Source organism: Salinibacter altiplanensis (assembly GCF_002894645.1).
Classification (GTDB): Bacteria; Bacteroidota; Rhodothermia; order Rhodothermales; family Salinibacteraceae; genus Salinibacter; species Salinibacter altiplanensis.
This window is the reverse complement of record NZ_NCQY01000020.1, coordinates 75,942-133,612: the sequence shown is the minus strand read 5'-3', so window position 1 is coordinate 133,612 and position 57,671 is coordinate 75,942. Positions and strand designations below refer to the sequence as shown.

The following is a 57,671-nucleotide window of genomic DNA, read 5'->3' as shown; positions in this document are numbered from 1 at the left end:
CACTACTGCATGCCCGACTCCGTCGACGCCCTCGATCACGAGCAATTCGTCCGGGCCGCCATCGACGAGGCAGCCGCGGCCCAGGCGGCCGGAAACCCGCCGTTCGGCGCCGTACTGGTGGGCCCGGACGGGACGGTTCTGGATCGGGCCGGCAACACGGAGGGGCGCACGGGCGACTGCACCGGGCACGCCGAGACCAACCTCGTCCGCGTCGCCTCCCGCGAATACGCGCCGGAGCGGCTCGCGAAGGCCACCCTCTACGCCAGCACGGAGCCGTGCCCCATGTGTGCCGGGGCCCTCTTTTGGGCCCGCATCGGGCACGTCGTATTTGGGCTGCGCGCCGAGCGCCTCTACGACATGAAGGGCACCGCCGGGCGCCAGTTGGCCCTGTCCTGCGAGGACGTGCTCGCCCGGGGCAACCACGAGGTGGAGGTCATCGGGCCCGTGCTGGAGGACGAGGCCGCGGCGGTGTTCGACCTCCAGTAGCCTTGGCCCCTGCGGTGTGGACGCCCGGACTCCTCCCAACTGCACTCCGGTACCCAGAGCATCACCGCGACCGACGAGGAGAGGTAGTTGGGAACCCCTTCGTCATCACGAGGGAGACGCTCGATGTAGCGTCGGAGATGCGTCGACACCACGCAGTCCGTGCGCTACGAGGCCATCGAGGCTGGCAGCTCCGCCTTCTTCGTCCCCACCTCCTCGGACGCCCCATCGCCGCCCGGCGTGGGCAGGTCGTCGGGCACGTCCGGCTTTTTGGTCTCCACCGCGTCCGGGTCGGCCGTCTGCTCCGGCAGCTTGGCGGCCGGCACCTGGATGTCGGGCGCGTCGGGCTTGAAGTTGAGCATCACCTCCAGCACGCCCGCCTTCGTCTCCGGCTGCATCAGCTCGTGGCGCAGCGTCGAGGCGTTGTGGAAGCCCTTGAAGTAGCTGCTGTAGTTCTTGCGCATCTCCATCACGCCGGTGCGCTCCCCAAGCCACTCGCACTTGAGCGACAGGTGCTCGGCCACCACCTGCACGCGCTCCTCCCAGTCCGGGGGCGGGGGCAGCTCGCCGGTCTCCATGTATTTCTTGGCCCGGTCAAAAATCCACGGGTTGCCCAGCGCGCCCCGCCCCAGCATGACGCCGTCCACGCCCGTCTCCTCGAACATCGCCTCGATGGCCTCCGGGTCCAGCGCGTCGCCGTTCCCAATGAAGGGCATGTCGCGGGTGCCCTCCTCCTTAATCTTTCGGAGCCACTCCCAGCGTGCGTCGCCCTTGTATTTTTGCTCGCGGGTGCGGGCATGGACCGTGAGCGCCGCCACGCCCATGTCCTCCAGCATGCGGGCCACGTCCACGATGTGGATCGAGTCGTCGTCCCAGCCGAGGCGCGTCTTGACGGTCACCGGGCGGGTGGCCTCCTCCATCACCGCCGCCGTGATGTTGCGCATCTTGTCGAGGTTGCGCAGCACCCCGGCCCCCCCGTCCTTCTGCACGATCTTGCGGACGGGACAGCCGAAGTTGATGTCGATCACGTCCGGCCCGGCGGCGTCGACCATCGGCGTCGCGTTCCGGACCTCGTCGATGCCGCCGCCCCACACCTGGATGCCGATGGGCCGCTCCTCGTCGAAAATTTCCAGCTTCTGGTGCTCGTGCTCCTGCTCGCGGAGGAGGCCCGCGGAGGAGACGAACTCGGTGTACATCATGTCGGCCCCATACCGCTTGCAGAGGATGCGGAACGGCGGATCGCTCACGTCCTCCATGGGCGCGAGGAAGAGGGGCCGGTCGTCGAAGTCGAGGTGGCCGATGCGCATCGGGACGGGATCGAATCCGGATTGTAACGACGTGCTACGAAGAGTGTAAAAACACATTCGGCACGGGCGGTGGTTCCAGGAGCGCGTTGGCACACTGGAAGGAGGGAACGTCTTTCTCCCGCCCCTCCTTCTCCCACTCCCCCCTTTCGTCCGTTCTCCGGCACTGTACCCATTCCGACCGCGCGTTCGTAGGTTGGGTGCACGGCTTCTCTCTCCTCAACCCTCTTCGCCTCCATGTCCGACGAACACCGCCCGTCCGTTCTTCGCTCGCTCTCGCTCGCCCTGCTCGCCCCGCTCACGATCCTGCTCACCGGCTGCGGCGGGCCCAACCTTCTCGATCGCCTCGGCGCCACGAACTGGGGCCTCTGGGGCACCATCGTCATTGTGCTCGATCTCGTGGCGCTGGTGGACCTGCTCGGGGACGGGGGCCGAGAGACAACCAGTACCGTCATCTGGGCGCTCCTCATCATCTTCTTTCCCGTAGGCGGCGTGCTCCTGTACTTCATTTTTGGCCGCGGGTAACGAGAAATGCAACTGGACCCGTGGATGTGCAGACAAGACGCCGTGGCCCCTCTCCTCCGTGGAATCGTTGCTGCGCTCGTGACCGGCCTGCTCGTGGCCTGTGGCGGCACCCAGTCCGCCACCGACTCGACTCCGGAGGCACAGTACCGGGCCGCCGTCGAGGATGCCCGCACGGCCGAGCCGTCGGAGATCACGACCGGCCTTACACCCCTCGTCCCGTATAACGACGCGCTTGTCTGGCGCACGGGAAGGGACTCGACCTGGCAGGTGCTCATGGTGACCTGGGGCGGGGCCGACACGCTGCCCGAGGCAACGGCCGGCGACACGGTGACGGCCGAGCACGACGTGTGGGTGACCGCCGTGCCCAAAATCCGACAGTTCTGCCGCGGCCTCGACCGCGACGGCGACGCCCTCCGGCTCCGCCTCGCCCAGCGCCTCGGCCTGCCGCCAACCGCGGACTACGACCGCTTCGTGGAGCTCTGGGTCCGGCCCCGGGACCTCGTGCGCCCCTGCCCCGACCCCGAAGTGACGGACCGCGAGTGCGAACTGCAGTCTCCTGCCCCCGCGGCACACGCACAGGTCAGTGATGCCCACCAGAACTGGTTTCGGGAGCTGAAAGCAACCTCCTACGGCCCGGACGGCTACCCTTTCACCGGCCTCGGCTACACCTACGACTGGAATCCGGCGACCGACGAGGTGGGTCCCAGCGAGTTCGTGCTGCGGCCCGGCGAGCCCGGGATTGTCCGGGCTACGGACTCGACCGCTGCCTACTGCCACGTCGCTGACTGAGTGCCGTCCTTTCACCGCACTTTACACGGCCGCCCGCCGTGATGGCTACGCTGGCGGTGGTCGTATCTGTCCAATCCCACTGTTTTCACGGCTCCATGAGCGCCTCACGCACACTCCCTCTTCTCTACCTGCTGCTTCTCCCGGTCGCCGGGGCCGCACCCCCTTCAATGGCCCAGTCGGCGAACGCGCAGACGGCGGACTCCCCCGATCCGCTCATCGTCGTCTCCATCGACGGCCTCCGCTGGGACTACCTCGACCTGCACGAGGCGCCGACCCTCTCCCGTCTCGCGGAGGATGGGACCCACGTCGAGCACCTGACACCGGTTTTCCCCACGAAGACCTTTCCCAATCACTACAGCACCGTCACGGGCCTTCATCCGTCCGCCCACGGCATCATCGCGAACACGATGTACGACCCGGCGATGGACGCCTCCTTCAGCCTGAGCGACCGGGAGGCCGTCGAGAACCCGGACTGGTGGGGCGGGGAGCCGATCTGGGTGACGGCCGAGCAGCAGGGGCGCACCGCGGCCACGTACTTCTGGCCTGGCTCCGAGGCGCCCGTCCAGGGCACCCGGCCCGCCGAGTGGTTCACCTATGACGAGAGCGTGCCCGGCACCACGCGGGTCGACCGGGCCCTCCAGTGGCTCGACCGCCCGGCGGACACGCGCCCGGACCTCATCACACTCTACTTCAGCCGCGTCGACACGAAGGGGCACTACCACGGCCCGCGCTCCGACTCGGTCGCCGCCGCTTTGCACGAGGTGGACGGCTTCGTCCGGCGCCTGCTCGACGGCCTCGACGCCCGCGGCATGGAGGACGACGTCAACCTCATCGTGACGTCCGACCACGGCATGAGTCCGATCTCTCGTGACCGCACCATCGTGCTCGACGACTACATCGACCCCGACGACGTGCGGATCACCGCCCGGAATCCGGTGGCGATGATGGAGCCCACGCCCGACGTACCGGTCGACTCGGTAGTGACGGCCCTGGACCGCGCCCCGCACCTCTCGACGTACCGGAAGGGGACCCTGCCCGACACGCTCCACTTCGACGGGCACCGCCGCATTCCCTCCGTGGTCGCCATTGCCGACGACCGGTGGAGCATCCGGACACAGGCGTGGATGGATGAGAACCCGGACTGGACCGGCGGCGGCACGCACGGCTACGATCCCCGACACGAGTCGATGCACACCCTCCTCGTGGCCCATGGCCCCGCGTTCCGATCCTCAACCACGATCGACCAGCTCTCCCTGATCCACCTCTACGAACTGATGTCCGCCCTGCTTGACGTAGAACCGGCCCCCAACGACGGGCGGTTGGAAGCAGCGCGGCCGCTCTTGACTCCTGCGGCCGCCCAGACGGCGGAGTAACCCGACGACCGCCTCGTTGCCCCATTCTAAACGGATACAGGCGACTCCTCCCCGAGGCGCACCACCGCGTCGGCGTGCGGGCGTAGCGCGTCGGTGAGGTGACTGGCCACGAGGGCAAGCCCGCCGTCCGCCACGAACTCGTTCAGAAGATCGACGGTGGCCTCGGTGGTGGCGGTGTCGAGGCTGCGGAGGGGCTCGTCCATGAGCACGACCGCCGGCTCGGCCACGAACGCGGCGGCCACCTGCGCCTTCTGCGTCATGCCGCTCGAATAGGTGCCAATGAGGTTTTCGCGGCGCTCGTCGAGCCGGAGGCGGTCGAGCAGGGCCGCGATCCGGGCCGAGCCCTCCTCGTCGGTCCATTGTCCTCGGCTGCGCAGGATCCATTCCAGCAGCTCTTCGGCCGTGAGGTGCTCGGGCAGTTCGGGCCCGGCATGGACGAGCCCGACTCGCTGGAGGTAGCGGTAGGGCGCGTCGTGCACATCGATCTCGCCGTAGCGGACCGTTCCACTCGTGGGGTAGGCCTGCACGGCCAGCAGGCGCAGGAGCGTGGTCTTGCCCGCGCCGTTCGGTCCCACCAGGAGCGTGAGCGTCCCCGGCTCAAACGACCGCGAGAGGCTCGATAGGATGGACGGCCCGTCGCCGTACCGCTTGGAAAGGGCGTCGAGCGTGAGTGGGACAGCCATGGCGCAAATCGGTGTGGAGAAGAAAACGTGTGGGCCGGCGGCTCGTCGCATCGTCGTCGGGACGAAGCGAGGGCTACGCCGCGGGGCGCATCCGTCCTTCCGTTGCGAGGGTCACGGCCGTGGCCGCTGCCCCCGACAGCCCGACGTGAACGGCCGCCCAGGTGGCCACCCAGGCCCAGCCGTAGGTGGTGCCGAATAGCACCACGAGCGCGAGGCTCCCCATGTGCGGCCCAAACCAGCGCAGGTTGACGAACGTGCGGGTCCCAATCCAGTCGCCCACCGACTGCAGAGCCCGCTGGAACGGCTGGGGGGCTGCCGAAGGAGTCCCGAGCACCGCGCAGGCCGCCACCTGCCCAGTGAAAATCAGTGTCAGGTATGTCGTAATGAAGGCGGGGGACACCCCCCGGACGCAGAAGAGCCACAGGCCCAGGTGGGCCACTGCCACGAGGCGGCCAAGGGGCAAACGGCGGTCGAGCTGTCGCACGCTCGCCCAGACGGCCGGACGCCACCGTGAAGGCACCCAGTAGAGCGCGTCGTAGGGCACCGGCGCACGATCGGTGGCCGCCACAGTGCCCCCGCCCATCACTTCCGCGTAAAAGGCCGTGGTGTGGTAGAAGTGCCGGTCGTAGGCAGGGCGCGACTGTCGCAGGCGGACGCCGGCCCAGCCCACGAGGAGAAGGCCGGGCACCCACGCCCATACGGTTAGTCCGTTTGTGGCGGCCGCTGCGGTGGCGATGACGACGCCGACGCCCACCACGAAACACCGGGTGGTGGCGAAGAGGGCCGGCACGAGCCCCCGCGGGAGACTAATCCCCTGTCCCTGCTCCTCCACGGCTCGGGCATACCACTGCCCGGCCCGGCCCTCGTGCCAGGCCTGCGACCGGGCCCCGAGGGTGGCGAAGTGCACGAAGCTGTCCAGCGCCGTGCCCCCAATCAGGAGGAGCGCCTGCCCCAGGGCCACGGTCTTTGCCCCGAGGTACTGAAGGGGCCCCCCGGGATCGCCGTACGCCACGAGGACCGCCGGCCCCACCGCCAGGAGCACGAGCGGCCCCAACCGGCGCGCCTGGTAGCGCAGGAGCCCCGCGGGCGTCCGGTTCAGCCGCTGCAGCATCGAGACGTTCGGATCTGGGAACAGCACGTTCGGGGGCGCTACGGCAAACATCCCCGCTCCCGCGAGCGCCCACAACCGAAGGCCCGCGGCCCGCGTCCCCGGGTCGGCCCCAGCGGCCAGCAGCAGGGCCGCCGCACTCAGCACCCCCAGGAGCAGCCCGTAGGCGAGCCGGGAGGCTCCCCCACGGACGTGACGAATCGGGGCCGGCAGGGAACGAGACGGCACGACAGCGGGAGAGGGTTTTGGGGAGCCAATGGTTGAGAGAACGTATTGCCAAGCAGGCCTCCGTGTCCATGCGCCCCTGGGAAAATCAGACCAAATGCCCCCTGGCCGCACCGAACACACTGTCTCCCGAAAAGAGAAATGCGGCGCCGTCTCCCTTCCGAAAACCTCTTCTCCAACCTGCACGTAGACACCACGGTTCAATGCACTGCTCCGCACTGTCCGCCGCGCCCCACATGTCCACGCGTTCGCTCGCCGACGCCCTCTCGGAGCGCCTGCTCGACGCCTTTCCCGCCGACCGGGCCTACACGAAAACGGACTGGACGGCGGACGCAATGCCGGCCCCTCTCCGACACTACCTGTCCCATCTTCTTCGGCACCACCACCGACGCGAAACGCGCCAGCTGCGCCGGGCCCGGACCGACTGGGTGGACTACGACCATCCGGAGATGGAAGACGCCACCCACGCGTTCCTCGACGCGGCGGAACAGCACCTGCAGGTGCCGCGCGGCCAGTGGACCGACACGCTTCGCACCGCCGCCCGCCGCACGACGAACTACCTCGTGCGCCCGGTCCCCACGCTGAGCGCCTTTGTCTTCGAGGACGCGGCCGGGGCGGTGCCGGTGCCGCAGGTGCAGTGGCGCATGCGCTTCTTCGGGCCGTACGCCTACCTTCGGAACGCCGTGCAGGCCTCCGCCGAGAAGCAGGACCGGGACGCCTTCTCCCCGGACGCCTTTGAGCACGTCCTCCGGCGCGTCGACGAGCGCATAACGGCGGACTTCGAGGCGGGCCGCTGGCTCGACCTCCTCGATCCCCTCTTCGAGACGGCCCGTTGCGCCACCGGGCGGACGCAAGTCCCGCTCTCTCTCCTGCGCACGTTCTTTGAGGAAAAGAACGCCGCCCCCCTCGTGGAGCGCCTCACCACCCACGAACGGACCGAGGACGCCAACACTGTATCCCCCGACACGCTTCAACGCCTCCTCGACACCGCCTCTACCGGGGATGTCTCCCCCAACCACACCACCGAGCCTCGCGACGTGCCGGACGCCCCCCTGGACCCCGACCTCCACACGTCGGCCGACGGGGCCTCCGATCCGTCCCCGAACGCTTCGTCGGAGGCCGCCCCCGAGGCCACCCCGATGTGGAAGCAGTTCGAGCAACACGCCGGCCAACGGCGTACCGAGACGGACGCGTCCGACGAGGATGCCCAGCCCCTCTGGGCCCAGTTTCAACAGAGTCCCTCGGACAAACCCGTGGAGCCCGACACATCATCTCCCACCGACGTACCATCCTCGTCGTCGGACGGACGATCGCCCGTCTCCGACCCCGATGACGACCTGTCGGCCCTGGAACAGGAGGTGTTCGGGCCGTCGCACACGCCGAAGCGCGAGGTGTACGTAGAGGCCCTCTTCGACGGCGACCGGGACGCCTACCGGGACGTCCTGAAGCGCCTGCGCACGACAGAGAGCTGGAGCGACGCCTCCCAAATCATCTCGGGCGATGTGTTTCGGCCCTATCAGGTCAACATCTATAGCGACGCGGCGGTTCACTTCACGAACGCCATCGAGGCGACCTTCCGCTGAAGCATACAGGCCGGTCTTGCTTCCCCATACCTGGAGTTCGAAGGATGGGCACAAGCCTCTGGGGGGCGTGTCTCAGAACCTGGTATGTTGATTTTGGATCGGATGGGGGGAGCGAGCATCGATGAGCCGACAATCGACTCAGGGTCGAGGGCTGTCGTGGAGCGCCCTGAGCGCCAGCGACGCGACGCGAAGCTAGTGCTGCCGTGCCGTGAAGTGCGTTCAGAGTGCTGCCGCCCAAGACCGGAGGCGATGTGTAGGCCCTCACTGCCGCTCGGAGCCCCGAGACAGAAATTGAAACAGGTTCTCAACCCTCATGTCGCGTCCAGCCCGATGTGCTGAATCACCCTGTCGGGGCAGCCGGTCCATTCGGCCACGAACTGATTGCCCTGGTACTGCAGATCCTCCATTCCCATCTCTGAGCTAAAGAAGCCCGACGCGGTCAGGTCGCGGAGGCTGTTGAAGAACTCCACCCCGGGCCGCATCGTCGGCCCGGCGGCCTCCGGCCACGCGATGTCGTCGAGCAGGGCCTGCTGTTGGGCCTCGGTGCACTCGATAAAAGGGGCGTCGTGCCGGTCGAGGCACGTGTAGTCGACCCACGCCAGTCCCCCGCGGAAGGCGGCCTGCTGCTCGTCCCGATCCGGCAGCGCCTCATCGGTCAGGATGAAGTCGATAAATGCCGGCACGCCCGCGTCCGTGGCACTGCCGGAGCGGTCGTCGGCCGGGATGATCCAATCGACGAGGACGCAGACGGTCTCATGCTCGTGGTCCGTGAAAAGCCGGCGGTCGTAGTCCTGCGGCTCCGGCTGGGTCGGGGCCGACTGCGATTGTTGCTCGCGGGCCCGCTGCACTTCTTCGGAGGAACAGGCCACGCTGAAGGTGGGCGCGGCCGCCATAAGGCCCAGCAGTTTGAGGGCGTCGCGGCGGCTGAGGTCGCTCATGGGCGTCGGGAACACGTTGAGGGAACGAGTGCAGAAAGGGACGGGGGACGCGTCCGGCCTCACCGGTTGTCGGCGACAAAGACCGAAGGCCTGGCGGCTCAGATGTTGCCCTTCGTACGCTGGTCGATGATGTACTCCGAGGTGCGCATCGAGAGGGCGAGGATGGTCCAGGTCGGGTTCTTGTGCGGCATCGACGTGAACGGCCCGGCGTCGGCCACGAACAGGTTGTCCACGTCGTGGGCCTGACACTGCGCGTTGAGCACTGAGGTCTCCGGATCGGTGCCCATGCGGGTCACGCCGGACTCGTGGATGATCTCCCCGGGCATGGTGATGCCGTACCCGTCCTCTTTGCTCGGCACCGACCCGAGCGGCTCGGCCCCGGCCGACCGCAGAATCTCGCGCCCCTTTTCCTGCATGTGCTTGACCTGCCGGTACTCCTCCTCCCCCCAAGAATGATGAAAGCGAAGGACCGGAATGCCGTACTCGTCGCGCGTGTCCGGGTCGATCTCGCAGTAGTTGTCCCGGCGGGCAATCGACTCGCCCCGCCCGGACATTCCCACCGTGGCGCCGTAGAAGCGACGGTAGTCGTTCTTCAGCTGCTGGCCGTAGCCACCCCCGCCTTTCTTCTTCGTCTCCTCGTCGCCGGGAAACAGGCCGTTGAGGTTTTGAATGCCGCTCCCAAAGCCGTAGCCCGGCATGCCGCGCCCGCCCCACAGCTCAAAGTGGTAGCCCCGCGGGAAGTCGAGGGCCTGGTCGTGGGCCCACCACGGGATGTAGGCGTGCATGCCCCCGACCCCGTCGCAGTTGTGGGCCGGCTGGTCCATCAGCTGCGGGGCCACGCCCATGACGGTCGCCCCCGTCGAGTCCATCAGGTAGCGCCCAACCGCGCCGCTGGAGTTGGCCAGGCCGTTCGGGTGCTGGCGGGAGGTAGAGTTCAGGAGGAGGCGGGCCGACTCACACGCGCTGGCGGCCAGGACCACCACGTCGGCCTTTACCTTCTGCTCCCGGCGGCTCCGGGTGTCGACGTAAGAGACGCCGGTGGCCTGCCCCTCCTGGTCGGTCGTCACCTCCCGGGCCATCGCGTGGGTGACCAGGGTCACGTTGCCGGTCTGCAGGGCCGGGTCCAGCAGCACCGGCGGCGCCGAGAAGTTCGAGTGGGTGGTGCAGCCCCGGTTGCACTGCGCACAGTAGTGGCAGGGAGCGCGGCCGTTGTGCGGCTCGGTCAGGATTGAGAGGCGGGACGGGATCACCGGAACGCCAACGTCCTCCGCGCCCTGTTTGATGAACTTCTCGTAGCAGCGGGGCTCGGGCGGCTCCATAAAAATCCCGTCGGGGGCGTTGTAGAATCCCTCCTCCGACCCGAAGAGGCCGATCAGCCGGTCGACCCGGTCGTAGTACGGCTTCAGGTCTGAGTAGTCGATGGGCCAGTCCTCCCCGTGGCCGTCCACGCTCCGCCCGTTGAAGTCGTCCGGCCCGAAGCGAAGGGAGATGCGCCCCCAGTGATGGGTGCGCCCGCCCAGCATCCGGGCCCGGAACCAGTTCCAGTTGGTGCCCTCGGCGGTCGTGTACGGCTCCCCCTCAATGTCCCACCCGCCGAGGCAGGCGTCTTTTTCCCCGAAGGGACGGGCCGTCGTCGAGGCGCCCCGGCGGGGCGAGGAGTAGTTCCAGTCAAACATCGCTCCGTCCTCCTCGACGCTCCACTCGGGGCCGGCCTCCAGGACCACCACGTCGGCCCCAGCCTCCGCCAACACCTTTGCGGCCATGCTGCCTCCCGCTCCGGAGCCGACAATGCAGACATCGTACGTGTCGGGGGTCTCTTGAATGAAGGGCATGCAGGCAAGGAGACGTGAAGAGGGACGAACGCCCCTGAAACGTAATTACGAGGCGGATTCAGACGCAACCAAATGTCTCGGCCTGGGCCGACATGTCGAAAATTGGAACCGGTTCCGCGGGCCGTGCAATCTGGAAGCGGTCCCGAACTTCCCTCGATATTGTTACAGAGGGTCCCGTCTTCTATCATGCATGGCCCGAGCGCCACGCCCCCCTGCGCGTTCCTCCGCTACAAATCACCGCCGCCCCCGAGCCATGGACTCGTACTCCCCCCCGGTCAACGCCTCCGATCATGCCACTCGGCCCGACACGCAACACGAGCGGGTCGAGACCCTCATCTTCGATGACCCAGGCGAGATGGCCCACCGCGTGGCCCGGCGCATTGCCACCCTCATTGAGGAACGACAGGCCGTCGAGCAGCAGGCAGTGCTGGGGCTGCCGACCGGGTCCACCCCCATTGGCGTGTATCAGGAGCTCGTCCGGATGCACCGAGAGGACGGGCTCGACCTCTCGAACGTGGTGACGTTCAACCTCGACGAGTACTACCCCATGGACCCGAATAGCCTGCAGAGCTACCACCGGTTCATGGACGAGAACCTCTTCAACCACGTCAATATTCCGAGGGATCAGATCCACATCCCTCGCGGCGACATTCCCTCGGACGACGTGGAGCGCCACTGTGTGGAGTACGAGCACGAGATCGAGAAGGCCGGCGGGATCGACCTCATGCTGCTCGGCATCGGGCGCTCCGGCCACGTGGGCTTCAACGAGCCGGGCTCCGGGCGGCAGACGCGCACCCGCCAGGTGATCCTCGACGAGATCACGCGCAAGGACGCTGCGAGCGACTTTTTTGGGGAGGCCAACGTGCCCCAGGAAGCCATCACGATGGGGGTGGGCACCATTCTCGACTGCGACGAGATTGTGCTCATGGCGACGGGCGAGCACAAGGCCCCCATCGTGCAGCGGGCCGTAGAGGAGCCCCCCTCCCGGGAAGTCACGGCCAGCTACCTGCAGGACCACCCCAACGCCACCTTTTACCTCGACCGGGCGGCCGCCGGCGAACTCACGCGCGAAAAGATGCCGTGGCGCGTCCGCGAGGTCGACTGGACCGACCAGAAGGCCAAGCGCGCCGTCATCTGGCTGTCCGAGACGCTCGACACCCCAATCCCTCGCCTCGAGGCGTCCGACTACTACCAGAACCAGCTTCACAGCCTGGTGCACCGCTACGATGACGTCGACGATCTGGCCCGGGAGGTCTTCGAGGACCTGCGCCAGCGCATCACGTACCGCGAGCACCTGCCCTCCGACGAGCGCGTCCTCATCTTCAGTCCCCACCCGGACGACGACGTGATTTCGATGGGGGGCATGTTCGATGCGCTCGTGTCGAACGGCAACGACGTCACCGTCTCGTATATGACAAACGGGTCGGTGGCCGTCTTCGACGCCGACGTGCGCCGCTACCTCCGCTTCATCGGCCTCAGCAGCGACACGCTCAACATGAGCGAAGAGGACCTGTCGGGCTTCCGCGGCCGACGCGACGAAATCGAGGCCTTTTTTGCCAGGCGGAACCCGGCCGAGGTAGACCCCTCGGAGGTACAAACCCTCAAGGCCCACATCCGGTACGGCGAGGCGATCGCGGCGATCGAGGTCATGGGACTGGACGCCGATCACGCCGAGTTTCTGGACATGCCCTTCTACAAGACGGGGCGCGTGCGCAAGGATCCGATTACGGAGGCGGACGTGGAGGTGGTGCACGACCTGCTGACAGCGGTCGAGCCCACACACATCTTCGTGGCCGGGGACCTCTCGGACCCCCACGGTACGCACCGGATGTGCTACAAGGCCATCAAGCAGGCCCTCCGACAGTACACCGACGAGACCAGCGTGCCAGCTGGGGCCAATGGAGAGGCCCCCGACACAAGCGAAATGCCCCGTCCTCGGCCCCTCGTGTGGCTGTATCGAGGGGCGTGGCAGGAGTGGCCGCTCCACGAGGCCGACGTGTTCGTGCCCCTCTCCAAAGCCGACCTCGACCGCAAGGTGGAGGCCATCTTCAAGCACGAGAGCCAGAAGGATCGGGCGATGTTTCCCGGGGCCTACGACGACCGCGAGTTCTGGGAGCGAGCCCGCGACCGCAACCGCGACACCGCCGACGCCCTGAACGGCCTGGGCCTCCCGGAATTCTACGCCGCCGAGGCGTTCGTGACGACCCACGACATGCCCTGACGCTCCATCGGCACCGTGGGGCGATGGGCGGTGGGGCTGCAATCGGTCGGGCATCGCCTTCTTCTCCTCTCTCCTGTGTGCTCCCATGTCCGCTTCGAGCCGACGCTCGTTTCTGAAAACCTCCGCCGCCGTTGCCCTCGGCACCGCCCTCCCCGTGGGAGGCTGTGTCTCGGAGGGCCCCCCCGATACGGCTGGGCGCGAGGGCGACGCCACCGGGAAGGGTGCCCGCTACGACATTTCCCTCGGGCAGTGGTCCCTGCACCGGGCCCTGTTCGACGGCGATCTCGCCCCCCTCGACTTTGCCCGCGCGGCCCGTGACGCGTTTAACATCGGGGCTGTCGAGTACGTGAACCAGTTCTTCATGGACCGGGCAACGGACGCACAGTACCTGCAAGAAATGAAGACCCGGGCCGAGGACGCGGGGGTGGAGAGCCTGCTCATCATGTGCGACGGGGAGGGGGCCCTCGGGCATCCGGACTCGGCCGAGCGGGCCGCCGCCGTGGCCAACCACCACAAGTGGGTCGAGGCCGCCGCCGCCCTCGGGTGTCACTCCATCCGCGTGAACGCTCAGACGAGGGGCAAGGGATCGCCCCCCGAGCAGAAAAAGCGCGTGGCAGACGGGCTTCGTCGCCTCACCGCGTTTGCGGCCGAGCGGGAGATCAACGTACTCGTCGAGAACCACGGCGGCCTCTCGTCCGATGCAGAATGGCTTGCCGGCGTGATGAACGCGGTGGACCATGCGCGCTGTGGGACACTCCCGGACTTTGGGAACTGGCAGATCCGCGAGGGGGAGTCGTACGACCCGTACGACGGAGTCCGCACCCTCATGCCCCACGCGCAGGCCATCAGCGCAAAGACATATGAATTCAACGACCAGGGGCAGGAGGCCACCCTCGACTACGCGAAGCTAATGCGCATCGTGCTCGACGCGGGGTATCGGGGCCACGTGGGCATCGAATACGAGGGCGACGGACTGAGTGAGCGGGAGGGCATTCGGGCAACGAAGCAGCTTCTCGTCGACGTGCGCAACCAGCTCGAGAACGCGTCTCCTTGAACAACGAGGGGCTCGGGATCGGGCGGAATTCCCGCCAGGGCTCCTGGACCAAGACCTTCCGGCTGTGGGAGCAGCAGGATTGACGACCAAAATTCGGGGGCATATTCGGGGCGCGTCCGCCGGTTGTCTCGAGGCCTCCGGTTCGGGCCGCCCCCCATGAGACGCCCGCTGCCGCATCGGGACATACTCGGTGTTTCCAATTGACCAGCGTTTGAGATTGACGGGGCGACACACGACTTTTGACTGCACGACACGGGGTCGTCCCTGCCTCGGTGTATGCATCGTCCACCGCGGCGAGGCGACTCTTCAGAGGCAAGGGGTCTCTCGTGTGGCCCGGCCCTCCGTCCCACATCGTTTTCTCGTCTCCTCGCCCCCGTACACTCGCCCAGAAGCCCCGGTCGCCAGGTGGCACACACGGGGCTTCTTCGAACTCCCTTCAGTCTCTCGAAGGCACTCGTTTCACGTCCCTCAACGGTCTTCATGGCTCTTGATCGCCCAATTCGCTACGGCATGGTCGGAGGCGGCCCTGACGCCTTCATCGGTGCCGTGCACCGCTCCGCCGCCGCCCTGGATGGAGAGATGAACCTCGTCGCCGGTGCCTTTTCCTCCGTCCCCGAAAAGTCCCGGCGCCAGGGCGCCAACCTACACCTCGACCCCGACCGGGTCTACGACACCTACGAGGAAATGGCGCGCGCGGAGGCCCGACGGCCCGACGGGATCGACGTCGTCTCCATCGTCACACCCAACTTCCTGCACCACGACGTGGCCCGCACCTTCATCGACCAGGGGGTCCACATCATCTGCGACAAGCCGATGACAACCACCCTCGAGGACGCCGAAGACCTGTGTCGGCGCGTCGACGAGCAGGACGTGGTGTTCTGCCTCACGCACAACTATGCCGGCTACCCACTGGTGAAGCAGGCGCGGGCACTGGTGGAGCAGGGCCGCCTCGGCGAGCTGCGCAAGGTCGTGGTGGAGTACCCGCAGGGCTGGCTCAACCGGCGCCTCGAAGACGAGGGCAACAAGCAGGCCGCCTGGCGAACCGACCCGGAGAAGGCCGGGGCCGGCGCGCTGGGCGACATCGGGACCCACGCCGAGCACCTGGCCCGGTACGTGACGGGCCTGTCTCTGGAGCGCATGTGCGCCGACGTGGGGACGGTCGTGGCGGGGCGCCCCGTCGACGACGACGCCAGCATCCTGGCCCGGTACGAGGGGGGCGTGCGCGGCCTCATCCACTTCTCGCAGATCGCGGCGGGCGAGGAAAACAACCTTCGCCTTCGGGTCTACGGCACCGAGGCCGGGCTCGACTGGCGCCAGGAGGACCCGCACCGCCTCACGCTCCTCACCGACATCAACGGCGAGGCCCCCCAAAAAATCTACAGCCACGGCCGCGCCTCCCTTGCCGACTCGGTGCAGCCCTTTGTCCGCACCCCGCAGGGCCACCCCGAAGGCTTCATTGAGGCGTTTGCCAACCTCTATCATAGCGTGGCCCACGCCATCGCCGCCCACGAGGCCGGGGAAGCTCCCCCCCCGTGGGCCCGCGACTTCCCGACGGTACAGGACGGAGCTACCGGCGTCCACTTCATCCAGACCGCGCTCGAAAGCAGCGAGAAGCAGGCCTGGGTCGACGCCTCCTACACGCCGCCCCACACGTAACACTTCGCATCCCACATCCCATTTCCCTACAGCTGTCGACCATCCGTTTCGGATCGATGCCCAACCTCATACACAGTTTTCTTTTCCCCCCTTCCCCCATGACCAGACACACGACGCGAACAGCTACGCTCCTTATCGCACTCTCATCCGTCCTTCTTTTAGCCACGCCCACAAGCGCTCAGGAGATGGACGACCACAACACACTGACGGCGGAGGAGCGGGCCGACGGCTGGGAGCTGCTGTTCGACGGAGAGACGGCCGAGGGATGGCGCGGCTACAATGATGATGCATTCCCCGACACTGGATGGACAATCGAGGACGGCGTCCTCACCATCGAAGGGTCCGACGGGGGCGTGAGCGGATCCGGGGGCGACATCATCACGACCGAGACGTACGAGGACTTTGTCCTCAAGCTGGAGTGGAAGATCTCCGAGGGCGGCAACAGCGGCATCTTCTACCGCGCCATCGAGCAGCCGGAACAGCCCATCTACTGGTCGGCCCCGGAGATGCAGGTGCTGGACAATGCCAACCACCCGGACGCAGCGCGGGGCGAAAACGGAAATCGGAAGGCCGGCTCGCTCTACGACTTGATTCCGGCCGCTCCCCAGACGTTCTCCGGCGCCGGCGAGTGGCAGGACGTCATGATCGTCGTGGAGGGCAGCCACGTCGAGCACTGGCTCAACGGCCAGAAGGTGCTGGAGTACGAGACGTGGACGCCCGACTGGTACCGCATGATTCGCGACAGCAAATTTCGGACGCATCCGGAGTTCGGGGACGCGCGGGAGGGGCACATCGGCCTTCAGGACCATGGCACGACGGCCCACTTCCGCAACATCAAGATCAAGGAGCTTTAGCGACGCGCCGTCCCTGTGGACGCACAGCCCCCCGCCGCGTGTCCTCATGGGGCCGACGCGTTCCTCGTTGCCACGATCGTTCACTCGTAGACACTGACACGATGGACCGACGCACGTTTTTGAAGGAATCGGCCCTGACCGCCGCGGGCCTCAGTGTGGTGCCCCGCCACGTTCTGGGCGGCGCCGGCCACCAGGCCCCCAGCGACACCCTCAACATCGCGGGCATTGGCGTTGGGGGACGAGGGGCCAGCAACATGAACGCCCTGACCGGCGAAAATATCGTGGCCGTTTGCGACGTCGACTTTGGTCATGTCGACCGAACCCTGCGCGGTGAAGACGGAACCGTTGCGGACGGGCTCCGGGCCCTCCACGAGGCCTACGAGCAGGCCGAGCGCTACACCGACTACCGCCGCATGTTCGACGACCTGGCGGACGACCTCGACGGAGTCGTCATTTCCACCCCGGACCACCTGCACGCTGTCGCCGCGAAGGAGGCGATGGAGCGGGGGCTCCACGTCTACGTGGAGAAGCCGCTCACGCGGACCGTCCGGGAGGCACGAACGCTGATGGAGACGGCCGACGAGACCGGGGTCGTAACCCAGATGGGGAATCAGGGCCACACCCATCCGGACGGACGTCGTGCGATTGAGTGGGTGTGGGACGGGGCCATCGGGCCCGTGCACGAGATTCACGCCTGGACCGACCGGCCGGCGAGCTGGTGGCCGCAGGGGGGCTCCCGTCCAGAGGGCTCAATGTCGCCCCCCGATGGGGTAAACTGGGACCTCTTTCTGGGCCCGGCCCCGGAGGTGCCCTACCACGACGCCTACCACCCGTTCGACTGGCGCGGATGGGTCGACTATGGAACCGGGGCCCTCGGCGACATGGGGGCGCACCTCATCGACCACGCGATGTGGGCCCTCGACCTCGGCCCCCCGACCGAGGTGTGGGGCTCGTCGAACGCCTTCGGCACGAGCGACGGCAAGCAGGTCTCCTGGCCCACCGCCGAGACGGTGCACTACACGTTCGGGCGGGGCGGTCGAGATCCGGTCGAGCTCACCTGGTACGACGGCGGCCTTCTCCCGCCCCGCCCGCAGGCCCTGCCGGACGACGTGCCGCTGGTGCGGGAACTCGGCCCGGACGAGGACGGACCGCCCCCCTCTTGGGGCGGCGCGATCTGGGTCGGAGAGGACGGGATTTTGATGCACGATACCTATGGCCGGACGCCCCGCCTCTATCCCAAGGCGTTGGAGGCCCAGCACAGCGACGCGCCTCAGGAGCTTCCCCGGGTCGGCACGGGCCATCAGGCGAACTGGGCGGAGGCCTGCAAGGAACAGGCCGAGGCAACATGTCCCTTCGACTACGCGGCGCCGCTGACCGAGGCCCTTCTTCTGGGCGTGGTGTCCCTCCAGGCCGGAACGCCGGTGCGGTACGACCCGCGCTCGATGAACATTCCCAACGCGCCGGAGGCGGAGCGGTACCTGCGCCGGGACTACCGCGGAGAGTGGTCGCTGTAGCCCGCCGGCGCCGAGTTCGGGGACGCATTCAGCGAAGAGTAGCCCCTCTCCCCACGCGGCACGTGCGGCGGCCCGGGGCCCTACCGCTCGGCCTCGTCGCGCAGCCGACGGGACACGAGCATGCAGAGGGCCCCGAGCGTGGGATCGTCGAGCGTGTAGTAGACGTGCACCCCCTCTCGCCGCCGCGCCAGCAGTCCCTCCTCCGTCAGGCGGCCAAGGTGCTTGCTGACATTGGACTGCCGGAACCCGGTCGCCTCGACCAGCGCCCCTACCGTCTGCTCGCCCTTCGCGTGCAGTGCGCTGAGCAGCCGCAGCCGGGCCGGCACGCCCAGCACGTCGAAACGGCGGGCCACGGCCTCAACCTCATCGGACGGGAGCAGGGAGCGATCCATGACGGACGATCAATGGACGAGCGCTAAAAGGTGAGGTGGAGGCGAGCATTGAGGGTACGGGGCGTGAGCCGCTTCGGCACCCGCTCGAAGCCCCGCGTCCAGCTGTAGTCGACAGTGTTGTCCATGTCGAAGAGGTTCAGCACCTCAAGCGTGAGCTCCAGGTGGACCGGCCCGCCGATCCCGTTTCGGACGACCTCGATGCGCTTCGTCGCCCCCACGTCCACGCGCCGGTAGGACGGAAGCCGCCCGCTCATCCGATCGGCCGGCACCCGCGTCTGCACGCCATCAGCCACCTCTGGGCCCGGGTTCGTGGGCGTGTACGGCAGTCCGCTGCCGTAAAGCAGGCGCATGTGAACCTTCCACGACTCGTCTCCCGGCACGTAGTCTTGTACGAACGCCGAGAAGGTGTGGCGCTGGTCGGCCGGGCGCGGCAAGCGGCCCTGCCGGGCATCCCGCAGCCGGTTGGTGTACGAACCGAGCGCCCCTTCGGTGAAGCGCTCTCGGGCCACCAGGTAGCTGTAGTTGAACCAACTTTCCAGGCCCGGCACCAGCTCCCCTCGGACCTGCAGGTCCAGTCCGTAGGTGTACCCGTAGGTGTCGTTCTCCCCGGAGTAGTTCACGCGCACGTCCTCGATGGTATAGGAAATGAGGTTGTCCAGGTCCTTGTAGTAGGCTTCGGCCCGAAGGTAGAGACGCTGCTCGGGAAAGAAGTACTCGCCTCCGAGCACGTACTGAACCGACCGCTGCGACTCAATGTCCCGGTTGAGCGTTTCTTCGATGGAGGTGGCCCCCTCCAGACTGCCCCGAAGCTCCCGGTAGGTCGGCTTCTGATGATATATGCCCCACGCGCCGGTGAGGGTGAGGCGATCGGTGACCCCGAAGCGAGTCGACAGGCGCGGGGACACGGTCCACTCGTCGTTGAACGAGAAGTAGTCGGCCCGGAGTCCCCCAGTCACCGTGAGCCGCCCCTGGGTGGGGAGCACGTCGACGGCGTCCTGCAGGTGAGCCCCGAACTGTTGCTCGTTGAACACCGACTGGTCGGTGAGGCTGTCCACCCGGATGCGGACGGGATCGAGGGTCCCCTGATCGGTCCCTTGGATGATGGTCTTCTCCTCCAGCTGATCATCGAAGCGCAGGTCCCGGAGGTGCCATCCCCCCTTTAGCGTCTGCCGGCCTAGGTCCAGCTCGTAACGCCCCCGGGCCGTGCGGCGCCGGACGTTCACGACGTTGTCGGCAAACCGGGTGACCGAGGATTCGCCCCGCAGGAAACAGTTTGCAGGATTGGCCCCTTGTGTCGGATCGACCTGGCACACCCGCCGGTCGCTCTGGATGTCGAAGCTCTCGGTCTCCCCGGTGCTGAAGTGCGCGACGTCGTGCTCCAACGTGAGCCGATCGGAAAGCTCGGTGCGGAGCCGCACGCCCCCGAACGTGGTGGTGTACCCGTCGGTGCGGGCTCCACTCAAGGATGCCTGAAGCGCCTTGAAGTCCGACGGCCGCTCCGGGTCGAGACTGATGACCCCGAAGTAGGTGGTCCGCTCTTCCGGCTCCAACTCAAAGGTGTTGTCCGCCCAGATGCCCAGGGCTTCCACCGAGACGCGGTCGGACACTCGATATTCCACGGTGCCCTGCACGTCCGTGAAGCGGGGACTGTAGTCCCCCTTCAGGTCCTGCGTCCCGAAAAACCGCCCGGGCTGCGCCCGCCGCATTCCAAGGGCCCACCCCAGGTCGCCCCCCAGGGCCGACGATTGAAGATGAGCACTGGCGTCGAGCGTAGAGAGGTCGACGGAGCCACTGAGGGGCTTCTCTCCCGCCCCCTCGCCGCCGGGCTGGGCGTACTGCACATCGAGCGCAGAGGAGAGCTTGCCCCCGTACTCCGGCGGAAAGCCGCCCGTGTAGAACGTGATGTCGGAGGCGAGGGCCGGATTGAGCAGGCCCATTCCCTCCTGTTCGCCCTGTCGGGGCCGAAACGGGAAGAAAATCTCGAAGCCGTTGATAAAGACGAGATTCTCGTTGTAGCCGCCCCCGCGCACCGAATACTGCTGGGTAAGCTCGCTGTTGGTGGCCACCCCAGGCATCGTCTTCAGCGCCCGAAAGCCGTCCTTGAAGGGCGTGGGCATGTTCTGCACGTCGGCCGGATCCACCTCATAGACGCCGGGCCGCTGGGCCTGTCCCTCCGTCACCATCAGTTCATCCATCTCTAGGACAGTGGCGGCGAGGGTGACGTCCAGCCGGGTCGCCCCGTCCGTCACCGTCACCGAGTCGACGTGCGTCGCGAAGCCAATCGCCGAGAAGCGGAGGGCGTAGCGACCGGTCGGCAGCTCAAGGCGGTAGTCCCCGTCCGCGGTGGTGGCGGTGCCAAAGTCGGTTCCCTGGACCAGGACCGTTATCCCCGGCAAGGGCTCGCCGGCGACCGAATCGGTGACGGTTCCCGTGACGGAGCCCCAGGTTTGAGCATGGACGGACGCACTTCCTAAAAGCCCCCAACAGGCCGCAAGGATGAAGACACGGGACAGACGCATGGGCGACAGAATGCGTTCAATGAGCCAGGGTGTGCGGTATCAATCCGTCAGAGGGCACGGGGAAATGATTATACAAAACAGCGAATGGGCCGTCGGGACGACGGGCCCGTTTGTTAAGAAACGAAACAATACGGTGTGATCCAACCCGCCACGCCACATTTTATCCCCCAATCGCGCCTGACAGGGCCATCAGTTCCAGGTACGGCGCCACGAGCCCCACCCCCGCTCCCGCCACGGCCTGCCCCATGGTGTGGGCCCGGCCTCGAACGCGGGCCCAGAGCACAAGTCCCGTTAGCCCTGCCCCGCCGATCAGCACCGCAGGCCCCGCAGCGGCAAGCACCCGCCCCGGAACGTGCCCCTGCACGAACGCAAGCGTAGACACCGCCCCGGCCACCGACGCACAGTGCACCGAGATCTTCCACTGCATGGTAATGAGGAAGAGGAGGGTCGTATTGAGGGCGTGGCACACCACCAGCGCCGCCAGCAGCCGACGCCCCGCAATGTCAATGCTGAGCACCGCCGCCAAGGCTGTCCCACTGGCCGCAAGCGCCACGAGGAACGGCTCAGTCCGCCTCGACCGGTCCCGAATCTCCAGGGACTCGATGCGCCTCTGCAGGCGCATCCCTCCGACGTACACGAGCGGCACGATGGACAGGAACACAAACCCGATCCCTGCGCCCCACACGACATCGCCGTGAGGCGCCCCTACGTGGGCCAGTGCCAGTCCGTATACCAGCGGGGGCAGGGCGAGGGGACTGACCACGTAACTCACGACGATAGCGACCCACAGGCCGAGTCCACCGGGGGCGTCGGTCCGGGATGCGGTGGGGTTGGGGGACGACATGCGTCTAGATCAGCGGGGCGTCGGCGTGCACGCGCTTCGCCTACATCAGCATTACGGCTGCGAGGACGAGCAGAATGAGACCGACCGTCAGAATGATCGAATATACGAAAAGCAGGAGGGACGCCTTAATCGTGGATTTGATGAGTCCCTGGTCGTAGACGTGTCCCATCGCAACGACGAGGTACAGGAGGGGTGTCAACTCAACCCAAGTCGCGGCGGTTTGGAGCCACGCGGTCTCGGTCTCGCCGAGGAGGATGCCGACGGTGAAGGCGAAAAAGGAAAACGCGTGCAGGTGGAGACTGAAGATGAGGTGCTCCACGTAGAGACGCCCCCGCCGGATGTAAAGCAGCTTGAGCAGGAGGGCAAAGACGGGCAGCATCAGGAACATGACGTACGGCCCCCGATCAATCATGCTCTCAATCAGGTCTCGGGGGGTCCGGATCGCATCGGCAACCTTCGCGCGGAGAAGCGGCTCGAGACGTGCCTGCGTCTCCGAATCTCCGAACAGCACGTCCACTGTGCCTGGGTTCTGGCGAAATGACCGCGCCCATCGCTCTCGCTGCTCAAGACTGCCGAAAAACCAGGGCGCCGAGGCCACGGCGGTCGTGTCCATCCCGACCGTCCCCATTCCCGCCTGGACCGTGTCCGCCTGGGGGGGCGACATCTGCGGATTGAAGGGCACCTGCACCCCTCCCCCGGCGGTGAGGGCAAGAACGGTAAACAGGACGAACGTCGTAAACAGGTACAGCCGAAAGGGCCGGATGTAGCGTTTGCGCCGCCCGTTGATGTACTCTTTTGTGAGCCGACCGGGCAAGAACAGGAATTTGGGCAGGGTCCAGAGCACCCGCATGTCGAGCTCAATGACGGCCTCCAGCGCCTCATTGAGCATGTGCCAGAGGGGCACGACCCGGTCGGCGGCCTTCTGCCCACACTGCGAACAGTACGGCCCGTGCAGGAGGGCCCCACAGTTCTCACACTGATCTTCGGGGGCCCCGGACGGAGAAGGGGCGTCCGAGTCGGGCGGACCGGACGACGAATCGGGGGCAGATCCTTCGTCCCGATCCTCTCGCCTCGTGTCCGGCTCGTCGTCGAGATCCGCCATCGCCTCGATCTGCGCCAGGGCATCCTCGGCGGCGGCCCGCGCCTCGTCCGGGTTCGACGCGGCCTGCCCGGACGGTCCCTCGTTGCCGGGGCCTTCCAGCGGATCGTCCTCGGGACGGCCGGACTCAGAGCCGAGCGGCGGAGCACTCATCGCGACCGAGGGAAATAGGCAGTGATCGAAGAAGGGATGTCTTCCGTGCCCTCTTCAATCACGCACGAGGCCCGAGAATGTTACGGCCGTGGGGACGTGCTGCGCGGCGCGTGTCGCGTGATGACCTGCGAGCGGACGAAGTACGCAACACGAAATCCCCCATGCCTCCCTCAGTACGCCTGTGCAAACAGCACGCGGCCCTTCGAGGGCGCACCCGTGAGCATGTCGTCTCCCTCTTCGTGCTCGTCGCGGTCGAAGGGAATGAGCCGAATGGTGGCGGAGGTCTCTTCTTGGATGCGGGCCTCGGTCTCCGGCGTGCCGTCCCAATGGGCCCACGCGAAGCCCCCGCGCCCGATGACCTCGCGGAACGCGTCGTAGTCCTCGACGACACGGGTGTTGCTCGCCTGTCGTTCTTCGGCCCGCTCGTAGAGAGACTGCTGAATGTTGTCGAGCGTGTCGGACACCCGCTCCACAATACCTTCCTGCGGCACCACGTCTTTCTCTTGCGTATCGCGACGGGCCATCTCCACGTTGTCGTTCTCCAGGTCGCGCGGCCCCACGGCAAGGCGCAGCGGCACCCCGCGCAGCTCGTGCTCGCTGAAGCGCCAGCCGGGGCTCTGCGTGTGGTTGTCGTCCATCTTTACGCGAATGCCGTGCGCCTCCAGCATCTCTTGGAGGCGTTCGCATTTCTCCATCACCGGCCTCTCCTGATCATCGTCAAAGAAGAGGGGCACGATCACAACCTGATGGGGCGCCAGCTTGGGCGGCAGCACGAGGCCCTGGTCGTCGGAGTGGGTCATGATAAGGCCGCCGATGAGGCGCGTGGACACGCCCCACGAGGTGGCCCACACATGCTCCTCCTCATTGTCCTCGTTGGTGAAGGTGCAGTCGAACGCCTTTGCAAAGTTCTGGCCGAGGAAGTGGCTCGTGCCGGCCTGCAGCGCCTTGCCGTCCTGCATCATCGCCTCGATGCAGTAGGTGTCCACGGCGCCCGGAAATCGCTCGCTCTCCGTCTTTCGTCCCTGCAACACCGGCATCGCCATGTACTCCTCGGCGAACGTGGCGTAGACGTCGAGCATCCGTTCGGCCTCTTCGATCGCTTCCGTCTCCGTGGCGTGGGCCGTGTGCCCCTCCTGCCACAGAAATTCGGCGGTGCGCAGGAAGAGGCGCGGCCGCATCTCCCACCGGACGACGTTGGCCCACTGGTTGTAGAGCAGGGGCAGGTCGCGGTACGACTGGATCCACTTCGAGTACGTGTCCCAGATGATGGTCTCGGAGGTGGGGCGCACGATGTAGTTCTCGCCCAGCTCCGACTCCGGGTCGGGGATGAGATCGCCCTCCTCGTCCTGCGTGAGGCGGGAGTGGGTCACCACGGCGCACTCCTTCGCGAAGCCCTCCACGTGCTCCGCCTCCCGCTCCATGTAGCGCTCCGGGATGAAGAGCGGGAAGTAATAGTTCTCGTGGCCCGTGTCTTTGAACATCTGGTCCAGCTGGTCGCGCATGTTCTCCCACAGGGCCATGCCGTTGGGCTTGATGATCATACACCCACGGGCGGGGGAATTTTCGGCCAGTTGGCCGTTGCGCACGACGTCCTGGTACCACTGCGAGTAGTCCTCATCACGGGGGGTAACTGCGTCTGCCATGTCGTCGGGGCGTTGGGGACCGATGGAAAGCAAGCAAGGGACGGGCACCCACGGCAACAACAGCGTCTCTTTTCGTCGGGGTTGCCGTTTCGGGTGTTGGCGCCGTACAAAGAAATATAGGCGTCTCACGTCGCAGATATCAACGACCCAGGGTGGTGTTCACGGCGATCGCATCTCGTCCCGATGAGACCCTCCGCACGCGCCGTCCGAAAAGCCCCCGTTCTCGGTGTTGGGACTGCTTCCGCTTCGTTCGTTACTTCCGGGTTTCTTTCGGCGGCCATAGACAACGAAGGCCCTGAGTAGTGCCCCGATGGGGTTGCCAGGCCGATTGGAGCGCACGTCCCGTGCAACCTTTGGCCTTCTACGGTGTACTGATCTTCCACGACATTCTAACAACTGTCCGCGGCTGGAGGTGTCCCGTTATGATTCACGCCGACTGGTTTCCCCGCTCCTCATCGCGCTCCGCAGGACTGCTGCTCGTTCTCGCCGTGTCGGCCCTCGGCCTCACGGGCTGCTACACGCAGCTGGAGACGGCGGACACGTCGAACCAGCACGCCCGCGCCGAGCAGAAACCGGCGAGTGCGCAGCAATACGCCGATGAGTACCGGCGCGAGTATCGCCGGGAGGCCCGTCGGCGGGGCGAGACGCACGAGACCACGACGCGTGAGTACAACTACCACTTCTACGACCGGGGTGTGACGCATAGCTGGTCGCACTACGACCCCTTCTTCCACGAGCCATTCTACCACCGCCCGTACGGCTCGCAGTTTTCGTTCTCTTTCCGCTTCGGAACGCCGTACGTTTCCGTACGGCCCCGGTACTATCGATCCTTCTACCTCGACCCGTTCGGGCGCCCCTTTTACGGATACCGATACGGCACCGTCTCCTCCGTCGGCCCCGCCTACGGGCTGGGCTACGGCAGTCCGTATTATGTGGGCACGTCGGAAGATGTGACAGGGAAACGAGACTACCGCCCACGGGGAGGGACGGTCGGACGGGGCGTCTCGGGCGCCGACCGGCGTGATGCACGGTCACGGAACGACAGACGCGCGGTGGCCACCCGCCGTGATGAGTCAGACGGCCGCATCGGTCGCCGCTCGGCCGACCGGGGCGAGGAGGCACGCCGCTCACGGTCATCACGTGCCGAGCGGACCCGGCGCGCTCGCCTGGAACGCAGCAACCGGCCTCGATCGTCGCGTGGACGCATTGGGCGCCGTGCCGTGGACCGCGACCGCACGGCTCGAAGGCGCTCCTCGCAGAACCGGTCGCGTTCGCGCACCCCTCGACGGAGCCGCCGGGCCGACGACACGGAAGCCCAGCGGTCCGATCGTTCTACGGGCCGGGACGCAAGCCGGCAGGCACGACGGTCTTCGGGCTCGGACGGTCGGAGGGCACGGTCGGGCGAACGGTCGGGGAACGAGCGCTCTCGGTCGAGCCGCGGCGACCGGTCCCGCTCCAGGGAAACGGGAGACCGGCTTCTTCTGAATCGCTACACCCCGAATCGCCTCGACACCGGCCGCTACGAGCAACAGCGAAAACGCCTCCGGCGGAAGCAGCGAGCGTCCCGCCGCACCCTGAACTGGAGACACTCCCAGTCCGAGACCGTGCGCTTCTCTGATCGAACCGATCCCTTCTCGTTTGAGCGCTCTCGCTCCCCGAACCGCTCCCGCTCACAATCAACCTCTCGGTCGTCGCGGTCATCCTCTCGGGCCGAGTCGTCGCGCTCGGATCGCTCCTCTTCGGCCTCCCGGGGCACACGGTCTTCTCGGTCGGACCGCGGAGGATCGAATCGTGAAGGGTCGGATCGCAGCAGCCGGAACGACGAGGACGATTCGTAGTCTGCCTCGCCCCTGAAGGGGAGTCCACTTCTCGCCCTGCATCACGCCTCTCCACTCCGTCCGACAACACCCATCCTATGCGTGTACGGCCCGTTTGCCCCCGGTCCCGATCACTTCTTCTGGTTGGCCTCGTCATCGCTTTTCTTCCGTCCATCGCCGCCGGGCAAACAGCGGACGATGTGTACCGCTTTTCCACCCGATTCTCGGCGGTGGGCCCCCGAGCAAGCGGCATGAGCGGCGCCGGCGGGGTGGGCGGATGGGCCGACCCGAGTGCCCTGTACACCAACCCGGCCGGCCTCGGGTACTACCAGGCGTCGGAGGTCAGTGGGAGCCTCAGCGGACTGCTCAGTCGAGATGAATCCACCTACCAGATCTTTTCCGACGGACCGGCCTCCCAAGAGACAGGGGACGATGTGACCGCGCGGCTCGGCCACCTGACAGGCGTGTACAACGTCGACACAGAACAGGGATCGCTCGTCTTCGCACTCGGCTTCAACCGGACGTCTGCGTTCGACCGAGAGCTGACCTACACCGGAGAAAACTCTGTCAGCTCGATTACGGATACGTTTTTGCCGTCCGGAGACGAATTCGAGATTTCGGAGGAAGACGGCACCACCACCATCGACGTCATTCCCATCGTCCCGTTCGTCGCCTTTCAGGCAGGCGCCACCGAGTTTTTCGACTCTCGATTTCAGGACGACCAGTACCCATTTCTCCAGGCTGTTGCGCCGGGCCGCAGCATTCGACAGGACGGCACGGTAACGCGGGGCGGCTCCATGAACGAACTGAGCTTCGCCGGTGCCCTCGAAGTGGCCCCGAACGTGATGGTTGGGGGAAGTGCCAGCCTCTCATACGGCACGTATGCGTTCGAAAACGAGCTGACGGAAATAGACCTCGACGGGGAGGATGCGTACTCGGTCGTTGCGGGCGACGGGCTGCTGGAAGACTTCCAGAGCATGCTCTTCCGAGAGCGATTCACCTCCGACCTCACCGGATTCAACCTTCGCCTGGGCCTCTCGGCCAACACGGTCGAGCACCTTCGGGTCGGCTTTACGGTAGAGACGCCCACCTGGTATTCCATCGACGAGACGTTTACAGACGCGTTCATCCGCACGGAGTTTGGAAACGGGACACTGACCTACGGCGACGATTCCGGGGAGGACGCTGCCCGTGGGGCGTTTGACTACCGCCTGCAGACCCCGTGGCGTCTCAGCACCGGCGTGAGCTATACGCGCGCTCCATTCCTCATTTCGGCCGACGTCGAGTTCGTCGACTGGTCACAGACGAGCCTCGATGCGGACGCCACGGCGTTCGACGTGGCAAATGAGAATCTCGAAGAATACGACTACGTGGTCAACTGGCGGGGCGGCGTCGAATATCGTTCGGAAAACGGCTTTTCCCTGCGGGGGGGAATCGCATACCGGCCGGGCGCCCGCGGTTTTGATTTCACCCTCGCTGACGGGGAGGAAACCGACCGTTCGCGCCTCTTTCTATCCGCGGGCGCCGGACTGCCGCTAAGCGAGCATCTGTCCGTGAACGCCGCCTGGATGCAGGAGCGCTCGGAAGACCAGTTTGCCCCCTACTCAAGCGTCACGCCCCCCGGTGAGTCCGCAGCGATTGACATCCCGGTCGTGGATGAAGACATCGTCCGGAACCAGATTCGGGTTGGCCTGCGCTATTCCTTTTGACTCCTTATCCGGGACGCCTCGCATCCACGTTCTGAGGCTACCGACGCTCGTCGAGCATGCGCTGGTACTTCTCTGCCGCCCGGTTGTGCTCCCGGAGTGTGCGGCTGAAGGTATGCCCCCCCGTCCCGTCGGCTGCGAAGTAGAGGTATCCGTGCCGCTCAGGGGCGGCCACGGCCCGAAGGCTGGAGGGCGACGGATTGGTGATGGGGCCGGGCGGCAGGCCTTGATGCTGGTAGGTATTGTACGGGTGGTCAATCTCAAGATGCTCGTGGAGCACCCGGCCCACGCGCTCCCCGTTCGTGTCGAGCAGGACGTACTGAATGGTCGGGTCGGCCTGGAGGGGCCACCCGCGGTCGAGCCGGTTCAAGTACACCCCTGCGATCGCCGGCTTCTCGGCGTCGCGGAGGGCCTCCCACTCCACAATCGACGCGAGCGTGACGACCGCCCGCTTCGTGAGCCCGAGGCTGTCGGCCCCGGCGGCAAGCTCCCGCTCGTAGAAGCGGTCGAACCCTCGTTTGATGCGCCGAACGACGGTCTTGGGGGGCGTCTGCCAGTAGAGGTCATACGTCTCGGGGAGCATGTAGCCGAAGAGCCGCCCGGGGGTGCTGCCCAGGTCCCCGGCAAGGCTCGTATCGCGAAGGGCCGTGCGGAACGCAGTGGGCTCTCGTTCCAGCCGCCGCCCCAGTACCGACGCAAGCCGCTCGCGCTGCACACCGGGGGGAACCGTGAGCCGCACCGGGTCTTGTAGCCCGCGCCGCAGCTTGTCGAGGAGGTGGTAGTTGGACCGCCCGGGCGCGACGCGATAGTGGCCCGGTTTGATCTGCTGCCCCCACCCGGTCGCCCACGCCACAAGCCGGAACGCGGCGGGCACGACGAGCACATCGGCCTGCGTCAGCGAATCGATCGTGGCGTCGAGCGTGGCTTCCTGTGCGATGTACACGCTCCGGGGTGTGTCGTACCCGCCCGTGTTGGGCCCAAAGATCAGCGTGCCGCCTCCCCCGATGGCGAGTCCCCCGACGAACAAGACGACAGCGACGAGTCCGAAGCGACTGCGGGCGTGCATGAAGGGGGCAGGGCGAACGACAGATCAGGCGAAGGGGCACCGGCCCCGGCAGAGGGCGTGGGGGAATACTTTTCGTTCCGTCGCCTCGTTTCGGGGCCCGACGGATTGCCCTCGCGTCACAACTGAAGATTCGGGTGCACGTCCAGCGCCGCTGGGCTCGTGTGGCCGGCCGCAAGACGCCGCGCCCCCGCCTGAGCGATCATGGCGGCATTGTCCATGCAGTACGTCAGGGCGGGCACCGATACGTCCACGCCTGCCTCGCGCCCGAGGGCGCCCATTCGCCGCCGGAGCGAGGAATTGGCCGCCACCCCTCCCACGACGGCCACGTGCTCGCCCCCGGTCTCCTCGACGGCCCGTCGCATGGCATCGACGAGCACGTCCACCACCGCGGCCTGCACCGCGGCGCACAGGTCGTCGAGGTGATCGGCGAGCAGGCGCTTGCGCTCCGCGGCAGACCGGTCGCGAAGGTAGTAGAGAACCGAGGTCTTCAGGCCGCTGAACGAAAAGTCGAAGCCATCGAGCCGGCTCCGGGGGAAGTCGTGAAAGGCCGGATCTCCAGTTTCCGCGTGGCGGTCGATGTCGGGCCCCCCAGGATACCCGAGCCCGAACAGCTGGGCTACCTTGTCAAACGCCTCCCCGGCCGCATCGTCGCGGGTGCGCCCAAGCACCTCGTGCTGAGCGTTTTCGTCGACGCGTACGAGCTCGGTGTGCCCCCCAGACACGACGAGACACAAAAACGGGCGGCCCGGACGAGGCCCCTCCAGGTCGACTGAGCAGACGTGCCCCTCCAGGTGGTTCACCCCGATCAACGGGACGTCGAGCCCTCGTGCAAACGCCTTCGCAAAGCTGAGTCCCACGAGAAGAGAGCCGGGGAGTCCCGGCCCGTAGGTCACCGCAACGGCGTCGAGCCCCTCCACGTCGACCTCGGCCTTCGTGAGGGCCCGCTGCACGACAGGCACGATGAGCCGTTGGTGGTTCCGGGAGGCCAGCTCCGGCACCACACCGCCGTACTCTTCGTGAAGATCCGCCTGCGAAGACACCACGTTCGCCCGCACCGTCCCGTCCTCCCAAACGGCCGCGGCCGTATCGTCACACGAGGACTCAATGCCAAGCACAAGCATGGGACCGTCGTTTCATTTGCGCAATGCCGGACTGGCCCCGGCGTGCGATTGCGCCTTTCGCACGAACCGCCTCGGGCCTGGATCCCACCCCGGGATGAAGCGCGAACAAACCGATGGCTCCAAAGTAGTACACACAAGTCCCGGCGATCCGCACTCCGCAACGCCTTCACACCGACAAACGAGGGTTCTATGCGAACGATCTTGCCGCTCCTGTGTCTCGTGTTTGTGCTGAGCGCCACTGCCCCGGCGCACGCTCAGCTTCGTGAAACGGCCCAAAAGAACTCTTCGGTTGTGACCCAGCTGTACGACGCTGGCTCGGACGCGACCAATGCCCTCGGCAGTCTGTTCGGGGCCGAAGAGTTTCGGATGAGCCACAGCTACCAGATGTCGTTCTCCTCGTTTGGCGGCAATACATCCTCGGCGGGCATGTACACCAACTCCATGATGTGGCAGTTCAATTCCGACCTGGCCGCCCGGGTGGACGTGGGGGTGTCCCATCCGCTCGCGAGCGGCAACGCCTTTGGGGACCAGAGGGCGAAGGTCTTTCTCCGCAACGCGGAGGTGGCCTACACCCCGACCGACAACATGAAGATTCACTTCCAGGTACGTCAGAGTCCGCACGGCCGGTACGCAAGCCCGTATGGATATCGGCACCGACGAGGCGCTTTTGCCTCTACTGCCCCCCTGTTGCCGAACTAAGCCGCCCTCTTCTCTCGGTGCCGATCGGTAGATGCAGCGGCCCGTGCACGGGCCCCCTGCCGAATCGGCCTGGTTGCTCCGGCACCTATGGCTCAAGGGTCCTCCCGCTTCACGAACGGACTGCTGAACGTTGTGCTCATGGCGGTTGGGCTGGGCGCGGCAGTGCTGCTGTACGCCTTCGCGGGCCAGACCGTCTTCACGGGCTCACGCCCGGAGCGCCCCCCCTCCGACACGTCGGAACTCGTGGGCCAGATTATTCAGGTGGAGGTGCGCAACGGCGCCGGGGTGGATCACCTCGCCGAGCGGACCACGCAGTACCTCCGCGACCGCGGCTTTGACGTGGTCGACATGGGCAACCACTCGTCGTTCGACCAGGACCAATCGGTCGTAATCGATCGGATTGGCAATCTTGAAGCCGCCCGGAACGTCGCGGAGGCCCTTGGGATTCCGCCCTCCCGTGTGCGTCAGAACATCAAACCAGCGTACTACCTCGACGCCTCCGTAATTCTCGGCCGCGATTATGCAGAGCTCCGCCCGTTTCGGGAAACCCGCTAGCCTGCACTCGGCGTGTATTCGTTTTCTCTCACGATCCCCCGCACCAATGTCCTGATCCATATGGCCTCCCCCGACCAGTCCTCCTCCGCAGACCCGTCCGTCCGCCGAACCCCCGACAATCCCAGTCCTGTGCTTGCCGCGCAGGTCGTAAATGCCATGGCCGACAAGCGAGCCGTGGACATCAGTGTGATCGACCTGCGCGAGGTAAGCAGCATGGCGGACTTCTTCGTCCTCGGCACCGGCGAGTCGGACCTTCAGGTAAAGGCCATTGCCAAGGGCATCACGGATCAGGTCGCAGAAACATGCGGGGAGCAGCCCTGGAAGCAGGAAGGCACGAATCACCTTCAGTGGGTCGTGCTCGACTACGTGGATGTGGTCGCGCACATCTTCCTCCCCGAGAAACGAGAACACTACCGCATCGACCGCCTCTGGGGAGAGGCCGACTCGGAGATCGTGCCGGAAGACGGCGACGCCTCGGACCTCACCCTTCTGCAGACCCTTCTGCAACAGTCCTCGGATGCGACGTAGCCCCCTTCTCGTCGGCCGCCTCCCATTCCCCTGCGCGGGCGCCGGGGCAGTCCGCCGGCGAGAGGCACGGGCGGGCTCTCTGTCGCGCTGCACAGTCCGCTCTGGGTGCCCCTGTCGAGATGTGTCGGGAAGAGCGTCCCGCCCCGACCTGGCCACTGACCACCGCAGCGATCAGAGGTGCTGCCCGCCGCAGGTCGCCGTGCCCTGACGACGGCGTTCCAGGCGATCCGCGGGGGTGAGCGACGTGGCGATCGCGTTCAGCCGAGACAGATGTTCCGGGCCGTGCCTGTCTTCCACGTCGTCTTCTACACCGGGCCGGGGGCCAAAATCCTGCGCGTTCCGTTCCCTGACAGAGGGCCCCGGTTCACCGTTCCCGTGCAACCTCCAGGAATGGGCACCGCGAACTGAACAGCAAAGCAGCGCGCACGGTCGGCTCAGGCCTCCCTACGCCGCCAACTCGCCCCGGACTTGCAGATTGGATGCGAAGTACTTCACGTTCCAGTAGCCATAGTACGGCAGCGCCAGACCGAGGGTCACGATGCTCAAAAGAATTAGGCCGAGCGAGACGAGAAAGTATTCGCCGAAAGACCCCGTGAACTCGATGGGGCGGTTCCCAACCTCCAATTCTGTAAAGAAATACCGCGTCGTCCAGTAGGAGAGATACGGGAGGGCAAGTCCAAGGGTGACGATGCTCAGTAGCACAAGCCCGATCGACACGATGCTGAAGTGCCCGAAGCTTCCCGTGAAGCGAATGTTGGTCATTGCAGCTTTCAGAAGCTGTTTGGCGGACGCTCTGTGGCCTGCGACTTTGTGGATCTCGTGCAAAAGGGCTTCTGCATTCGCCCGGTAGCTCCGCTACAGAGACTCACTTGGGCACCATTTTGCAGCTTCGCCCACTGTGTCTCGGCTGAACATCAATCCAGCAAACAGCTCCCCAGGGTTCTGTTTGATTCCTTTACTTATCTTCAAAGAAAAGGAACGAGGCCCCCGACAAGATCGCAAACGGTCCTGCGGGGCCGCAGTGCGTCTTCGAGAGTACGTGGTTTCTCTTCGGCCCCGTAGTGCCTCGTGGAGGCTCTTTTCTCCCCCCACGGAGAGGGAGGCGACTCGTCTCGGGCACTCCCCGTAGGATCCGGTCTGGCCTCTGTCCCTCTTCCTTCTCAATCGTCGCACCCATCTGCCACTGGGGAAGGGGACCGCCGAAGAGAGGCAACGCAACGATTGCGGGTGCCCTCTCCTACGTGTCCCCCAGCTCCCGTTCGAGGCGCGGCTCACGATGATTCTCGAGCACGAGGCCGGCCTCCGACGCGCCGTTGCTGTCGCGTTCGTGAATCCCTTCTTCTCCCTGTACCCGGAGCCTCTTGTCCTCATCCTCCTTCGTCCCCCCCTGAACTGAATGTTGCCCCTGCGCCTCGCCTCCCCCCCCGTTCCCAAACAGCTCACGGACGGCCTCTCGCGCACACGACTTGTACATTCCCATGTCTTCGAAGGCCTCTCCGTCGTGAACCTGTTTGGCAAGGAACTTCACAAACTCCTCGGTGGGCTCCTCGACCTGCTCCGAGAGGTACATTCGAAAGAGGCGTTTGTACTTGAGCCGGTGGGCGTGCGGAAGAATCCCATCGGCATCGAACTCCGACCTCGTTAGACACTCTAGGTCTTCCACCTCATCGTCTTCGTAGTGGAAGACATCGAAGGTCAAAAACGGCCGGGTGTCAGGGACGGTGGCCCCCTCCAGAACCGAGTAAAACCGCTCCAGGTCTGCGAAAAAATGGTATTCGATTCCATTGGTCAGCGCCCCGATGGGAGCCTTCGACTTTTTGAGCAGCCGAAGGAGCGGAGCGGAGTCACAGGCCCCGAGGTCAGTCCCAACCTCCTTCGACTCGACGAACACAGCCGGGGAGCCGTCTTTCTTAAGCACGTAGTCGACCGTCCGCTCTCGTCCGGCGTCCAACTCAATGACGTAGTCTGGGACAACCTCTCGGACATCGAACGGATGGTACCCCAGTAGCTCAAAAAAGGGAAGAAGAAGCGCATTTTCGCTTTTCCTCTTGCTGTTAAGAAGTGAAAGTTGATCCTTCGCGGTTGACCGTACGGCAGACAGCTTGTCCCGTAGTTCCATTCGGTTGACAGGCGACTTGAGAGGCTCTTGCAGACAAACCCAACGTGCAATTGATCATGGGTTTGGACATTATCTTAAAGATCATCCCAAAGGGCAAGAAATGAGGGGCCCTACGCAAAAAAGAAGCCGTGCGAAAACGCCCACCGGCCCCGGACGGAAGCAGACAGAAGGGGGCACACGCATGGTCGCGCTGTTGAGGCATATCAGCAGGGAGCGTCCGCCCCCGATTGCGAAGCGATGAACGAAGCAATGGACAAAAGCCACGCGGGGCCGGACACAGAGGGACAGCCGGGACAGGTGTCCTCATCCGGCCGGAGACGGACGGCCCCATCCACCGCAATTCGGTCGCGACCAACGTTTCCCCTCCCTGCGCAGTACGTCGCGGATCGCGGGCCGTGGATGCGGAGTCGATACGGCCTTGCAAGAAGCCGTTTTCAAATCCCACCAGGAGGGCAGTCGACAGGGGAGGGGGACGACGGGCGCGGAACCCCTGTTCACAGGCCGCGTGCGGGGAAACACATCCACCGTTCACGAACTGCCTCGTCACGCCGCGGCGTCTGCTGTGACACAGCCTGTGGCAACAGCCCCCTCCTCGATGACTCGATTGTTCATCGGCTTCGGTGCAATTACGGCACTGATCGCCGTGGTCCTCGGCGCGTTTGGCGCACACGGCCTCGAAGGGAGGGTGTCCCCGGAGCGGGTAGAGACGTTTCGCACGGGCGTGCAGTACCAGATGTACCACGCCCTCGCCCTCCTCTTCGTGGGATGGGCCGCCGCGCAGGGCTGGGGCCCGTCCCTCTATTGGGCCGGCTACTGCTTCCTCGCCGGCATCGTGATCTTTTCGGGCAGCCTGTACGTGCTTGTTCTCAGCGACACGGGCTGGCTCGGCGCCATCACGCCGCTTGGCGGCGTCGCCTTTGTCGTGGGGTGGGCCCTGCTGGCGTGGGCCACGCTCACCGGAGGGTCGTAGACGGGGCCTCGTTGCCCGGCCCCCCGCTTGCTGTCACAGCTCTTCGTCCTCGAACAGCACGGTCACACTCGGCAGAAGATCGTGCCCGCGGGCCAGCTCCAAAAGCGACTGCGCCGCCGCCTCGGGGACCTCGTAGCGCCCGTGTACGTCGCTGTCAACGGCGAGGGCATAGGCCACGTCCGTCTCGTCGTCGAGCGTCGGCTCGTCCTCCCATGCCGTCGCCTCCTCCACCAGGTACGATCCATCGTCCGGCATGAAAGAGGCGAGGTAGAGCTCCCGCTCCGTCTCGGAATCGATGAGGCTCACGCTCCCCACGAGGCCGTACTCGATGTCGTAGAATAGCGACTCGGCGAGCAGTCGGGTCGTAAAGTTGTCGGGGTCAAAGGAGGCCATAGGATGCTCTGAGGTACGTGCAAGAACGAGGAGAAAGCAACAACGGATCTGGGCGTCCTGAAGGGTATCTACGCCAGCCGATCATGTCAACCGGACGAGCATCCCTGTACTGCTCGGCGGAGCCGCGGACGGAAACGGAAGCGTTGTCCGTGCAGCGCTCTGCGCCTATCGTCCGATCACAGAACCGATTCGGGCGCCTTGACCGGTCTCGGCTCCCCTGCTCATCCGTCTTCAGCGTGGGCCCGCAGATTGGGATCGACACCCAGCTGGATCTGCCCGAAAGGCGTCGTAGGACTGATCCCGGTGGGCGTGCGTGGACACGTACGCGAGCAGTACCCGAAGCGCCTCTGCCTCGACAAAGCCGGAGAGGTGTAGCAAGTACTCGCCCTCCGGCGAGAGCAATACCGTCGCGGGAACCCCATCGGCCTGAAATGCGGCCGCCAGCGCCCGTGGGGTCCGACGACGCCCTCGATATCGGTAGCGCGTGTCGGTGTCGTCCCGGTTCAAACGCGTGGCCACAAAGCTCTCGGACACGCACCGACGCACCCCTGCGCTGGAATATACATCGCTCTCCATCTTGTGGCACCACCCGCACCACGGTGCGTGGACAGCCACCATCACAAAGCGACCGGTGGAGTCCGCCACAGTCAGTGCCTCCTCAAACCCGTGCCACTCAGGCTGTTGACCCGCGGCCGTCCCCATCACGAGAAGCCCCACCGCACACACGACCCCGACCCATTTCGAAGAATACGTTGGCATTGCTTTGCGCACCTCGTGCGTTGATCAACCGGATGCCGAGCGCTCCGTCCTCCCTAGCGCACATTTACCCGCATGCCCACCGAAACAGTGCGCCCTACGATGGGCCCCCAGGTGTAGATTGTATCGAACGGTTTGCCGTTGTCGTCCCGATCGAAAGGCGCCGACGCGTCGACCAGCGGGCTTCCCTGCGTGTAGTCGAGGAGGTTCTCGACCGAAACGTACGCCTCCACCCCCATCCCCGTCGGTCCGTTCACGTCCAAAAACTCCGTCGTGACCTTGAGGTCGTGTGTCGTATGGGTCGGCGACCACCGGTCTCGCCCAAAACGTTCGACGTAGTAGTCGGGCATGCGCTTCGGCCCGGTGAGGCGCCCGGCGTACTCTACCTCCGTCCCGATAGACCGAAAGGCGTAGGTGGCCCCGACGCTTCCCGTAAAGTCCGGCGCGTAGGTCACCGACCGTCGGTCCCCGCGCTCCTGTGTGTAGACGTCCGTCACCGTCACGCTCGTGTTGTAGGCAAGAGGGACGGCCGTAAAGTTCTGGTTGAGGGCCACCGAAAATCCGCGCGTTACCGAAAATCCGTCGAGGTTTTTGTAGACAATCAGGTTGGGCGACCGGTCGTAGTTGGGAATGATTTTGTTGGAGAAACGGGTGTAAAACCCGTCGATGCTTAGGGTGAGGGGCGCGGCCCCCAAAGGGAAAATGTGCTCCACACTGGCCGTGACGCTACGGGACCGCTCCGGGGCCAGGTCGTCCTCGAAGACGACCTCGCGGGATCCGGTAAGGGCCGCATGATCCTCCGTGAACACGTTGACGACCCGAAAGCCCGTTCCGGCACTCGTGCGCATCGTGGTCGCCTCGGTGGGACTGTATTTGGCCGAGACCCGGGGGGCCGTGACAATGCCGTGCTCTCCGTGATGGTCGAAGCGAAGTCCCCCAAGCATCGTCAGGGCCCCGACGGTGTACTCCCCCTGCCCAAACACCCCGGGGATGAAGCGCCGCTCAGCGGTCGTCGTGGCGGGTGTGTTGTCGTTGTACACGTCATACCGCGTGCTCACTCCCGTCAGCACCTGAAGGGGCTCCGCAACCTCCTGACTCCAGGTTGCCTGGCCGAACGCGATCTTTTGCGTACCCACGTAGTGCTCCGTTCCGTAATAGCTGTCCTGATCGTGGTACGTGAGCGCGCCGCTCAAGCGGAGCCGGCGGTCGACCCCTGATGGCCAGGCCTCGGCCATCAGTTCTGCCCGCCGGGTGTAAATCGACTCGCCATAAATCTCGTCCGAGCCCCGGAGGTCGTCGGTAAAGTTCGGGGGACCGCCCGTCCGATTCTCGCCGTAGAGCTTCAGCCCTGCACTGGCCCGAGGCTCTCCGTCTTTTCCGGACAACGTTCCCTTCCCAAAAAGGGACAGCCGCGACTGCCTCGGGGCGTCCGAAAAGCCGTCGCCGTTGTCATCGAAGGCATTCTCCATCCGTACGGCTGTGCCACTCACAAACCCCTCGAAACGTCCCTTCTGCGGGGAGGCCGCGAGGGTCACGCTCCCCTCTCTCGTGCTTTTGGCGTAGGCGTCGGCCGAGAATGTGGGCGTGTTGGCCGGATTCTTGGTGAGTACGTTCACCACGCCGCCAAGGGCCTGCGTCCCGTACAGCGTGGACTGCGGCCCTTTGATCACTTCTACCTGGTCAATAATCGATGGGCTGATGCCATTGAGGCCGTACACCGACGCCAACGGGCCCATAATGGGCATCCCGTCGACGAGCACGGCCGTGTTGGCCCCCTCGACGCCATTGACACGGATTGCGTTCGTCCCACACACCCCGCAGTTGAGTTGAGTGGTCAGTCCCCCCACGCTGCCGATCAGGTCCATGAAGTTTGAGCTTGTCTTGCCCTTCTGCAGCCGCTCGCTGCCCACCACGTCCACTTTCACCGGCGACTCTTTCACGTGGGTCTCCCGCATCGTGCCGGTGACCACCACCTCTTCCTGCCGCATCACGTCGGTGGTCATCGACACATTCCACGTGCGCGTCTCACCCTTCTCCAGGGCCAGACGCTTGTCTACCGTCTGAAAACCGATCGCCGAAACCGCAACCGTATACGTCCCCGCGGGGAGCGACGCGAGACGATAGCGCCCGTCTTCATCCGTGGCCGCGCCCTGCGCCGTCTCATGCACGTACACATTCGCGTTCGGCAGGGGGGCCCCGGTGTCGTCGGTCACGCGCCCGTGCAGGACGGCCTGCGCCTGAGCGGTCAACGAGACCCCTGCGAGTCCCAAGAAAACAAGACTGAGAAGAAACGTCCGTCGTCGAAATGCCATGGCGCCTCGGGATGAAGATGAGCAGATCAATCCGTTTTGTTTTTACTAACAACTTTTTTGTTAGTCAAGGCTAAAAACGGATTGCGGGGCGAAGTTCTCGCAAACTTCGTTGCGGAGGGAGCGTAGGGGAGATGTGCGTGTCCCCCGCTCATCGGCCGATCTACGTATGGACATTTACTGCCCGCGATGCACGTGGGAGCCTCCATCGAGCGCGACGTGGACCTGCGAGTGCGGCCACGCCTGGCACACATTCGACACGCAGGGCCAGTGCCCGGAATGCGGCACGGTGTGGCGCGAGACACAGTGCCAAGAGTGCCACGCCTGGTCGCCCCACCACGACTGGTACCACGACCTGCCACCGGTGGATGCGGACGCGATCATCGAGGACAGGGACGCGGCCCCCGCGGCATGAGGAACCGCAGGTCGCACCTCGCGGCTACCCGAACCGGAGAAAGCCTCGGAGTGCACCTCCGCAACGGACGCCCCTACCGCCCGAGTGCCTCGATGTGCTCTCCCGTCACTTCCCCCAAAAATGACCGGGCCTCGGCCCCGTGGCGCTCCGTCACCTCCGCGTCAAACAGGGCGGCAACGTGCTCCGTCACCGGTCCGCGCACGTCCTCGACGGCCACCGACGCGGCGGTCTCCTCGGCGAGCGACGTGACGCCGCGGTCGTCGATGCCGCAGGGCACAATGTGGTCGAAGTAGTCAAGGTCGGTGGTCACGTTCAGCGCGAACCCGTGCATGGTCACCCACCGGCTGCAGCGCACGCCCATCGCGCAGATCTTGCGCTCCAGGCCCCGCTCGTCGGGCCCCACCCACACGCCGGTCCGTCCGTCGACCCGCGTGCCCGTCACGCCAAAGTCGGCGCAGGTGCGGAGGACAATCGCCTCGAGCGTGCGCAGGTAGCGGCCCAGGTCGGTAAAGAACCGATCGAGGTCGAAGAGCGGGTAGCCCACCAGTTGGCCGGGGCCGTGGAAGGTGACGTCGCCCCCACGCCCAATGCGGTGAAACGTGGCGCCGATCGCGTCCAGCCGCTCCTCGGACACCAGTAGATTCCCGGCGTCGCCGCTCTTGCCGAGGGTGTAGACGGGCGGATGCTCCAGCAGAAGCAGCACGTGGGGCTGCGTCTCCGGCGGCTCCGCCCGCTTGGCCGCGATCAGGCACTCCTGCACCTGCTCTTGCAGCCCCTGCGCCCGCTCGTAGGAGACACGACCGAGATGGCATACAACAATCTCATTCGGGGCGGACGACGACATCTTTCTGGGGCGCGGTGGACAAAAGGCCGTGCGGGGCCGACCTGGTACTTGGAACGTCCCACCTAGTTTTGGGAGATGCTTACGCTGACGTTGAACCCCCCATTGACCCGCGTGTAGGAGGGCTGTCGGCTGTCGCCATCGAACCGTTCGTACTCGACCAGGAGGTCCGCCGTCACCCGGTCGCTGAGGCGGTAGGTGAGCTCAGGGGTCACCTGGACGCGCGTCGTCTGCTTGCGCACCTGAACGTAGTCGTTGGTCGGGTCGGTTATCCGATCCGGGTCGACCGACCCGTCCGCGCTTCGAACGTCCGCGAGCGCTCCGCGCAGGTTGTAGCTTCGCTCGTCGTTGACCGACCGGGAGACCGTGAGCGAAAACCGGATCTGATTTTCGAGACGCCCGAGGCCGAGCACGGGAATGCGCATCCCCCGTTTCTGATAGGAGACGCTCCCGGACAATTGGTTTGTCTGCACCTCTTCCACCTTCAGGTTGGCCGTGCGCAGGAATGTCTCCGTCTGCTGGTTCCACTCGACACTCGTCTCGACACTGCCGGGCCACGTGATGCTGACGCCGAAAAGAGGCCGAAACTGCTCACTGACGCGGGACGATCCAATCTTGAACGCCGGATTCAGAAACGTCTGCCCGTTCGGGGCCTCCTCTTCTTCGCCGGCCCGCGTGTCGGTGGCGTAGCTCGACTGGTACTCCGCGTTGTAGCTGTGCCGGAGAGACGCACTTTCCACGATGCGGCCGAGCAGGGGCCAGTCGGCCAGTCCCGAATAGCGGACGGTCCACCCGGGCACGGGAAACGGAGCGAACCCGTGGGCCCCCACGCTCCCCCCCCCGTCAGGTAGGCCGCTTTGAAGTCATCCGCAACCGACGCGTTGGTGAGGGGCACCTCGTCGGCCGGGAGCGCCTCCCCCGATCCGTTGCCGGCCCCCGCTGATCGACGAGCCTGCTCTTCCACCAGCGCCACCACGGACCCAAAGCCCCACACCGACGCCGAGTTGTCACCACTCTCGGTCGTGAAGGGCCCCTCCGCCGCCCCGCTCCCGGTCTCGCCACTGCCCGCCTGGAAGGTCCGGTCGGTCTGCGTGCGCCACTCCACATTCCAACTCAGGTCGATCTGAAAGGACGAGCTCGGGCTCAGGGCCGTGCGCCCCTCCAGGCGGTGGGTGTTGCTAAGGGCGTCCGACACCTGAAACCGCGAGTCCAGCACGCGCCCGTCCGGCTCGATGGAGCGCTCGAGCCCGAGCCGGTAGCCGACGGACGGCCCGTCCCCGCGCACCGCATCAAGCAGTCGGTAGTGCACGTCTACCTCGGTCGAATCCGAGTTCAACCGACCCACGTTGGAGGAGCGGGCACTCCAGTCCCCGTTGTAGTTAACACTGAAGTCGTTGATGTCGAGCACCATGAGGGCGAGCCCGCGCAGCATGCCCTTCGGACTCGGGAGGGGGACGTCCTCCCACCCGAGTCCGTCGTCCCCCGATGCCTCGTCTTCTCCACCGTCGTCCTCGCCGTCGCCGTCGTCTCCGCCGTCGTCACCGGACCGCCCGCCATCCCGTCGGTCGTCCCGGCCGGACTGGCGCTGCGCCTGCTTTAGCCGCTCGAAGAACCCGAACCGCTCCCAGATCCTGTTGGGCCGCAGGGTCGCGCCCGAACGAAGGGTGAGCGAGTTTCGCACACTGGCCCCCTGCAGCCCCCCCTCTGGTCCATTGGACCACCGGAAGGAGGACTGGTAGGAGACGTCCTGCAGGTCGATCCAGTTGAGCCACGCCCGGTCGGCCCATCCCATGCTCAGGGTGGCCGCAAATCGCTGCTCATGGTCGCTCGTACGTGGACGCACCCGCCCGGCCAGCAGGTCCCGAAACACGTCGAGCTCCGACCGCCGGAACAGCCGGTTCTCAAAGAAGACCGTGTCTCCCTCATCGTCGGCGGTGAGGTCCCGATCGGCCAGCCCAAAGTCGTCCAGATTGTCGAAGAAGTCCGCGGTGCTGTCGCGGGGAATGCCAATGTCGGTAAGCACCGTATCCCGAACGCGTTCGCCGCTGATGATGACATTCGTTTCGTTTCGTGAGGCGGCGTCGTCGAAGTTCTGGCGTGTGTTGGTGTCGAAGCTGAGACTCAGGAAGCCAAAAGGATCGTACTGGAGGCTAAAGGTACGACGGTGATCGAACTGCTGCTGCTTCCGAAGGGGAAAGGCCACCCGCAGGGGTTGGTCTTGCGTGGTACGGAGCCCCGAGGGGCGACTTCGAGTCGTCTGGGCCTCCCGCTCTGCGTTCATCGAGAACGAGAGCGAGCGGGGCACATAGTTGAACGAGAGGCCTGCCAGCGTGCCAAGCACCGGCGCGTCGGGCAAGAAGCCAAAAGGGTTCACGGTCCGGGGCCGCCCAAAGTCGAGTTGGTACTGCACGTCGCCCGTCCAACTCCACCGGTCATTGATCCGGCGCTGTGGGTTGCGTCGCGACTGGTCGAGGTAGGAAAAGCTCAGCGAGAGGCCATCGACGGTCTTTCGGAGCCACCACGCGTCGGACCCTTGCTTCGAGACATCGGCCGTCATCGTGCGGCGTAGGCTGCGCGTCTCGGCCGCCGTGCGCACGCTGTCTTTCAGCCGTTGCCGAATTTGGTCACTGGAAAGGTCTCCGTCGTACCGGTCGGCGCCCAACGAATCCAGGTCGCTGTCGGGCAGGGCGTCGAATTGCCGTGCCACGCTCTGGACCTCCACGTCGCCCCGGTTGGGGTCGAAGCGAGGCGTCGTGCGGTTCGACTGGACCTGCATGGTGACGGGCATGCGCCAGCCCTGGTCCTCGGGGAGGAACGAGTCGAGGTTGAGGTTGGCGCGCAGGTTCCAGCTCGTGTTGTCGGACTGCTTCCGCTCGCTCAGTGTGCTGGACAAGGCCCCAAATCCGTCCGTCCGGCGCTGGAGGCTGCCCTCCACCGACGCAAAGTCCGCGAGGTCGAGACTCGCGTTGGCGTTGGCGGCCCAGCCCTTCTGCTCGTCGAACCCACTCACGCGCAGCTCATTCAGCCAGACCTCGAAGTCCTGCAGCACCGGCGGGTTCTCGTTGGGATCCGTCGCGTGCCGCACCCCGACGACGATCGTCTGTACGTTCTGCAGGGACGGCGTGCCCCGCACCCGAAGCACCGTCTCCGGCGGCGCGAAGTCGCCGATGTCCAGGTTTACGTCGTTGCTTGAAAACGACTCGTCCGTCGGACTCCCGCTCTGGTCGCGGAGGAGCTTGAGTCGGTTGAGCCGCTCAAGGACGAGGTTCATCTCGAACTCCTCCGGCCACAGGGCCTGCGACCCGCCGTCCATCGGCACGTCGCCCGGCTGCATCGGCTGCTCGTACTCGTAGTAGTCGCCGGTCTCCCCGGAGCCCAGACGCACGAACAGCCGCAGGTTTTCGCGGAGTCGGTCTTTTACCTGCGCGCTGCTCGACGTTCCGTGCAGATGGGTATACATGCGCAGGTTCGAATACTTGAGCAGGTCGAGCCCCTGCCCGAACGTCTTGAAGACGCCCCGCTGTCGCCCGGGCTCGAGCTGGTCGACATTCAGCAAGAGGGCCTGCTCGCGGTTTTGCTGCTGCACGCCGCGGGACGTGCGGTTCTGTCCCACCACCGCTCCCGCAGGCGGCTCGTAGCGCAGGTCCTCCTCGTTGTTGATGCTGGCCACCCGCAGCTCCCCCGCCCCCGCATCGACGGTACTGTCCTCCTCCACGGGCTGCTGGGCCACCGGCTCCGAGGCGCGCCACTGGCTGCCCACCAGCTCCAGGGACGCAAACCGCATCGTGACGGGCGCTCTGTGCCCGGTCGTCCACAGGCGGATGGACTTGATGTCATCGAAGTTCTCGATGGCGCCCACCTGGCGCGTAAAGGCCTGTACCGGAATGCGAACCTTGTACCAGTCCTCTTCCGCCCCCACTTTGCTGACCACGTAGTCGGTCGGCCCCCCATCGGTCTCGGCACGCCGGTCGAGTTCACTGAGCGGGACGGCGTACTGAAAGTAGTTGTTGTCGATGTTGATCTGGCTCCCAACCCCGTCGAGGGCCTCACGGTCTGGGGAGCGGGAGACGCCCCGCGTCACGCTCGCCTCCTCGGCCAGCGCGTTCTGCGACTCGAAGCCGTTGAGCTCGTGGCCCGCCTGATACCAACTCAGGCGCTCCTGCACGGAGGCCCCGTCCGGGAAGAACTCCGTCGTGTTGAAGAACCGATCGTTCTCGTAGAAGTGATAGTCGTCGGCCGAGGGGTCCTCGGCGGTGCGTGCAATCTCCGCCCGCAGGCGCTGCCGCTGCTCGGCGGACAGGCCAAGCTGCCCGATGCTCCCCCCCAGGCTGTCCGCGTGCTCGACGAAGCCCGCATAGAAGGCTCGCTCAAGCAGGCGCTCGTCGTAGGTGCCGTCGGTGTAGGACACCAACCCGTCGAGCCCCAGGTCCTGGGTCCGGCTGCCCCGCAGGTCGATCCCCCCACCTGGCTCGGCATTGGGAATGCGACTGAGGGTCCCCAGGTCCCCTTCGTTGAAGTTGAGGGAGAGGCCGTCCTCCATGTCGATGCGCTGGTTCGGGACCACATCCTCCGAGATCGTCCCGAGGTCAACATAGAGGCGCGACCCGTCGGTGACCTCGCCGTTCTCCGGGTACACCTTCACGATGAACTCCACGAACTCAACGTTCTGCACCGAAAAGTCGGTGTAGCCCTCCGGGAGCGAGCGCGTGATGCCGCCCCACACCTTCCGCGGCTCCCGAAAGAAGTCCACCAGATTCCCCGTGTAGTTGTAGGCCCCACGCTGCCAGGGATTGAAGTGAAGGTCGAGCGTCCGGAGGGTGGGGTTCGCCTCTCCCTGCGTGTCCCGGCCCACGAAGACCTCTTCGGTATTGATGAGATCGGTGGCCTCGCCCCCCTCCTCGGTGCCAATCGCTTCCAGAATGTTTTCGTTGAGGCGGTACCACCCGAGGCGGCCCCGCCAGTGGGTTCGCTGCCGAACGTCGTCGTAGGTGCCAGGGGTCTCTCCATCGAGGCCCGGGGCGTTGGCCGTCGAGTCGGGCGCCGCGCTCACCTGCCAGGCGCCCGGCTGTTGACGGAGGGAAAATGTATTTTCAAAGCCCTCGAAGTCGTCGATGTAGGAGACCCCATTGCGCTCGTCCGACGCGTACCGGTCGGTCTCGCTGTCTTCCACCCGGCTCACGGTGCGCTCGTAGGCATCGGTGGTGGTGTGTCCGGGGCGGAGCTGCGCAAATTCACCGGAGACCGAGAGCTGGCTCTCCGTCCGCGTCTGCACGAGCGGCAGGGCGTCGACCGCCTCCGTGACCCACTGCGGCTCCAGGTCCATCGAGCCGTTGAGGCCCCAGATGGTGTTCTGGATCGGCTCTTGTCCGATGCGAAACTTGTCGACGGGCGACTGCTGGCTGAGCCGCATGACGGTGGCCCCGAGGGAAAACTGGTCCCGCATCGCCCAGTCCGCCCGCGCCCCAAGCAGGGTCTTCTTCTGGATGTTGGTGAGGCTGTTTTGCTCATAGTCGATTTCAATGTCTCGCCCGGCGGTCAGGTACGACTCGTTGGTGATGTTTACCGTCCCCCCCTGATAGTCCACCCGGTAGTCGACGCCCTCTTGCAGGGTCTGCCCGCCCGAGGTGACCTCGACCGATCCCTCGACCAGCCCCGTGAAGGCCTCCAGATCATAGAATTGCTGAGCCCCTCCGGTGTACGAGCCCCGCACGTGATAGACGTCTTTCTGCGTGTCTTCTTTTCGGGCGTTGTCTTTCTTTTTGGTGTACAAATTCGTGAATGCGAAGGGCTCCCCCGCCGTCCGGGTCCCGTTCTCGGCCGCAGCGTCCAGGATGCGCCGCCCAAACGGCTGGAGATAGGGGAAGTAGATCAGCCCCCGGTCCGCATTGATCGTCCGGGGAAGAAAGTCGAACTGGTCGTCCGGATTGGGGGCGCCGTTCTGGTCGACCCGGTCCAACCCAAGCACCCGAAGCAGTGTGCTCTGCCCCGCCACGTCCGGCAGCGTCGTGCGCGCGCCCTGCCCGGAGGCCTGGTACTCAATGTCGAGCTCGAAATTCTCCGGACTGAAGTCCCGCCCCGAGAGGTCGTACACGTTCCGTAGCTGCAAGTACCAGGCGGCCGGGTCGATGCTCCCCCCCTCCTGGCTCGGCGCGACCGGGTCGGTGGGGCGGAGCAGCTTCAGCGCGAGGCGGTCGGCGTTGATGCCTCCGGTGGTGCCCCCCTGCGTAAAGTCGCCGACCGTACGCACGGCCCCATCGTTCGTCCGGTACCGAAACGCCACTGCCAGGGCCTCGTCGGGCCGCAGCCGCTGTCGAAGCGACAGGAAGCCCAAACGGCTGTCGAGGCGATAGTCCTGCCCACGTGTGAGCCGCTTGAACTCGCCCGCGTGGAGGTCCTGTTGCGTGTCCAGGGACCGTTCCATGGTGCCCGAGTCACTCAGGTACGACGAGGCGCGCTGCTCTCCGTCACGGAGGGCCTCCAGGTCGGCCTCGTTGTACTGGTCCACGTTCGGCCTGGGCAGCACCGTCTCCCTGTAGCCCTCCGCCTCACGTACCAGCCGCGGATTCTCTCCCAGGTCCACCACGGCCACCGCCTGCCGGGTGTTTTCTTGGTTGCCGACCTGCTGCGTAATCTTCCATACCTCCACCTCGGTAATCTCGTCAAACCCCTCGAACGTCCGGATCGTCGTCGGGTCCTCGTGGGCCCGGTTCCAATTGTTGCGGAAGTAGTAGCCAAGGAAGAAGTGGCGGTTCTCGTCGTAGTCCGTGGGCGTGAGATCAAACTTCGTCTCCTGCGCACCCCCTTCGATGCTAAGGCTGTTGGACTGCCCCTCCTGCTGGCTCGCAATGGTCGTGAGGCTCAGGTTGCCGAATTGGAACTCGCTTTTGATTCCGAAGAGGCTCTGCCCCCCATTGATAAGCTGCGAGGGCGTCTGCATGGACACATTGCCCGCCTCTACACTCTGTAGGATCTCGTCTTCGTAGCCGGTGTAGTTGAGCTTGACCTGGTTCTGGTAGTCAAACTGACTCTGCGTGTCCCAGTCGACGTTCATCTGTAGCTTGTCCCCGATCGTGCCCGTGATGCCGAGCCGCAGGTCCTGCTTGAAGTCGGGGTTGAGCTGACTGGCGTCGCCCGTGACGTTGACCTGCTGGTCGCTCTTCCGGTACTTAAATCCGGCATTGATGTCGGCCTGGCCGTTCACCCGAAGATCCACCTGGGGCTTGCCGAAGACGGTGGAGAAGGTGCTTCCTTGGCCGCCCGGCACCACCATGTTGACCCCAAATCCTCCGTCTGTGTTTTCCGCCTGCCGCTGCTTGACGAGGGTGCGCCAGTTTTTATCCAGGTTGGCACGGTAGCGTTCACGCCGGTATGCGTCGTCGTCCATCCCCACGCTCCGCCCGCGGCGTGCATCGTCCGTCACCACATAGCGGGCCTGAGTGGAGTCCAGCGTGACCGACTGCGCGTCGGCCGTCGGGGCACGCGGCCCCAAAAACGGAGACGTTCGTTCAAACAGGCGGACCGACCGCCCACGCCGTGCCGGCAGGTACCGACCGACGACGCCTGTATCGGGGGGCGGGGGCGACGCTGTGAGACGCTGGCCCTGAGATGCGCGAGCACCGCTCATCCGCCCTGGCCCCGCCGCACTGTCTCCCAGTGGGGAGGGCGGCCCATCCGGGAGCAGGGTCGGGGCAGAAGTGGTCGTGTCGGGGGCGGTCGTATCGGGAAGCGGCACCACCTGCGCTCGGGCCAGCGGCAGGAGCCCGGGAAGCCCCCAGGCCAGGAGCACCGCCATCGCCACCACATACACGCGCTCTCGTCGCGCCCCCCCTGCACAGGGGAGCCGGGACGGCGACGACATGATCGAGATCAACGGCACGGGTCCGATGAGACTCCGAGATGCTACGGCGTGCACCGGCGCTCCGGTTCAACGTGCGGAGAAGGCCCGGTGCGTGTCTGAAAAAACCTGTAGCGGTTCGTGCCGATGCGCAGCGGTGGGTCGGGAATAGGGATCGCGAACTGGAGGTGTGCCACTGCACTTCGCCTCAGTGGATCTTCATTGCAAACGTAAGATGCGCCGCCTCTTTCGTCAAGCACAGGAACGGCCCGTCCGTCAGGCTCGCTGCCCGTCAAGGGGACGCTTGGCCGTGATCTCGCGGAGGTCGTCGTGCCGCTCCTTCTGAATGATAAGCCCGCGGTCGGCCACCTTTTCCAGGAACTGATCGCGCGGGATCACCTTTTCGGGCACGTCGGCCCCGCCGGCGGAAACAGTCTCCTCACGGGCCAGGAACAGGGCCGCGACGACCGTGGGGATGGCTGTACACCGCATCACGGCCGTCTGCTCCGTCTCCACGTCGTACCGCTCCACCATCTCGTAGACCAGGGTCGTGGGCCGTCCCTCCTGCTCGCCCCGAAGCAGAACCCGCATGAGCACCGCGTCTTCGTAGTCGCCGCCGAGCCGCTTTTGCATACGGCGCACCAGGAGGTCGCGGTAGGTGAGGTGCGTGCGCACCCCGATCTTGCGCTCTTCGGCGAGGCCGAGGCCGAGCACAAACCGCATCTGGTGGGCGTGGCCCGGCCACCGAATCGTCTTGTGATCGAGGGCCTCCACGTGCCCGGCCAACGTATCGGTGAGGGTGGACAGCCCCCCCTGCGTACAAAAGGCCTCCATCGTGCCAAAGGGCTCCTCAAACTGGATCTCCTCCTCGCGCGAGAGGGCGTCCGCCTCCACAACCTGTCCGTCCTCGATCAGCTGTGCCGGGTTCGTGTAGTCCGACAGAACGCGCTCGGCCGACCAGGAGATGCGGAAGTCGAATGGGGGCTCTGGGTGCAGCGGCACATCGCCGACGCGCAGGCACGCGGCCTCCGCCCGATCGAGCTGATCGATGCCGTGCAGACACACGACGTTGACGAGGCCAGGGGCCAGCCCGCAGTTCGGCACGATCCAGACCCCCTTTTCCCGGGCCCGCCTGTCGAGGGCCAGTTCTTCGTCCACGAGAGAGTCGTTTCCCCCGAGGTCGCAGAAGTGCACCCCGGCGTCGAGGCACAGCTCTGCTAGCCCAGGGTTGAACGTCGCCGGCACGCAACTGATGACACAGTCGCTGCCCTTCACAATCTGAGACAGCACACCGGTGTCGCGGACATCGACCTGAAAGGAGCGCAGAGACTGATCGGCGTCAACCTGCTCGTGCAGGCGTTCTAGCGCCTGCGACCGGGTGTCACAGACCTGTACCTGCTCCACCTCACTGCTCCGCACACAGAGCTCGCGGACAACAGGGGCACCGATCGATCCAGCACCGAGAACCGTGATCGTCATGGGCAGTCGTCGGATTGGAAGGGTCCGGACGGAAGAGCCCACGGGACAGGCCGGGGACACTAGTCGACGTGCCCACGCCCCTCCAACGCCCGTGAAAGAGTCGCCTCGTCGGCGTACTCTAGATCTCCGCCGATGGGCAGGCCGCGCGCGATGCGCGTAACACGGACATCGAAAGGCTCAAGAAGCTGAGTGATGTAGTACGCCGTCGTATCCCCCTCTACGTTGGGATTAACGGCCAAAATCACCTCGTCGACCGGCGCTGCCGTCTCCCCCTCCTGCACCTGCCCGTTTTCCGACGGGTCCGCGTCGTCGTCCGCCTCTCCATCGGGCATGGTCTCGGGGGCCGGGGCGGCATCGGCCGCCGTGTCTTCGAAGGACGGGTCGATGCGCGCAGCCAGCTCGTGTACCCGGAGATCGTCGGGCCCAACGCCATCGAGTGGTGAGATGACCCCACCGAGCACGTGGTACACGCCCCGGTACTCGTTGGTCTGCTCGATGGCGATCAGGTCGCTCGACTCCTCCACGACACAAATTGTCGAGGCGTCGCGCTTGTCTGAGCTACAGATGGGACACGGATCCTGATCCGCCACGACGTAGCAGGTCGAGCAGCGCTGCACGTCTTCCTTCACGGACCGCAGCGCGCTTGCGATGGTCTCAACCTCCTCTTGAGGCATCTTCAGGACGTAGTTGGCCAGTCGCCGTGCCGTCTTCTTCCCGATCGTCGGCAGCTTCGTAAACTGCTCCACGAGGGCTTCGACGGACTCCGAGGTGTACTGCATCGCGACGATCTCGACTGTCGAATGTCAGGGTCCAGACGCAAATGGCGGCGTTTCTCAAGGGCACTCAACACTCGCTCCTCGTCATTCGCCGTTGCCTAGAGGCCGAGCTGGCTGAGGTCCATGCCCTGTGGCAGCATGCCGCCCATGGAGTTCTTCATCTCCTCCTGGGCCATGTCGGATGCATCTTCGAGGGCCTTGTTGACGCCCGCAATTACGAGGTCCTCCAGAAGCTCTAGGTCGTCCGGGTCGACGGCCTCCGGGTCGATGTCGATGCCCGTAATCTCCTGTGCACCATTGGCAGTAACCTTCACCATTCCTCCGCCCGCCTCTGCGGTCACCGTCTTGTCCGCAAGCTCATCCTGAGCGGCGTTCATCTTTTCTTGCATTTCCATCATCTTCCCGAACATGTCCTGCATGTTCATTCCTCCTGGGTTGGCCATAGCTAAAGGGTCATTTCAATTCAAAGGCTCGTGCGGGGAGGGCCGTTTGCCGAAAGTGAATGGGGCCCACCAGCGTCTACAGAGGAGGGAAACGGACGCCGAGCGGAACCGATCCCTGATCATGCACCCGGCCTCGCTTCTCGGTGGGTCCGGCCGCCCCGCCGCTACCACACCGGCTCGGCCCCAAACTCGCTGAAGAGCACGTCAAGGGCCGAGTAGGTATCGCGGAGCTGCTGCAGTTGTTCACGGGGGCTGAGGAGCTCGCCGGACGCGTCGGCCTCGGCAGCAGCGTCGTTCGTGGACTCGACGACGAACTGCAGGTCCTCAACCGCGGGGTCCACGGCGTCGGTGATGTGGCGAAGCAGCACGCGTCGCCGGTCGCGCAGGGTGTCGCGGTGGAGGGCTCGGGGGACAGCGACGGTGAGCGTACCGTCGACGTACTCTGTGGGCTCGGCCTCGCCGAGCAAGGAGCCGAGGCTGATGTGATTCTCTTTGACCGACTGCACGATCTGGGGCCACTCGGTGGCCACCCCGTCGGCATCTGACCTGGACGCAACGGCCGGCTCGGCCACCGCGGCCGTCGCCCCCTCCGAGTCCTCCGACCCTGGGTCCGGCGCAGAGGCCCGAGCGTCCGTCGGACCCGACGCCTCCTCCCCTCCCGAAGATTCGTCTCCGCCCAGTGCGGGTGCCCCGAAGAGGTCGTTGTACTCGACGGACGGGTCCGGCTCTGTCGTGTCCGCACCGCCGGCAGGGGCGTCGGGAGACGGCGGCGCGTCCCCTGCGTCGCCGTCCGACGTGTCAGCGTCTGACGAATCATCGCCCAGCGAGTCGTCACCTAGCGAGTCGTCGTCCGGCGGATCCGAGGACAGATCTTCGGCACCGGCATCATCGGTTGGCCCCTCGCCAGACGACTCCTGCTTCGGAGAGGCGTTCTCCGCCGCCTTCATCGACTCGGGACCATAGTCGGGGACGGGTTCGGCGGCCGCGTCGGGGGGCTCTTCTCTGATCTCCTCCGCGGTCGCGTTCGGGGCGTCGGGCTCGGCGGGGGTGGCCCCGTCGCCCGGCACGGTCTCAGGAAGCTCGCCGTTCTCGGCCATCTGCTCCAGGCGGTCAATCTTGTCGAGCACCGCCCGAAGGTCGGCCGAGCGGCGGAGCTGTGCCATCTTCAGGAGCGTCGTCTCCAGCGTGAGGCGTGGCTGCGGGCTCTGCTTGATGTCGTCCTCGGTGTCCGCGGCCATCGTAAGCAGGCGCAGCAGGTCGGCCTCGTCGAAGCGCTCGGCCTCCTCGGCGTAGCGGGTGCGGGTCGACTCCGCAACTTCCTCCAGGGCCTCCCCGCCCAGCGAGTGGGCCACCAGCAGGTTGCGCAGGTGCTCGGCCAGCCCCACCAGGATCTCTTGCAGGTCGTACCCGCTGCGCACCACGTGGCGCACAAGCTCAATCATGCCCGCCGTGCTCTGGGCGGCCACGTGGTCGGTGAGGCGAAAGAAGAGGTCCTGGTCCACCACGCCGAGGGCCTGGGTCAGCTCGCCGTAGGTCAGCGTGGCCCCGCAGAGCGAGAGGGCCTGGTCGAACGCCGAGAGGGCGTCTCGGAGCGCCCCGTTGCCCTTGCGGGCCAGCAGCATGAGGCTCTCCTCGTCGGCCTCCACCCCTTCGGTCTCGCAGATCTCGCGTAGGCGCTCCACGATCTCCGGCACCGGAATGCGGCGAAAATCGAACCGCTGGCACCGCGAGAGGATGGTGGGCAGCACCTTGTGCGGCTCGGTGGTCGCAAAGATGAAGAGGGCGTGGGCCGGCGGCTCCTCCAGCGTCTTCAGCAGGGCGTTGAACGCCTGCTTCGACAGCATGTGCACCTCATCGAGAATGTATACCTTCTTCTGATCCCCCTGCGGCGGGATGCGCACCTTCTCGCGCAGCTCGCGGATGTCGTCCACCTTGTTGTTGGAGGCCGCGTCCATTTCAAACACGTTGAGGCTGCGGCCCTCTTCGAACGATTTGCACGAGTCGCACTCGCAGCACGGTTCGGCGCCGTCCGTCCGGTCCTCCCTCGGCGTCTCGCAGTTGATGGCCTTCGCCAGAATGCGGGCGGCGGTCGTCTTCCCCACGCCCCGCGGGCCACTGAACAGGTAGGCGTGTGCGAGGCGCTCCATCCGAATCGCATTCTTGAGCGTCTCGGTCACGTGCTCCTGCGCGACGACCTCTTTGAAGAGAGAGGGCCGATACTTGCGCGCCGTGACCAGGTATCGCTGTTCGTCCATGAAAACCGCGGGGACGGGTAAAAAAGAGACGGAAGGGGGGACAGCGGCGCCGGGCCCCTAACGGCGGCGGCACCACGAAGCGGCTTTTCGGCCAATATACCGGCGCCGCCCCGAAGAAACCAACCGCAGGTGGAAGGGACCGCGGACCGTATGCCCGGCGCGACGCCCCGCTTACACCAGCCCGTCGCCGGCGGCCACGACCTTGGTGCTGCCCAGTCGGTCGCCCCACCGCCGACCGACGGGATCGGTGAAGACGTTGTAGACCTCAAACAAAATAAGCCCCAGACCGGCGAGCGACAGAAGCGACGCCAGGGCACCGCCGACGATGGGCACAACAATGAAGGCACCGGCGACGGAACTGAGGCCGAGCATCCAGTTGCGCTGGACCGAGGTTTCGAGGGAGACGGGCCGCCCGTCGAGGCGCACGAGGTCGAGTCCCATCACGTACTTTCCCGGCGACCGGAAACGCAGGGGGCCGACCTCAACTCCGTCCCGCGCGACCAAGTACAGCCCCCCGACGACGCCTCCCACCAGGGGCACCCCGCCGAGCAGCGCAGTCAGCCCCGTCGCGATGATGCCGTCGAGAAGGGCCGCGACGAACCGCTCGTGTTGCGCGGGGGAGGAGGCGTCTGTGGAGGACCCATTCATGAGAGCAGGGGGCACGGTCGAAAAAGAAGAAACGGGTCCAGTTACGGCCCGCGGCGGTTACGTCACGTCCGACGGCGGACTCGGGGAGTTCGGCTTTCGGCGCGTCGGGTCCGGGGTGTTCGGTTCCCGGCGCGTCGGGCTCGGCACCTTGGGCGGCTGCGTGGGCTGCCGCTGCGGCGTGCGCTGTGGGGTGCGCTTCGGGGTACGCTGTGGGGTGCGACGGCGACGAGGGTTGGTCGGACCCGTCTGGGAGCGAAGGGAAGGCATGGGACAAAGGCGATGGCTTGTCCGCGTTACATCGGGACCGTGCTTGTACGCGCCTGCCGGGCGGTTGTTGGCCCCATTCCTCAGTTCGCCGTTCCGTCGGGGGAGGCAGCCGCCGTCGCAGCATCCGGGCTCGGCTCGTTCGTCGGCGTGTCCGCGTCATCGGTGGAGACCTCTCGGAGCGCCTCGGTGTGGGGCCGGGGACGCGTCACCGTCACGGGCTCCGGCTCGAAGCACGCCCGGCACCGCGGCTCGTAGGCCTCCGTGGCCCCGACCAACACCCGGTCTTCGCCCGGCACAATCCGCTGGGAGTGGTTGGCGGGCGCGCCGCAGACAACACACACGGCGTGCAGCTTGGTCACGTGCTCGGCCACCGCCATGAGCTGAGGCATCGGGTCGAACGGCTCCGCACGGTAGTCCGTGTCGAGCCCCACCACGATCACGCGGTGCCCCTCGTCGGCCAGCGTTTGGCACGTCGGGACGAGGGCGTCGTCGAAGAACTGCGCCTCGTCGATGCCCACGACGTCCGCCTCCTGCACCTGTTCTCGGATCTGCGGGGCCGTCGCCACCGGCGTGGTGGTCACAGAGTTTTCGTTGTGCGAGACCACCTCGTCCTCGCTGTAGCGCTCGTCGAGGGCCGGCTTGAAGACGCGGGTGTGCTGGCGAGCGATGCGGGCCCGGCGCAGCCGGCGGATCAGCTCTTCGGTCTTGCCACTGAACATCGACCCACAGATGACCTCCATCCAGCCGGTGGTGCGATCACGGTCAACGATATGGGGCTCCAGCGCGGACATGAACGAGGCCTGCTTGGTGCGAGGGCGTGCACAGGCTTTTCAAGGTAATTGCGGGGCGAGGAGGAAGTCCACCCCCACTCTGTATGGAAGCGAGGAAGGCCCGCACGGGCGACGCCAACCTACCCCGCCTCTTCCACCCGAAACGAGGGCAAGTGGGCCTCCCACCGCAGTGCGGCCAGGCGCACGGCCGACACCACAATGATCGTGAGGCCGGCCACCGCCGCGTCCGGACGGACGAAGGCCCGCAGGCTTACGTAGAGCGTTCCGCCAAGCAGGGCCGCCGTCGCGTAGATCTCTTCCCGCAAGATGAGGGGCGTTTCGTCACAGAGCACATCCCGCACCATGCCGCCCACCGTGGCCGTGACGGCGCTCATGATCACGACCACGACCGGCGGTGCCCCCACGCCGAGCGCCACCCGGGCCCCGACGACCGAGAAGACCGCGAGCCCGAACGCATCGGCCACCTCCAGCGACTGCCGCGGGGGCTGGAAGACCGAGGTGTAGGCGAAGGTGAGCCCGCCCGCCCCAGCGATCACTGCGAGGTACCGCAGGTCTTGAATCCAAAAGACCGGGTGGCGGTCGAGAATCAGGTCGCGAACCGTGCCGCCCCCGACGGCCGTCACCGCCGCAATCACCAGCGCCCCAAACAGATCCATGCGCCGCCGGCCGGCCGCCAGCGCCCCCGACACCGCAAAGACCGCCGTGCCGAACAGATCCAGAAGGTACAGGACAGTGTCCGGCGAAACGTACATCGGACGCGGCAGCTCTGTGGAGAACAGCAAAACGTGGGCGGTGCCCCTCAGGACGCAACCCGGGCCTTTCGGGCCCTCCGGTTCCGCCACGTGAACCGGACCAGCGCCCCGAGCATGCCCACGAGCAGCAGCGCAAGCCCGAGAAACGCCACGCCCCACCCAAACGCATCCGCCACAAATCCCGTCACGACGCTGCCGCTGGCCCCGAGCACCATGTAGACGGTCCGCACGAGCCCAAACCCGGCGCTGCGCTCGTGCTCATCGAGGTGATCCATAAACTTTGGCATAAGGGCCGCCCCCCACCCCATCGAGAGGCCGGCGCAGGCCACCGACACGACGGCCATGGTCAGCCCCGTCCCCACGACCAGAAGCCCGTATCCCACAATGCCCACCGCGATGGCGAGGCTCGCGGCCGAATCCCGCCCAATGCGGTCCGACAGCGCCCCGAGGCCGGGCTGAGTCGCCCCTTGAACCAGAAAGTACGCCGAAAAGAGGGCCCCGGCGGTGGCCTCCGAATAGCCGTGATGCGCCACGAAAAACGTGGGCAAGAACGACGCCGTGGCCTGCCACACGAACATTCCCACCGCCGAGAGGATCACCGTGCGGGCAATGGGCGGACGGCGCAGGAGGTCCACCAGGGGACCCATCTTGAACCGGCCCCAGACCGATTGCTTGGGGCGCACCGGCGGCCGGGCCCGGACCACATAGATCACGAGCCCCACGACGGGAATGGCGAACGCCGTCCCCAGGGCGACGGCCCACCGCCAGCCCATCCACGCCCCGACGGCCCCGGCGGCCATCGGCGCCAGCACCCCCGCCACCGGCGCCCCCGCCGTGTGGATGCCGATCGCCGTTCCAATCTGATCGGTGGTGCGCGTCAGGAGCGACGTCGCCACGCTGTAGTGAAGGCCCGCCACGGTTCCGAGCACCGCCGTTCCCACCAGAAACGTCGCGTAGGACGACGCAAAGGCCAAGAGCGTGCTGGCGACCGCCGTCCCACCCACCGCCACCAGGATGATGCGCCGCTCCCCGTAGCGGTCGGCCAGCAATCCGCTCGGAAATTGTGAGAGGGCGTACCCCAGCCACATGCCCGTCAGGGCAAGTCCAATCGCGCCGTTGGGGACGGCAAACGCGTCACTGATGGAGGGAACGACCGGGCTGATGACGAGGCGCGCGACCATCGTCGCGAAAAAGGCCAGGGTGCACGTCCCGAGAACGGCCCCTTGACGTGACCAGAGTGTCACAGGCGTAGAGAAATTGGTGAGGAGAGACGAACAGAGAGCAGAGGCAGACGGGAGCGAAGGGCTAGAGGCCGAAGAACTCCGCAACTCCGCCGAGGACCATTTTCGATGCAATCGCGGTCAGTACCATCCCCATGAGCCGCTCCGTGGCCACCAGCCCCCGGTGGCCCAGAAGGCGCGACAGGTTGGGCGCCAGAAGCAGAACAGCCCCGGTGGCCGCCCACGCCCCGACGAGCGCAGCCAGCCACTCCAGCCAACGCGTCGGGTCTTTGCTCATAATGAACAGCACCGACGCCAGGGCCGACGGCCCGGCCACGAGCGGCACCGCGAGGGGCACCAGGACCGGGGCGTCACTTGCCTGCTCCGCGTCTTCCGCAAACACGCCGCCGGGCGACGGGAACACCATCCGGAGCGCGATCAGGAAGAGGATGATGCCCCCCGCGACCGTCACGGAGGACTCCGAGATGCCAATCGCCGCGAGCAGGTACTGACCGCCGAACAGAAAGACCACCAGGAACCCCAAAGCGATCACCAGCTCCCGGGCGATGACCCAGCGCCGACGGCTCTGCTGCACCGGACGCAAGACCGAAAGGAACACGGGGACGTTTCCAAACGGGTCCATGACCAGAAAGAGCAAAAGAGCAGCCGAAAACACCGTCATCTATTCGTAGTGATCGATTGGGTTCGAGAGCACATCGGGAGGGCGAGTGGGAAGAGATTACCGCAATGTAATCCAGAATGCACCGTCTCTTGCGTCCACATGGGGTGGTAGAGGAGCCCCCGCGGCACCGTTTCATGGAGTTTTTCGCTCGGACCGATCGGCGCCATCGATCATTTGGACAGGGCATGCCAGCGGGCCCTCCTCCGTGCGTTCTGTCCTCAGCACTCGCCGGTTCTCTTCGCCATGGAACTCCGTCACCTTCGGTATTTCACGGCCCTCGCCGACGAACTGCACTTCGGCCGCGCGGCCGACGCCGTCTTCGTTGCCCAGTCCACCCTGAGTCAGCAGATCAAGGCGTTCGAGGACGAAATCGGGGTGTCTCTCTTCGACCGGTCGTCCGGCGGCGTCGAACTGACGGACGCGGGGCGCACCTTCCT

The 57,671-nt window shown here is 65.9% G+C and carries 48 protein-coding genes (1 of these 48 only partly in view); 18 read left to right on the top strand and 30 right to left on the bottom strand.

Features of this window, described 5'->3' with window-relative positions:
• The first annotated feature begins 9 nt into the window (after positions 1-9).
• Positions 10-486, top strand: coding sequence for a nucleoside deaminase (locus B7R93_RS08100; protein ID WP_103020285.1), 477 nt, complete (start codon positions 10-12; stop codon positions 484-486).
• Positions 487-650: 164 nt separating this feature from the next.
• Here B7R93_RS08100 and dusB read toward each other — a convergent pair whose 3' ends face one another.
• Complete coding sequence (gene dusB / locus B7R93_RS08095) at positions 651-1,790, bottom strand: tRNA dihydrouridine synthase DusB (protein ID WP_232798193.1); 1,140 nt, start codon at positions 1,788-1,790, stop codon at positions 651-653.
• Between the two features lie 234 nt (positions 1,791-2,024).
• Between dusB and B7R93_RS08090 the strand changes: the two genes are divergently transcribed.
• From B7R93_RS08090 to B7R93_RS08080, 3 genes are all read left to right on the top strand, one after another.
• Complete coding sequence (locus tag B7R93_RS08090; protein WP_103020283.1) at positions 2,025-2,312, top strand: PLDc N-terminal domain-containing protein; 288 nt, start codon at positions 2,025-2,027, stop codon at positions 2,310-2,312.
• A gap of 24 nt (positions 2,313-2,336) precedes the next feature.
• Positions 2,337-3,101, top strand: coding sequence for a hypothetical protein (locus B7R93_RS08085; RefSeq protein ID WP_232798192.1), 765 nt, complete (start codon positions 2,337-2,339; stop codon positions 3,099-3,101).
• A 95-nt stretch (positions 3,102-3,196) separates the two neighbouring features.
• The gene (locus B7R93_RS08080; protein ID WP_232798191.1) at positions 3,197-4,474 is read left to right on the top strand and encodes an alkaline phosphatase family protein; all 1,278 of its coding nucleotides are present in this window, start codon (positions 3,197-3,199) and stop codon (positions 4,472-4,474) included.
• A gap of 26 nt (positions 4,475-4,500) precedes the next feature.
• Here the strand turns inward: B7R93_RS08080 and B7R93_RS08075 are convergent, their stop codons facing one another.
• Positions 4,501-5,157 carry an ATP-binding cassette domain-containing protein gene (locus B7R93_RS08075; RefSeq protein WP_103020281.1) on the bottom strand — a complete coding sequence of 219 codons (657 nt, stop codon included), beginning with the start codon at positions 5,155-5,157 and terminating at the stop codon, positions 4,501-4,503.
• Between the two features lie 73 nt (positions 5,158-5,230).
• Complete coding sequence (locus B7R93_RS08070; protein ID WP_103020280.1) at positions 5,231-6,493, bottom strand: hypothetical protein; 1,263 nt, start codon at positions 6,491-6,493, stop codon at positions 5,231-5,233.
• A gap of 233 nt (positions 6,494-6,726) precedes the next feature.
• Here B7R93_RS08070 and B7R93_RS08065 point away from each other — a divergent pair, with 233 nt between their 5' ends.
• Positions 6,727-8,073 carry a hypothetical protein gene (locus B7R93_RS08065; RefSeq protein ID WP_232798189.1) on the top strand — a complete coding sequence of 449 codons (1,347 nt, stop codon included), beginning with the start codon at positions 6,727-6,729 and terminating at the stop codon, positions 8,071-8,073.
• 311 nt (positions 8,074-8,384) lie between these two features.
• Here the strand turns inward: B7R93_RS08065 and B7R93_RS08060 are convergent, their stop codons facing one another.
• Positions 8,385-9,011, bottom strand: coding sequence for a gluconate 2-dehydrogenase subunit 3 family protein (locus tag B7R93_RS08060; protein ID WP_103020279.1), 627 nt, complete (start codon positions 9,009-9,011; stop codon positions 8,385-8,387).
• Positions 9,012-9,109: 98 nt separating this feature from the next.
• Positions 9,110-10,843, bottom strand: coding sequence for a GMC family oxidoreductase (locus B7R93_RS08055; protein WP_103020278.1), 1,734 nt, complete (start codon positions 10,841-10,843; stop codon positions 9,110-9,112).
• A gap of 253 nt (positions 10,844-11,096) precedes the next feature.
• Between B7R93_RS08055 and nagB the strand changes: the two genes are divergently transcribed.
• The 5 genes from nagB (at position 11,097) to B7R93_RS08030 (ending at position 18,142) form a co-directional block, all read left to right on the top strand.
• Positions 11,097-13,064: a glucosamine-6-phosphate deaminase gene (gene nagB / locus B7R93_RS08050; RefSeq protein ID WP_103020277.1), complete on the top strand. Its 1,968-nt coding sequence runs from the start codon at positions 11,097-11,099 to the stop codon at positions 13,062-13,064.
• 85 nt (positions 13,065-13,149) lie between these two features.
• Positions 13,150-14,118, top strand: a complete 969-nt coding sequence (locus B7R93_RS08045; RefSeq protein ID WP_103020276.1) for a TIM barrel protein — start codon at positions 13,150-13,152, stop codon at positions 14,116-14,118.
• 480 nt (positions 14,119-14,598) lie between these two features.
• Positions 14,599-15,774 (top strand): Gfo/Idh/MocA family protein, encoded by a 1,176-nt coding sequence (locus B7R93_RS08040; RefSeq protein ID WP_103020275.1) that lies wholly within the window; start codon positions 14,599-14,601, stop codon positions 15,772-15,774.
• Between the two features lie 185 nt (positions 15,775-15,959).
• Positions 15,960-16,628 carry a 3-keto-disaccharide hydrolase gene (locus B7R93_RS08035; protein ID WP_103020274.1) on the top strand — a complete coding sequence of 223 codons (669 nt, stop codon included), beginning with the start codon at positions 15,960-15,962 and terminating at the stop codon, positions 16,626-16,628.
• A gap of 101 nt (positions 16,629-16,729) precedes the next feature.
• On the top strand, positions 16,730-18,142 hold the full coding sequence (locus B7R93_RS08030; RefSeq protein WP_103020273.1) for a Gfo/Idh/MocA family protein: 1,413 nt from the start codon (positions 16,730-16,732) through the stop codon (positions 18,140-18,142).
• Positions 18,143-18,222: 80 nt separating this feature from the next.
• Here B7R93_RS08030 and B7R93_RS08025 read toward each other — a convergent pair whose 3' ends face one another.
• From B7R93_RS08025 to proS, 5 genes are all read right to left on the bottom strand, one after another.
• On the bottom strand, positions 18,223-18,534 hold the full coding sequence (locus tag B7R93_RS08025) for an ArsR/SmtB family transcription factor (protein ID WP_103020272.1): 312 nt from the start codon (positions 18,532-18,534) through the stop codon (positions 18,223-18,225).
• A 23-nt stretch (positions 18,535-18,557) separates the two neighbouring features.
• Entirely contained in the window at positions 18,558-21,053 is a 2,496-nt protein-coding gene (locus tag B7R93_RS08020; protein WP_103020271.1) for a TonB-dependent receptor, read from the bottom strand.
• A 160-nt stretch (positions 21,054-21,213) separates the two neighbouring features.
• The gene (locus B7R93_RS08015) at positions 21,214-21,897 is read right to left on the bottom strand and encodes a hypothetical protein (protein ID WP_232798187.1); all 684 of its coding nucleotides are present in this window, start codon (positions 21,895-21,897) and stop codon (positions 21,214-21,216) included.
• Between the two features lie 40 nt (positions 21,898-21,937).
• Complete coding sequence (locus B7R93_RS08010) at positions 21,938-23,149, bottom strand: DUF3667 domain-containing protein (RefSeq protein WP_103020270.1); 1,212 nt, start codon at positions 23,147-23,149, stop codon at positions 21,938-21,940.
• A gap of 170 nt (positions 23,150-23,319) precedes the next feature.
• Positions 23,320-24,792 carry a proline--tRNA ligase gene (gene proS, locus B7R93_RS08005; protein ID WP_103020269.1) on the bottom strand — a complete coding sequence of 491 codons (1,473 nt, stop codon included), beginning with the start codon at positions 24,790-24,792 and terminating at the stop codon, positions 23,320-23,322.
• 422 nt (positions 24,793-25,214) lie between these two features.
• On the opposite strand from proS, the gene B7R93_RS08000 reads away from it, so the two are divergent.
• Positions 25,215-26,630, top strand: coding sequence for a hypothetical protein (locus B7R93_RS08000; RefSeq protein WP_103020268.1), 1,416 nt, complete (start codon positions 25,215-25,217; stop codon positions 26,628-26,630).
• Between the two features lie 179 nt (positions 26,631-26,809).
• Positions 26,810-28,318, top strand: coding sequence for an OmpP1/FadL family transporter (locus B7R93_RS07995; protein ID WP_232798186.1), 1,509 nt, complete (start codon positions 26,810-26,812; stop codon positions 28,316-28,318).
• Positions 28,319-28,355: 37 nt separating this feature from the next.
• Here B7R93_RS07995 and mltG read toward each other — a convergent pair whose 3' ends face one another.
• Both mltG and tsaD read right to left on the bottom strand, forming a co-directional pair.
• On the bottom strand, positions 28,356-29,381 hold the full coding sequence (gene mltG / locus B7R93_RS07990; protein WP_103020266.1) for an endolytic transglycosylase MltG: 1,026 nt from the start codon (positions 29,379-29,381) through the stop codon (positions 28,356-28,358).
• 116 nt (positions 29,382-29,497) lie between these two features.
• On the bottom strand, positions 29,498-30,502 hold the full coding sequence (gene tsaD / locus B7R93_RS07985; RefSeq protein WP_103020265.1) for a tRNA (adenosine(37)-N6)-threonylcarbamoyltransferase complex transferase subunit TsaD: 1,005 nt from the start codon (positions 30,500-30,502) through the stop codon (positions 29,498-29,500).
• A gap of 189 nt (positions 30,503-30,691) precedes the next feature.
• On the opposite strand from tsaD, the gene B7R93_RS07980 reads away from it, so the two are divergent.
• The 3 genes from B7R93_RS07980 to rsfS all read left to right on the top strand — a co-directional run bounded on the left by B7R93_RS07980 (position 30,692) and on the right by rsfS (position 32,284).
• A complete protein-coding gene (locus tag B7R93_RS07980) occupies positions 30,692-31,201 on the top strand; it encodes a hypothetical protein (protein ID WP_103020264.1) in 510 nt (169 codons plus the stop codon).
• A gap of 87 nt (positions 31,202-31,288) precedes the next feature.
• The gene (locus tag B7R93_RS07975; RefSeq protein ID WP_103020263.1) at positions 31,289-31,756 is read left to right on the top strand and encodes a LytR C-terminal domain-containing protein; all 468 of its coding nucleotides are present in this window, start codon (positions 31,289-31,291) and stop codon (positions 31,754-31,756) included.
• 60 nt (positions 31,757-31,816) lie between these two features.
• Positions 31,817-32,284, top strand: coding sequence for a ribosome silencing factor (rsfS, locus tag B7R93_RS07970; RefSeq protein WP_103020262.1), 468 nt, complete (start codon positions 31,817-31,819; stop codon positions 32,282-32,284).
• A 444-nt stretch (positions 32,285-32,728) separates the two neighbouring features.
• On the opposite strand, the gene B7R93_RS07965 is transcribed toward rsfS, so the two are convergent.
• Together B7R93_RS07965 and B7R93_RS07960 are read right to left on the bottom strand one after the other, a co-directional pair.
• Positions 32,729-33,046 (bottom strand): DUF898 family protein, encoded by a 318-nt coding sequence (locus B7R93_RS07965; RefSeq protein WP_103020261.1) that lies wholly within the window; start codon positions 33,044-33,046, stop codon positions 32,729-32,731.
• 475 nt (positions 33,047-33,521) lie between these two features.
• On the bottom strand, positions 33,522-34,403 hold the full coding sequence (locus B7R93_RS07960; RefSeq protein WP_103020260.1) for a hypothetical protein: 882 nt from the start codon (positions 34,401-34,403) through the stop codon (positions 33,522-33,524).
• Positions 34,404-34,998: 595 nt separating this feature from the next.
• On the opposite strand from B7R93_RS07960, the gene B7R93_RS07955 reads away from it, so the two are divergent.
• Positions 34,999-35,373, top strand: a complete 375-nt coding sequence (locus B7R93_RS07955) for a DUF423 domain-containing protein (protein WP_103020259.1) — start codon at positions 34,999-35,001, stop codon at positions 35,371-35,373.
• 33 nt (positions 35,374-35,406) lie between these two features.
• On the opposite strand, the gene B7R93_RS07950 is transcribed toward B7R93_RS07955, so the two are convergent.
• The 3 genes from B7R93_RS07950 to B7R93_RS07940 form a co-directional block, all read right to left on the bottom strand.
• The gene (locus B7R93_RS07950; RefSeq protein ID WP_103020258.1) at positions 35,407-35,766 is read right to left on the bottom strand and encodes a hypothetical protein; all 360 of its coding nucleotides are present in this window, start codon (positions 35,764-35,766) and stop codon (positions 35,407-35,409) included.
• A 231-nt stretch (positions 35,767-35,997) separates the two neighbouring features.
• Positions 35,998-36,525, bottom strand: coding sequence for a thioredoxin family protein (locus B7R93_RS07945; protein ID WP_103020257.1), 528 nt, complete (start codon positions 36,523-36,525; stop codon positions 35,998-36,000).
• Between the two features lie 53 nt (positions 36,526-36,578).
• Positions 36,579-38,834 carry a TonB-dependent receptor gene (locus B7R93_RS07940; RefSeq protein ID WP_103020256.1) on the bottom strand — a complete coding sequence of 752 codons (2,256 nt, stop codon included), beginning with the start codon at positions 38,832-38,834 and terminating at the stop codon, positions 36,579-36,581.
• A gap of 166 nt (positions 38,835-39,000) precedes the next feature.
• Here B7R93_RS07940 and B7R93_RS07935 point away from each other — a divergent pair, with 166 nt between their 5' ends.
• On the top strand, positions 39,001-39,246 hold the full coding sequence (locus B7R93_RS07935) for a hypothetical protein (RefSeq protein WP_103020255.1): 246 nt from the start codon (positions 39,001-39,003) through the stop codon (positions 39,244-39,246).
• A gap of 73 nt (positions 39,247-39,319) precedes the next feature.
• On the opposite strand, the gene lipB is transcribed toward B7R93_RS07935, so the two are convergent.
• The 13 genes from lipB to B7R93_RS07880 all read right to left on the bottom strand — a co-directional run bounded on the left by lipB (position 39,320) and on the right by B7R93_RS07880 (position 57,234).
• Complete coding sequence (gene lipB / locus B7R93_RS07930) at positions 39,320-40,090, bottom strand: lipoyl(octanoyl) transferase LipB (RefSeq protein WP_103020254.1); 771 nt, start codon at positions 40,088-40,090, stop codon at positions 39,320-39,322.
• Between the two features lie 62 nt (positions 40,091-40,152).
• On the bottom strand, positions 40,153-40,827 hold the full coding sequence (locus tag B7R93_RS15840) for a hypothetical protein (RefSeq protein WP_232798184.1): 675 nt from the start codon (positions 40,825-40,827) through the stop codon (positions 40,153-40,155).
• Complete coding sequence (gene sov / locus B7R93_RS07925) at positions 40,716-47,945, bottom strand: T9SS outer membrane translocon Sov/SprA (protein ID WP_232798182.1); 7,230 nt, start codon at positions 47,943-47,945, stop codon at positions 40,716-40,718. Before sov ends, B7R93_RS15840 begins: the two co-directional genes overlap by 112 nt.
• Before the next feature lie 252 nt (positions 47,946-48,197).
• Entirely contained in the window at positions 48,198-49,400 is a 1,203-nt protein-coding gene (locus tag B7R93_RS07920) for a saccharopine dehydrogenase family protein (protein ID WP_103020253.1), read from the bottom strand.
• A 59-nt stretch (positions 49,401-49,459) separates the two neighbouring features.
• On the bottom strand, positions 49,460-50,179 hold the full coding sequence (locus B7R93_RS07915; protein ID WP_103020252.1) for a recombination mediator RecR: 720 nt from the start codon (positions 50,177-50,179) through the stop codon (positions 49,460-49,462).
• Positions 50,180-50,274: 95 nt separating this feature from the next.
• On the bottom strand, positions 50,275-50,619 hold the full coding sequence (locus tag B7R93_RS07910) for a YbaB/EbfC family nucleoid-associated protein (protein ID WP_232798181.1): 345 nt from the start codon (positions 50,617-50,619) through the stop codon (positions 50,275-50,277).
• Positions 50,620-50,783: 164 nt separating this feature from the next.
• Positions 50,784-52,874 (bottom strand): DNA polymerase III subunit gamma/tau, encoded by a 2,091-nt coding sequence (gene dnaX, locus B7R93_RS07905; protein WP_103020250.1) that lies wholly within the window; start codon positions 52,872-52,874, stop codon positions 50,784-50,786.
• 171 nt (positions 52,875-53,045) lie between these two features.
• Positions 53,046-53,537, bottom strand: a complete 492-nt coding sequence (locus tag B7R93_RS07900) for an RDD family protein (protein WP_232798179.1) — start codon at positions 53,535-53,537, stop codon at positions 53,046-53,048.
• A gap of 42 nt (positions 53,538-53,579) precedes the next feature.
• Entirely contained in the window at positions 53,580-53,789 is a 210-nt protein-coding gene (locus tag B7R93_RS15835; protein ID WP_157942254.1) for a hypothetical protein, read from the bottom strand.
• Between the two features lie 80 nt (positions 53,790-53,869).
• Entirely contained in the window at positions 53,870-54,580 is a 711-nt protein-coding gene (locus B7R93_RS07895; RefSeq protein WP_103020248.1) for a thymidine kinase, read from the bottom strand.
• A gap of 119 nt (positions 54,581-54,699) precedes the next feature.
• Positions 54,700-55,332 carry a trimeric intracellular cation channel family protein gene (locus tag B7R93_RS07890; RefSeq protein ID WP_103020247.1) on the bottom strand — a complete coding sequence of 211 codons (633 nt, stop codon included), beginning with the start codon at positions 55,330-55,332 and terminating at the stop codon, positions 54,700-54,702.
• Between the two features lie 47 nt (positions 55,333-55,379).
• The gene (locus tag B7R93_RS07885; protein ID WP_103020246.1) at positions 55,380-56,576 is read right to left on the bottom strand and encodes an MFS transporter; all 1,197 of its coding nucleotides are present in this window, start codon (positions 56,574-56,576) and stop codon (positions 55,380-55,382) included.
• A 61-nt stretch (positions 56,577-56,637) separates the two neighbouring features.
• Positions 56,638-57,234, bottom strand: coding sequence for a MarC family protein (locus B7R93_RS07880; RefSeq protein WP_103020245.1), 597 nt, complete (start codon positions 57,232-57,234; stop codon positions 56,638-56,640).
• Positions 57,235-57,477: 243 nt separating this feature from the next.
• Between B7R93_RS07880 and B7R93_RS07875 the strand changes: the two genes are divergently transcribed.
• Positions 57,478-57,671, top strand: partial view of a LysR family transcriptional regulator gene (locus tag B7R93_RS07875; protein WP_103020244.1) — the 5' end (the start) only. Its footprint extends 709 nt past the window's final position; only the first 194 of its 903 coding nucleotides appear in the window; the start codon lies at positions 57,478-57,480; its stop codon lies off the right edge, out of view.

What these genes read in the sequence shown, in the direction of transcription:
- dusB (WP_232798193.1), bottom strand. Translation starts at nt 1,790, where the DNA reads ATGCGCATCGGCCACCTCGACTTCGACGACCGGCCCCTCTTCCTCGCG.
- B7R93_RS07965 (WP_103020261.1), bottom strand. Translation starts at nt 33,046, where the DNA reads ATGACCAACATTCGCTTCACGGGAAGCTTCGGGCACTTCAGCATCGTG.
- B7R93_RS07935 (WP_103020255.1), top strand. Translation starts at nt 39,001, where the DNA reads ATGGACATTTACTGCCCGCGATGCACGTGGGAGCCTCCATCGAGCGCG.
- B7R93_RS08060 (WP_103020279.1), bottom strand. Translation starts at nt 9,011, where the DNA reads ATGAGCGACCTCAGCCGCCGCGACGCCCTCAAACTGCTGGGCCTTATG.
- B7R93_RS08040 (WP_103020275.1), top strand. Translation starts at nt 14,599, where the DNA reads ATGGCTCTTGATCGCCCAATTCGCTACGGCATGGTCGGAGGCGGCCCT.
- nagB (WP_103020277.1), top strand. Translation starts at nt 11,097, where the DNA reads ATGGACTCGTACTCCCCCCCGGTCAACGCCTCCGATCATGCCACTCGG.
- dnaX (WP_103020250.1), bottom strand. Translation starts at nt 52,874, where the DNA reads ATGGACGAACAGCGATACCTGGTCACGGCGCGCAAGTATCGGCCCTCT.
- B7R93_RS07915 (WP_103020252.1), bottom strand. Translation starts at nt 50,179, where the DNA reads ATGCAGTACACCTCGGAGTCCGTCGAAGCCCTCGTGGAGCAGTTTACG.
- B7R93_RS07880 (WP_103020245.1), bottom strand. Translation starts at nt 57,234, where the DNA reads ATGACGGTGTTTTCGGCTGCTCTTTTGCTCTTTCTGGTCATGGACCCG.
- B7R93_RS07890 (WP_103020247.1), bottom strand. Translation starts at nt 55,332, where the DNA reads ATGTACGTTTCGCCGGACACTGTCCTGTACCTTCTGGATCTGTTCGGC.
- B7R93_RS07960 (WP_103020260.1), bottom strand. Translation starts at nt 34,403, where the DNA reads ATGGAACTACGGGACAAGCTGTCTGCCGTACGGTCAACCGCGAAGGAT.
- B7R93_RS08075 (WP_103020281.1), bottom strand. Translation starts at nt 5,157, where the DNA reads ATGGCTGTCCCACTCACGCTCGACGCCCTTTCCAAGCGGTACGGCGAC.
- B7R93_RS08010 (WP_103020270.1), bottom strand. Translation starts at nt 23,149, where the DNA reads ATGAGTGCTCCGCCGCTCGGCTCTGAGTCCGGCCGTCCCGAGGACGAT.
- B7R93_RS07975 (WP_103020263.1), top strand. Translation starts at nt 31,289, where the DNA reads ATGGCTCAAGGGTCCTCCCGCTTCACGAACGGACTGCTGAACGTTGTG.
- B7R93_RS15835 (WP_157942254.1), bottom strand. Translation starts at nt 53,789, where the DNA reads ATGCCTTCCCTTCGCTCCCAGACGGGTCCGACCAACCCTCGTCGCCGT.
- B7R93_RS08025 (WP_103020272.1), bottom strand. Translation starts at nt 18,534, where the DNA reads ATGGATCGCTCCCTGCTCCCGTCCGATGAGGTTGAGGCCGTGGCCCGC.
- B7R93_RS07940 (WP_103020256.1), bottom strand. Translation starts at nt 38,834, where the DNA reads ATGGCATTTCGACGACGGACGTTTCTTCTCAGTCTTGTTTTCTTGGGA.
- B7R93_RS08080 (WP_232798191.1), top strand. Translation starts at nt 3,197, where the DNA reads ATGAGCGCCTCACGCACACTCCCTCTTCTCTACCTGCTGCTTCTCCCG.
- B7R93_RS07950 (WP_103020258.1), bottom strand. Translation starts at nt 35,766, where the DNA reads ATGGCCTCCTTTGACCCCGACAACTTTACGACCCGACTGCTCGCCGAG.
- B7R93_RS07945 (WP_103020257.1), bottom strand. Translation starts at nt 36,525, where the DNA reads ATGCCAACGTATTCTTCGAAATGGGTCGGGGTCGTGTGTGCGGTGGGG.
- B7R93_RS07910 (WP_232798181.1), bottom strand. Translation starts at nt 50,619, where the DNA reads ATGGCCAACCCAGGAGGAATGAACATGCAGGACATGTTCGGGAAGATG.
- B7R93_RS08090 (WP_103020283.1), top strand. Translation starts at nt 2,025, where the DNA reads ATGTCCGACGAACACCGCCCGTCCGTTCTTCGCTCGCTCTCGCTCGCC.
- B7R93_RS08065 (WP_232798189.1), top strand. Translation starts at nt 6,727, where the DNA reads ATGTCCACGCGTTCGCTCGCCGACGCCCTCTCGGAGCGCCTGCTCGAC.
- rsfS (WP_103020262.1), top strand. Translation starts at nt 31,817, where the DNA reads ATGGCCTCCCCCGACCAGTCCTCCTCCGCAGACCCGTCCGTCCGCCGA.
- B7R93_RS08035 (WP_103020274.1), top strand. Translation starts at nt 15,960, where the DNA reads ATGGACGACCACAACACACTGACGGCGGAGGAGCGGGCCGACGGCTGG.
- B7R93_RS08015 (WP_232798187.1), bottom strand. Translation starts at nt 21,897, where the DNA reads ATGTCGTCCCCCAACCCCACCGCATCCCGGACCGACGCCCCCGGTGGA.
- B7R93_RS08055 (WP_103020278.1), bottom strand. Translation starts at nt 10,843, where the DNA reads ATGCCCTTCATTCAAGAGACCCCCGACACGTACGATGTCTGCATTGTC.
- B7R93_RS08030 (WP_103020273.1), top strand. Translation starts at nt 16,730, where the DNA reads ATGGACCGACGCACGTTTTTGAAGGAATCGGCCCTGACCGCCGCGGGC.
- lipB (WP_103020254.1), bottom strand. Translation starts at nt 40,090, where the DNA reads ATGTCGTCGTCCGCCCCGAATGAGATTGTTGTATGCCATCTCGGTCGT.
- B7R93_RS07920 (WP_103020253.1), bottom strand. Translation starts at nt 49,400, where the DNA reads ATGACGATCACGGTTCTCGGTGCTGGATCGATCGGTGCCCCTGTTGTC.
- mltG (WP_103020266.1), bottom strand. Translation starts at nt 29,381, where the DNA reads ATGCACGCCCGCAGTCGCTTCGGACTCGTCGCTGTCGTCTTGTTCGTC.
- B7R93_RS07955 (WP_103020259.1), top strand. Translation starts at nt 34,999, where the DNA reads ATGACTCGATTGTTCATCGGCTTCGGTGCAATTACGGCACTGATCGCC.
- B7R93_RS07895 (WP_103020248.1), bottom strand. Translation starts at nt 54,580, where the DNA reads ATGTCCGCGCTGGAGCCCCATATCGTTGACCGTGATCGCACCACCGGC.
- B7R93_RS08100 (WP_103020285.1), top strand. Translation starts at nt 10, where the DNA reads ATGCCCGACTCCGTCGACGCCCTCGATCACGAGCAATTCGTCCGGGCC.
- B7R93_RS08020 (WP_103020271.1), bottom strand. Translation starts at nt 21,053, where the DNA reads ATGCGTCTGTCCCGTGTCTTCATCCTTGCGGCCTGTTGGGGGCTTTTA.
- tsaD (WP_103020265.1), bottom strand. Translation starts at nt 30,502, where the DNA reads ATGCTTGTGCTTGGCATTGAGTCCTCGTGTGACGATACGGCCGCGGCC.
- proS (WP_103020269.1), bottom strand. Translation starts at nt 24,792, where the DNA reads ATGGCAGACGCAGTTACCCCCCGTGATGAGGACTACTCGCAGTGGTAC.
- B7R93_RS08045 (WP_103020276.1), top strand. Translation starts at nt 13,150, where the DNA reads ATGTCCGCTTCGAGCCGACGCTCGTTTCTGAAAACCTCCGCCGCCGTT.
- sov (WP_232798182.1), bottom strand. Translation starts at nt 47,945, where the DNA reads ATGTCGTCGCCGTCCCGGCTCCCCTGTGCAGGGGGGGCGCGACGAGAG.
- B7R93_RS08085 (WP_232798192.1), top strand. Translation starts at nt 2,337, where the DNA reads ATGTGCAGACAAGACGCCGTGGCCCCTCTCCTCCGTGGAATCGTTGCT.
- B7R93_RS07980 (WP_103020264.1), top strand. Translation starts at nt 30,692, where the DNA reads ATGCGAACGATCTTGCCGCTCCTGTGTCTCGTGTTTGTGCTGAGCGCC.
- B7R93_RS08000 (WP_103020268.1), top strand. Translation starts at nt 25,215, where the DNA reads ATGATTCACGCCGACTGGTTTCCCCGCTCCTCATCGCGCTCCGCAGGA.